We start from the raw sequence: 55635 nt of genomic DNA, 5'->3' as shown, positions 1-55635 counted from the left end.
CGGTGGCAGAGGCGCTTTGATTTCACGGCTGAAAATCCCTAAGTTGCCACCGCCCGGTGCGCCGGGTCCGGCCTTCGGGGCACGGCCGGTCGCTGCGCCTCCGTCCGCTCAAGCGTGAAAACGCCGTCATTTCAGGACGCCGACATGTCTTTCGACGCCGACACCCTTATCGAACGCCGCCGCCTGCGCCGCTCCCTGTCGGCGTGGCGGATCGCTGCCGTCCTCGCCGTTGCTGCCGCGGTCGGTGCGCTGGTGGTCGGCCTGGACGGCGCCAGCTTCGTCGAGAAGCGTCAGGCCCACATCGCCCGCGTGCCGATCTCCGGGCTGATCCGTGGCGACCGCGATCGCCTCAAGATGCTGGACGAAATCGCCACCTCCGGCGCCAAGGCGGTGATCCTCGCGATCGACAGCCCCGGCGGCACGGTGACCGGCTCCGACGGACTGCACACCGCGTTGCGTCGACTGGCGGAGAAGCGGCCGGTGGTGGCGGTGGTCGATGGCATGGCGGCGTCCGGCGCCTATATCGCCGCGCTCGGTGCCGACGAGATCATCGCTGGCCGCAACAGCCTGGTTGGCTCGATCGGCGTCATCGTCCAGTTCCCGAACGTCACCGGGCTGCTCAAGAGCGTCGGCGTCGAGGTCGAGGAGGTGAAGTCCACTCCGCTCAAGGCGGCGCCGTCCGGTCTGGTGCCGACCTCGCCCGAGGCGCGCCAAGCGCTGCAGTCGGTGGTCGACGACAGCTACGGTTGGTTCAAGTCCCTGGTCAAGGCCAGACGCGACCTTGACGACGCCGAGTTGCGGACTGTCGCGGACGGCCGGGTGTGGACCGGCGCCCAGGCGCTGGAGCTGAAGCTCATCGACAGGCTCGGCGACCAGGACACCGCGCTCGCTTGGCTGAACGAGGCGCGCGGCGTCGACAAATCCCTGCCGGTGCGCGATTGGAAGGGGTCGCGCTCGGCAACCGACGAGATCAAGCTTACCACCCGGGTGCTCGCCGCGCTCGCCGAGGCCGCCGGTTGGCCTCAACTGGCGCAAAACCTGCGTACAGACCCCGTTGCGCTCTCGACCGCGCTTGACGGTGTTCTGGCGGTTTGGCACCCTCCGGTGGGTCAGTAAGCGTTGGTCTTTAAGCTCTTTCAGGCGTATCGGAGGACGCGATGATCAAATCCGAACTCGTCCAGAAAATTGCCGAGGCCAACCCGCACCTCTATCAGCGTGACGTCGAGACCATCGTGAACGCGATCCTTGACGAGGTGACCGCAGCCTTGGCGCGCGGCGACCGGGTCGAGTTGCGTGGGTTCGGCGCGTTCTCGGTGAAGTCCCGCCCGGCTCGGGTCGGGCGCAACCCGCGAACGGGCGAGCATGTGCCGGTGAGCGAGAAATTCGTGCCGTTCTTCAAGACCGGCAAGGAAATGCGCGACCGGCTGAACGACGACTAGAGCGTTTTCCGCAGCTGCCGCAGACGTTCTTGCGGAGGAGCGGCGGCGTCATAAGGTCTGAGATAAGACTTGACGATTCAGGGCTTGGCGAATCAAGGCTTGGAGCGTCGATCCGGTCAGATCGCTCGGCCGATGTTCCAACGCGACGTTCGCGGTTGCCGGTATCGGTTGCTGCCGCGAACAGACAGTCGGAGTTCGAGGGCAGAAGGCTTGAGACGACATCCGCCCGATCGGGCCGGGGGTTCGTATGCCGGTCGCCGGAAGCTCCCTTTCCGATCAGGGGGTTCGGCGAGGTTGTTTCCGGGATCACGCGCGATCATCCGGAAACCGTATGATGGGTCAGGCCGAATGAGGCTTTCGCCGCTGCGGGGAGGTTCCGGTGCTTAAAAAGCTAGTGTTTCTTATCGTCGGCTTGCCGATTGGCATCGCGCTCGTGGTTCTGGCAGTTGCGAACCGGGCGCCGGTCACGCTTATCCTCGATCCCTTCGCCGGCAGCCCGGCCGAGGCCGCCTATTCTTGGTCGGTGCCGCTCTACCTCATCGTGTTCGCCACGCTGGTGCTGGGCGTGATCCTGGGCGGGGTCGCGAGCTGGTGGTCCACCGGGCGCCGGCGCGGCGCCGGCAAGCGCGGGCGGGTCCAGGCGCCTGTGACGCAGGCTGAGATCGAGCGCCTGCGCACCGCTGCTTCGCCGTCCGGGGAGGCCGTGCCAGCGGCGCTGCCGCGGCCTCGTCGCAGCGCCGCCTGATCCAACGCCCGGCCGTCTTCACGTTCTCGCGGGCGGTTTTGCGGGCCGCTCCGACCGTGGACAGGGCCGCTGAAATGGCCGTGATCGGTTCGGTGTCCCCCGCCATTGCCCTGCCCTGGCCACGTTCGCCGCGTTGTGTCTGCGCTCGCGGTTGGATGTTCGCGCCGGGCTGGCGCCGCAGGAGCATTTTCCGCAAAACGGGAGCTTTTTTGCGGAAAAATACGTTAAACGAATAGCTTACACGAAATCCTCGGCGAGTCGGCCGGGGTTTCGTAGTTCGGTTGCTGAAATATCCCTTTCCTGATCGGGGGTTTTTCAGCGAGGTGGTTTCCGGGATCACGAAATGATCATCCGGAAACCGTATTAGACGCTCGCCCAAATGCCGTCGGATCGGCGGGCGCGCTCACGGTTCGGTGTTTGCTGCGAAGGTCATGGCTGACCGCATCTGGTGTTTTCGTCGTCGCGTTCGCGCCGCCATCGTCCTGACCGTCGTCGTGGCGGCGGGCTCGTTGGCAACGTCGCCTTCGGCGTGGGCCGACTTTCGCGTCTGCAACAAGACCGGGAGCCGCATCGGCCTTGCCGTCGGCTACAAGGAAGGCGATCGCTGGACCACCGAGGGCTGGTGGAATCTGGCCGCCAACAGCTGCGAAACCTTGATGCGGGGGCCGCTGGTCGCGCGGTTCTATTACATCTACGGCGTAGATTATGACCGCGGCGGTGAATGGGCCGGCAAGGCTTTCATGTGTACGCGTGACAAAGAGTTTACAATTCGCGGTATCGAGGATTGCCTTGCCCGCGGCTACGACCGCACCGGTTTCTTTGAGGTGGACACCAATGAACAAAAAAGCTGGACGGTTCAGCTCACAGATGCGATGCAGAGTAGCCCCCTATTGACCGGTCAGACCCCCACCCGCTGATATGAGACGGCAACGCCGCACAAAGATCGTCGCCACGCTGGGTCCGGCGTCGAGCGAGAAGGACGTCATCGCGCGGCTGTTCGAAGCGGGCGCCGACGTCTTTCGCATCAATATGAGCCACACGCCGGTGGCCGGCATGCGCCGCTTCGTGACGATCATTCGCGAGGTTGAGGCCGAGTTCAACCGGCCGATCGGCATCCTGGTCGACCTTCAAGGCCCCAAGCTCAGGGTCGGCGCCTTCGCCGCCGGCAAGGTCCAGCTTGCGGTCGGTGACCGTTTCATGCTCGACGACGACAAGACGCCGGGCGATGCCATGCGGGTGTGCCTGCCGCACCCCGAGATTCTTCAGGCGCTTGAGCCCGGACACCGGCTGTTGGTCGACGACGGCCGGCTGCGGCTGGTGGTGGAGGCGGTGAGCCCCGGCCGGACGCTGACCCGTGTCGAGATCGGCGGCACCATTTCCAATCGCAAGGGCGTCAGCCTGCCCGACACCACCATCCCGTTCTCTGCGCTGACCGAAAAGGACCGCACCGACCTCGAGGCGGCGCTCGACGCCGGCGTCGACTGGATTGCGCTGTCCTTCGTGCAGAAGCCGGAGGACGTCGCCGAGGTGCTGAAGGTTGCGCGCGGTCGCGCCAAGGTGCTGGCCAAGATCGAGAAGCCGCAGGCGATCGCCCGGCTGCACGAAATCATGGAGGTCGCTGACGCCCTGATGGTGGCGCGCGGCGACCTCGGCGTCGAGCTGCCGCTGGAGCAGGTGCCGGGGCTGCAGAAGCAGATCACCCGCCACGCCCGCCGCATCGGCCGGCCGGTGGTGGTGGCGACCCAGATGCTCGAATCGATGATCGAGTTTCCTTCGCCGACCCGGGCCGAGGTGTCGGACGTCGCCACCGCGGTGTTCGAGGGCGCTGACGCCATCATGCTGTCGGCGGAGAGCGCCGCGGGCAAGTACCCGGTCGAGGCGGTGGCGCAGATGAACCGCATCGCCGAACAGGTCGAGCGCGACCCCAACTACCACACGCTGCTGCGCAACCAGCGCGCCGAGCCGGAGGCAACCGGCGCCGACGCCATCGCTGCCGGCGCCCGCGAGATCGGCGAGACGCTGGCGCTGGATGCCATCGTGTGCTGGACCTCATCCGGCGCCACCGCGCTCCGGGTCGGGCGCGAGCGGCCCAAGCCCCACATCGTGGCAATCTCGCGCGACTGGGAGACGGCACGCCGCCTCGCGCTGGTTTGGGGCGTCCACCCCATCGTCGCCGAAGACGCCCGCGACCTCGACGACATGGTGAGCCGGGCCTGCCGCCTCGCTTTTGCCGACGGTTTCACCCAGCCCGGCCGGCGGGTGATCGTGGTTGCCGGCGTGCCGCTCGGCACTCCGGGCGCCACCAACATGCTGCGCATCGCCTTTGTCGGCTCCGACGCGGCTGGGCTATAGATTGATCATGGGTTCCGGATCGTCCCGCCGCTTATCCGGAACGACGGGTGGCGAGCCGGCTCACCCCTCGACGAACTCCTCCCGCCGGTAGCCCTGGATATAGAGCAGCGCGGTGAGGTCGCCGTGGTCGAGCCGGACGTGGGCGGACGCGGCCACCTGCGGCTTGGCGTGGAAGGCGACGCCGAGCCCGGCTTCCAGCAGCATGTCGAGGTCGTTGGCGCCGTCGCCGACCGCGAGCGTCGCCGCCGGGTCGAGCCCGAACCGCGTCCGGAGTTCGACCAGCGCCGCCAGCTTGGCCTCGCGTCCGACGATCGGCTCAGCGACCGTGCCGGTCAGCTTGCCATCCGCGACGTCGAGGTGATTGGCATGGGCTTCGTCGAAGCCGACCATCGCGGCGATATGGTCGGTGAAGGCGGTGAAGCCGCCGGACACCAGGCAGGTATAGGCGCCGTGGCTGCGCATGGTGCGCACCAGCGCCGGGCCGCCCGGCGTGAGCGTGATGCGCTCCTGGATCACCTGCGTCACCACCTCGGCGGGCAGGCCGCGCAGCAGCGCCACCCGCTCGCGCAGCGCCGGCTCGAACGCCATCTCACCGCGCATGGCGCGCTCGGTGATCGCTGCGACGTGATCCTTGCAGCCGACGAGGTCCGCCAGTTCGTCGATGCACTCCTGGCCGATCATGGTCGAATCCATGTCGGCGACGAACAGGCGCTTCTTGCGCTGGGCCGCCAGCTGCACGCAGACGTCGACCGCCGCCGCGCCCAGCGCCGCGCGCAGCCGCTCGGCGATGACGTCGAGCTTGGCATCTGGCCGCGCGAACGCGAGGTCGGCGGCGATGCCGGGCGCCAGCCACAGCGGCGCGGCCGGGTGGGGCAGGGCGTCGGCGGCCGCAGCCAGCAGAGCGCCGTCGAGTACCGGCGTGGCGGGATTGGCGATCAAGGTGGCGACGTATGCCATGCCGTGTCCGGTGCTCTCAGTTAAGGCCCGTGCTACCACGGGCCGAAGCGGGTTTGCATGGATCGGATGCAGGTCCGAGGAACGAAAACATAAAATATTTCAAACTCTTGCGGGATTTCGAGTCCGCCATCCGCTGGCGGTGTTCGAAAAACCTGCCTCGCCCGGCGGTGTCGGGCCAATAGGAGACGTGGCGTTGACTGCGCAGGGGGTGCTCATTGCAGGTCCGACCGCAAGCGGCAAGTCAGCTTTGGCGCTGTCCTTGGCGTTGCGGCTCCAAGGTACCGTCATCAATGCCGATTCGATGCAGGTATACCGCGACTTGCACATCCTCACTGCCCGCCCGGGCGCGGCGGAGACCGCCGAGGCGCCGCACCTGCTCTACGGCCATGTCGATGCGGCGGTGAACTACTCGGCCGGCCGCTGGGTCGAGGACGCCACCCGCGCGGTGGCCGAGGTTCGCGCCGCCGGACGGCTGCCGATCGTGGTCGGCGGCACCGGACTCTATTTCAAGGCGCTGACGGAGGGGCTGTCCGATATTCCGATGGTGCCGGAGGCGGTGCGGGCGACGGTGCGCGCGGAAGCCGAGGGGCTGAGCAGCCCGGACCTTCACGCTTTGCTGGCGGCGCGCGATCCGGTCACCGCCGGCAAATTGCGTCCGAACGACCGCCAGCGCGTGTTGCGCGCGCTGGAGGTGCTGACGGCGACCGGTCGCCCACTCGCCGTGTGGCAGACGCTGCCGCGGCGGCCGCGGCTCGATCCCGCCGCGACCCTCGGCGTGTTCCTGGCGCCGGAGCGGGCGTTGCTGACGGCGCGGATCGACGCCCGGTTCGACGCCATGCTGGCGGCGGGCGCGCTTGAGGAGGTCGCCCGGCTCAAGGATCGCCGACTCGACCCGCTGCTGCCGGCGATGCGCGCCCACGGCGTGCCGGGGCTGATCGCCTATCTCGACGGCACAATCTCGCTGGATGAGGCCATCTCGCGCGGCAAGGCCGACACCCGCGCCTACGCCAAGCGCCAGGCGACCTGGTTTCGCCACCAGATGCCGGGCTGGCAGGCGCTGCCGCCGGCAGACGCGGAGGCCGTCGTGCTCGCAGCGCTCGGGCGGGGCTGATACGGCTTCGGAACGATCCCGTCGGGAACCGCAACACCCTCGCGAAAAAATCGTTGATCGGAAAGGAAGTTTTCGACGGATCGGCGGGATTTCGCGTAATTGGCGTCGGAACCGAAACGCCAGCTCGGCGGTTACTTTAGGGGCAACGCAACACCCGGCGTGACCGGATGGAGCAACGCGATGCGGTTTCTGATCGGCGTGATTTTCGGCGTGATACTCACGATCGGGGCGGCCTACGTCCACGACAACGTCAATTTCGGCCGCGAGGCCCGGGCGGTGGCGCGGCCGATGATCGTGAACTGGGACGTTCTCACCGGGTTGTGGTCGGCCACGGTCGAGCGGCCGGCGGCGCGGTCGTTCGGCCAGAACAACAGCGGTGGCTGACCTCGCAGCGCCAGACGGCGAATCGTCGGCGCCGCAGCTGACTTGGTCGATGTCGGCGGAGCGGGCGATGCCCGCGACGTGATGGACGAAGGCATTGGGCTCCCGGCCGAAAGCTGGGCATAGGGCGGCAGCTCGCCGCGCTCGCAAAGCCCTGAGCAGCTCGCCGCGCTCGCAAAGCCCTGAGCAGCTCGCCGGCGCCCTGCACATAACTGGCGCGGCCGCCGCATCGTTCATGTCCGAGCACATACGGAGATCGCCGGCCTCATGGTCGCCTGCCGCCTCGAACCCGGCGTTCCGGGACGGTTGCAGCGGGATTCATGCGGTTGCGAGCGGCTTGACGACCGTTGCGAAGGCGATTAGGTTCCGCGCAACTTTTCATCAGGAGCGGCGTATGCTGCGCAATTTCCTTATCGTATGTGGGGCGCCATCGCCGGAGCGGACCTGATCCGCCCTCCGACCGATGGCGCATGGGGCCCCTTCTAGGGGCCTTTTTGTTGCCCGAACGACACCCCTCCGACCCATTCGCAGGATGAAACCAAGGACAAAGCCCATGACTCGCGAGATGACCGGAGCCGAGATGGTGGTCCAGGCTCTGATCGACCAGGGCGTCAGCCACATTTTCGGCTATCCCGGCGGTGCCGTGCTGCCGATCTATGACGCGCTGTTCCACACCGACAAGGTGAAGCACATCCTGGTCCGCCACGAGCAGGCTGCCGTGCACGCCGCCGAGGGCTTCGCCCGCTCCACCGGCAAGGTCGGCGCGGTGCTGGTCACCTCCGGGCCCGGTTCGACCAACGCGGTGACCGGGCTTGCCGACGCCATGATGGACTCAATCCCGGTGGTGTGCATCACCGGGCAGGTGCCCACCCATCTGATCGGCTCGGATGCGTTCCAGGAGTGCGATACCGTTGGCATCACCCGGCACTGCACCAAGCACAACTATCTGGTGAAGTCGATCAACGACCTGCCGCGCATCCTGCACGAGGCGTTCTACGTTGCCGCCGCCGGCCGGCCCGGCCCGGTGGTGGTCGATATTCCCAAGGACCTGCAGTTCGCCACCGGCAGCTATTCGCGGCCGACCAGCAACCAGCACAAGACCTATCGTCCCCAGGTCAAGGGCGAGATGTCCAAGATCAAGGCCGCCATCGAGATGATGAAGACGGCCAAGCGGCCGGTGTTCTACACCGGCGGCGGCGTCATCAATTCGGGAACGGAAGCCTCTGCGCTGCTGCGCGAACTGGTGCGCACCACCGGCTTCCCGATCACCTCGACCCTGATGGGCCTTGGCGCCTACCCGGCGTCCGACCGGCAGTGGCTCGGCATGCTGGGCATGCACGGCACCTACGAGGCCAACCTCGCCATGCACGATAGCGACCTGATCGTCGCGATCGGTGCCCGCTTCGACGACCGCGTGACCGGCCGCCTCGACGCCTTTGCGCCGGGCTCGACGAAGATCCACATCGACATCGATCCGTCCTCGATCAACAAGAACGTCAAGGTCGACCTCGCCATCATCGGCGATTGCGCCCACGTGCTGGAGGACATGGTGCGGCTGTGGCGCGCCTCGAACGCCTCTGCCGACAAGACGGCGCTCAAGGGCTGGTGGGACCAGATCGACACCTGGCGCAAGCGTGATTGTCTTGCCTATCGGCCGACGCAGGACCTCATCAAGCCGCAGTACGCGCTGCAGCGGCTCTATGAGCTGACCAAGGGCAAGGACGTCTACTTCACCACCGAGGTCGGTCAGCACCAGATGTGGGCGGCGCAGTTCCTCAAGTTCGAGGACCCCAACCGCTGGCTGACGTCCGGCGGCCTCGGCACCATGGGCTACGGCCTGCCAGCGGCGGTGGGAGCGCAGGTCGCCCACCCCGGTGCGCTGGTGATCGACGTCGCCGGCGAAGCCTCGATCCAGATGACCATGCAGGAGATGTCGACGATCGCGCAGTACAACCTGCCGGTCAAGGTGTTCATCCTCAACAACCAGTATATGGGCATGGTGCGGCAGTGGCAGGAATTGCTGCACGGCGGCCGCTATTCTGAAACCTATTCGGAAGGCCTGCCGGATTTCGTCAAGCTGGCCGAGGCTTATCATGCTCGCGGTATCCGCTGCGACAAGCCGGACGAACTCGACGCTGCGATCCTGGATATGATCAACTTCAATGGGCCGGTGCTGTTCGACTGCATCGTCGACCCCGCCGAGAACTGCTTCCCGATGATCCCGTCGGGCAAGGCGCACAACGACATGATCCTCGGCGACGCCGTGAAGGACATCGGCTCTATCATCGACGACAAGGGCAAGATGCTGGTCTGATGCCTCTTGCTGCGGCTGCCCGGCCCTGGGCCGGCGGCCGCTTCCGCCGTCATGCCGGCCTCGCGCCGGCCCCGAACGATATTCGACGCCGAGTTTCATCATGAACCAGACCCATTATCCGGTGCAGACCCGCAGCGAGCCGACCAGCCGCCATACCCTGGCGGTGATCGTCGACAACGAGCCGGGCGTGCTCGCCCGCATCTCCGGCCTGTTCTCCGGCCGCGGCTACAACATCGAAAGCCTGACGGTGTCGGAGACCGAGCACGAGAAGCACATCTCGCGCATCACCATCGTCACCGCCGGCACCGCCCAGGTGATCGAGCAGATCAAGAACCAGCTCGAGCGGCTGGTGCCGGTGCACCGCGTCGTCGATCTCACGCTGACCAGCGACGCCATCGAGCGCGAAATGGCACTGGTCAAGGTGGTCGGCCGCGGCGAGCAGCGCGTCGAGGCGCTGCGGCTGGCGGCCGCGTTCGGGGCGCGGACGCTGGATGCGACGCTGACCTCCTTCGTGTTCGAGCTCACCGGCGCCAGCGAGGACATCGAGCGCTTCATCCGGCTGATGACCGCGGTCGGCCTTGCCGAGGTGTCGCGCACCGGCATCGCGGCGATCTCGCGCGGCCCCGACAGCTTTTGATCGGGACGGCGGTCCGGCCAGACCGCCGTTTCTTCGTTTGCGTCAAGGCCAGCGATCACTTAGAGACCGTTTGGAAGCTTGGACGAAGGCCGATCCCGACCGGACTTCCTGGTTGCGTGTTCGAGGCTCCTGCCGGCACGGCTGAAATCAGCTCCGGCGCAGCTCGGTCGGGGTTTCCAAACGGTCTTAGAGGGGTTTACGAGTTCAGCAGCCGGCGCGGCCGCCGCCCGGCGTCGATGAGCATTTGAAGCCAGGGACGGCGATCCGCCGTCCCATCCGTGCCACCCAACCAGCCTTTAAGAGTCGAGCGTCGGCCACGCCGGGCCCGACTGAATTCCGAGGGACGAACCGCCATGCGCGTTTACTACGATCGCGATGCCGACCTGAACCTGATCAAGGGCAAGAAGGTCGCCGTCATCGGCTACGGCAGCCAAGGACGCGCCCACGCGCTGAACCTGCGCGACTCCGGCGTGAAGGACGTCGCGATCGCGCTGCGGCCCGGCTCCACCACCGCCAAGAAGGTCGAGGCCGATGGCCTCAAGGTGATGTCGGTGCCGGAGGCCGCTGGCTGGGCCGACCTTATGATGATGGCCACCCCGGACGAGCTGCAGGCCGACATCTATCGCGACGAGATCGCCCCCCACATCCGCGACGGCGCCGCGCTCGCCTTCGCCCACGGTCTCAACGTCCATTTCGGCCTGATCGAGCCCAAGAAGACCGTCGACGTCATCATGATCGCCCCCAAGGGCCCCGGCCACACCGTGCGCGGCGAGTATGAGAAGGGTGGCGGCGTGCCGTGCCTGATCGCGGTGGCGCAGGACGCCTCGGGCAACGCCCACGACCTCGCGCTGTCCTACGCTTCCGGCGTCGGCGGCGGCCGCTCGGGCGTCATCGAGACCACCTTCAAGGAAGAGTGCGAGACCGACCTGTTCGGTGAGCAGGTGGTGCTGTGCGGCGGCTTGGTCGAGCTGATCCGCAACGGCTTCGAGACCCTGGTCGAGGCCGGCTACGCGCCCGAGATGGCCTATTTCGAGTGCCTGCACGAGGTGAAGCTGATCGTCGACCTCATCTATGAGGGCGGCATCGCCAACATGAACTACTCGATCTCCAACACCGCCGAGTGGGGCGAATACGTCAGCGGCCCGCGCATCATCACGCCCGAGACCAAGGCCGAGATGAAGCGGGTGCTGAACGACATCCAGACCGGCAAGTTCACCTCGGAGTGGATGCAGGAATACAAGGCCGGTGCCGCCCGCTTCAAGGGCATCCGCCGCAACAACGACGCTCATCAGATCGAGGCGGTCGGCGAGAAGCTTCGCGCCATGATGCCGTGGATCAAGCAGAAGGCGCTGGTCGACAAGTCGAAGAACTGAGCGAGCATCGCCACTTCAGCCCTGACCATCGTCATCGCCGGGCACCAGCCGCGCCGCGACCCTCGCAGGTCGCGTCCCAGCCGGTCCCGGCGATTTCGTTTGGATGGCGGGGCGGATCGGGATTTATGTCGGCGGTCTTTGAGCTTGACCTTTCGCCGACTCCAGCTCGCCTCATCCTGAGGAGCGGTCGCAAGACCGCGTCTCGAAGGATGAGTCGACGTTGACGGCGGCCCTCGGCCCCATGGTTCGAGACGGCTGCGGAGCCTGGCATCGGGCGCGCCTACGGCGCGACCCGGTGGCAGCCTCGTCACCATGAGGCCGGAAAGGGCAGCCGTCAGGGCCTCGGGTATTGCCTGGACACGGGTCCCGGCGGATCAGCCGGACTTCGTTTCACAGCGCGATGTCGAGGCCGATGTCGAGCGTGGTCACCGAGTGGGTGAGGGCGCCGGATGAGATGAAGTCGACCCCGGTTTCGGCCACCAAAGCCACCGTCTCGAGGTTGATGCCGCCCGAGGCTTCCGTCACCAGCCGCCCGCCGACCAGTTCGACCGCCTGCCGCAGCACCGCTGGCGGCATGTTGTCGAGCAGCACCACGTCGGCGCCCCCGGCCTTGAGCACCTCTTTGAGCTGATCCATCGTGTCGACCTCGATCTCGATGCGCACGAGATGGCCGACCGCGGCGCGCGCCCGCGCCAGCACCGCGGTCACGCCACCCGCCACCGCGATGTGGTTGTCCTTGATCAGCACAGCATCATCGAGGCCGAAGCGGTGGTTGGAGCCGCCGCCGCATTTGACGGCGTACTTCTCCAAGGCCCGCAGCCCCGGCGTGGTTTTCCGCGTGCAGGTGATCTTGGCGCGGGTGTGCTTGATGCGGTCGGCATAGGCGGCGGTGGCGGAGGCAACGCCGGACAGGTGGCCGAGGAAATTGAGCGCGACGCGCTCGCCCGCCAGCACCGCCCGCGCCTCGCCCTCGACGGTGGCCAGCACGTTGCCCGGCGCGATGCGGTCGCCGTCGGCGACCTTGGCGTCAAACCGCACCGCCGGGTCGATCAGCCGGAACGCCATGTCCGCGAGCGCCAGGCCGCAGACGATGCCGGCCTTGCGCGCCACGAACGCGGCGCGCGCCAGGGTGCCGGCCGGAATGGTGGCGGTCGAGGTGATGTCGCCGGCGCGGCCGAGATCCTCATCCAAGGCGCGGCGCACCGCGTCCTCAATGGCGAGCGGCGACAGGAAGGCGTTCGGCGCGAGCGGGGTCATGGATGAATCCAAATCAAAGGCTGCGCGGTCGTCCCCTCGCACCGCTTCGCGGTGCTCGCCGGGGACGACAGGGCGTGGTTTGGTGCCATGACGCGACGTGCGATCACGCCGCGACGCCGGCCTTGGCCGCGATGGAATCGGCCAGCGCCTTGGCCTCGGCGAGGGTGATGAAGGTGCGCTGGGCCTGGGCGGGGTCCGCCGCCGGGAAGTCGGAGCGGAAATGGGCGCCGCGGCTCTCGGTGCGCGTCAGCGCGCCGGCGGCGATCAGCAGCGCGGTCGTCGCCATGGCATTGAGCCGCGCAGTGCGGGCCTGGCCGAGCAGTTCGCGCGCCACCACCAGCGCGTGCTCGAGCCCGGCCTGGTCGCGCACCACGCCGACGTCGGCCGCCATCACCTTGCGCAGCCGTGTCACCGGCTCCGATTCCTGGCCCGAGGGCGCTGCCAGCATGAGCTGGCCGCTCGCGGCGCGCAGCGGCAGCCGGTTCGACACCGGCAAGAGGCCCTGGATGTCCTCGGCGATGCGGGCGGAGAACACCACCGCTTCGAGCAGCGAGTTGGAGGCGAGGCGGTTGGCGCCGTGGGCGCCGGTCGAGGCGACCTCGCCTGCCGCCCACAGCCCGTCGAGCGAGGTGCGGCCGTTGGCGTCGGTGAGGATGCCGCCCATGTGGTAGTGCGCGGCCGGCGCGATCGGGATCGGCTGGCTGACCGGGTCGAGCCCGGCGTCGCGGCAGGCCTCATAAACGGTCGGGAACTTGTCGGGGAACGCCGCGCCGACGGCCTTGCGGGCGTCGAGGAAGGCGCCCTTGCCGCTCGCGATCGAGGCGAACACCCCGCGGGCCACCACATCGCGCGGCGCCAGTTCTGCCGCGGGGTGGATGCCCTCCATGAAGCGGTGGCCGTCCTTGTCGATCAGCACCGCGCCCTCGCCGCGCAGCGCTTCGGTGGCGAGCGGCGCCGGGTCGAACCCGATGGCGATGGCGGTGGGGTGGAACTGCACGAATTCGGGGTCGGCGATCACCACGCCGGCGTGTGCGGCCATGGCCAGGCCGCCGCCGCAGGCCTGCACCGGATTGGTGGTGACGGCGTAGAGGTGGCCGATGCCGCCGGAGGCCAGCACCACCGCCCGCGCCGGCAGGATCACCGGCACCGCGGCGCGGCCCTTGGCCGGGCGCGCCACCAGGCCGGCGACGAAACGGCCCTCGTGCACCAGGTCTTCGGCGACGTAGTTCTCCAGCACCCGGATCGAGGGGGTGTTGCGCACGGTCGCGACCAGCGCCGCCATGATGGCGGCGCCGGCGCGGTCGCCGCGCACCCGCACGATACGCCGCGCCGAGTGCGCGGCCTCGCGCGACAGTGCCAGCCGGCCTTCGAGGTCGCGGTCGAACGGCACGCCGTAGCGGAGGAGGTCGCGGATGCGGCCATCGGCCTCGCGCGCCATCAGCTCGGCCATGCGCACGTCGACGATGCCAGCGCCAGCGGCGATGGTGTCGGCGAGGTGGGCCTCCGGGGTGTCACCCTCGCCGAGCGCGGCGGCAATGCCGCCTTGCGCCCAGGCCGAGGACGCGCCTTCGCCCAGCGGCGCGGCGGTGACGATGGTAACCGGGCGCGGCGCCAGCTTCAGCGCGCAGAACAGACCCGCCAGCCCGCCGCCGACAATGACGACGTCGTCGATACCGCCCCACGAGGCGGGGGCGAGCTTGGGGGCGGTGTTGGCTTGTTCGGGCATTTCAACTCTTCCTCTCCCGGCGCCGGGAGAAGAGCCCGGCCGAAAGGTGGCCGGGGTTACTTCCTCAGGGCGATCATCCGTTCGACGGAGCGCCGGGCGCGTGCCGCGACGTCGGGGTCGACCACGACCTCCTCGGTCATGTGGACGAGGCTGTCGAGAATCTTCGGCAGCGTGATGCGCTTCATGTGCGGGCAGAGATTGCACGGCCGCACGAACTCGACGTCCGGGTTCTCCGTCATCACGTTGTCAGCCATCGAGCACTCGGTGACCAGCACCACCCGGCCGGGCTTGTTGGTCTTGACCCAGTCGATCATCGCCGCGGTGGAGCCGGCGAAATCGCTTTCGGCGATCACCTCCGGCGGACACTCGGGATGGGCGATGATGCGCACCGAGGGGTCATCGAGCCGGAAGCGCCGCATCTCCTCGCCGGTGAAGCGCTCATGGACCTCGCAGGCGCCGTGCCACGAAATGATCTCGACCGAGGTGCGGGCGGCGACGAAGCTGGCCAGGAACTGGTCCGGAACCATGATCACCTTCGGCACGCCGAGGCTTTCCACCACCTGGATGGCATTGGAGGAGGTGCAGCAGATATCGACCTCCGCCTTCACGTCGGCCGAGGTGTTGACGTAGGCGACGATCGGCACGCCGGGATAGGCGCCGCGCAGCGCCCGGACGTCGGCGCCGGTGATGGAGGACGCCAGCGAGCAGCCGGCACGGCTGTCCGGGATCAGCACCGTCTTGTCCGGGCTCAGGATCTTCGACGTCTCGGCCATGAAGTGCACGCCGCACTGCACGATGACCTCGGCGTCGGCGCGCGCGGCCTCGCGGGCGAGCTGGAGGGAGTCGCCCACCACGTCGGCAACGCAGTTGTAGATTTCAGGAGTCTGATAATTGTGCGCCAAAATCACCGCGTTGCGCTGGCGCTTCAGCTCGTTGATGGCGCGGACATAGGGTGCGAAGAACGGCCACTCCACCGGCGGAATGACCCGCGCCACCTTGTCATAAAGGTGGCGGGTCTCGCGCTCGACCTCAGGCGTCCAGGTCAGGTCCGGCACCACCACCGGGGGAAATTTCAGCGTGCGAACGGAACCCGGAAACTCGGCCGGCACCGGATGCAACGCAGCGGCGGAATGAAGAGCGGCCATCGCAGTTCCTCTGTCCCTTATGCTCCGACTGAGCATATATAGGTTGCGACATTCCCCGTTAAAGCCGGTTTCCCCATTTGCTGACGGGTTAACAAACAGGCCGGCCACACAGGAAGCCGACGGCGTGTCAAAGGACCAAAGAAAGGCCCCTCAGCGAAAGCTGATCCGCCGGCACGTCGAACCGAGCACCCTTATTCTCAATCCGAGCACATCTTTTATAACCGATCGTCACAAAAATGAGAAGCCGGATATTTCATCGTTCCGTAACAGGCGGCCATGCCGCTGGCGGGGAACTGTCGGCGGCTGTCGAAAAAACCACTCGAAACCAATGCGCTGCGAGCGCTGCGGGCGGCGGCGCTTCGCCGCGCTGACGCCCGCGGGCGCGCTTCGTCGCACGTGGGGCCATCCACATCGCACCGGCATCCCCCGCGGTGGCGCGACGCCCTCATGCCGGCGGGCGCATTGCGCCGGGCGGCGCGGCATGGTTGGTTTTGCGCTCGATTTCCGGAGTGTCTGAATGTCCGCGCCCCCCGCCGCGCGTTCCGCACCGCCTGCTGCCGTCCCGACGCGCTGGCGAACGCCGGCGATGATCGTGCTCGCCGGCTGCCTGATCGCCATGGTGTCGTTCGGCCCGCGCTCGGCGATGGGCTTCTTCACCAACGAGATGTCGGTCGACCGCAGCTGGGCGCTGGCGATCTTCTCGTTCTCCGCCGCCCTTCAGAACATCCTGTGGGGCATCGGCCAGCCGGTCGCCGGTGCCATTGCCGACCGCTACGGCCTCGCCAAGGTGCTGGTGGTCGGCGCGGTGCTTTACGCCGCCGGGCTGGTCTGGATGGCGAACGCTGCCGACCCGACCTCGCTCCACCTCTCGGCCGGCGTCCTGATCGGGTTCGGCCTCGCGGGCTGCTCGTTCAATCTGGTGCTGGCGGCATTCGGCAAGCTGCTGCCGCTGTCGTGGCGGCCGATGGCGCTGGGGGCCGGCTCGGCGGCGGGCTCGTTCGGCCAGTTCCTCTACGCGCCGCTGGCGGTGTACCTGAAGGCAGCCATCGGCTGGGACGCCACCTTGATGGTGTTCGGCGCGGCGATGCTGATCGTGCTGCCGCTATCGGTCGTGCTGATGACGCCGCCGGCTGATCCGCCCCGGCCGGACGCCGAGACCGCGTCGCAGAGCCTGACGCACGCATTGACCGAGGCGCTCGCCCACCGCTCCTACATGCTGCTGATGGCCGGCTTCTTCGTGTGCGGCTTCCACCTCGCCTTCATCACCATCCACCTGCCGAAATACCTGGTCGACCACGGCATCTCGAACGCGGTTGGGGGCTGGGTGATGGCGCTGATCGGCCTGTTCAACCTCGCCGGCTCACTGCTCGCCGGCTATTGGAGCGGCAAGGTCTCCAAGCCCTACCTGCTGTCGGCGATCTACCTGGCCCGCGCCGCGCTGATCGTCGGCTTCGTGCTGCTGCCGCTGACGCCCTGGACCGCGCTCGCCTTCGGCGCCGGCATCGGCCTGCTGTGGCTGTCCACCGTGCCGCCGACCTCCGGCCTCGTCTTGGTGATGTTCGGCCCGCGCTGGATGGCGATGCTGTTCGGGCTCGTGTTCCTGTCGCACCAGATCGGCTCGTTCCTCGGGGTGTGGCTGGCTGGGGTGCTCTACGACTCCACCGGCAGCTACGACGTGGTGTGGTGGCTCGGCGTCGCGCTCGGCCTGTTCGCCGCGCTGGTGCATCTGCCGATCCAGGAAAAGCCGGTGGAGCGGCCGGCGGCGCGCCTTGCGTCGTCGCCGGCTTGAGTTTCCGCAGACAACAACAGCCAGGGGGAAGACATGACGTTCAAGGCGATGCGGGTGGATCAGGCCGAGGGCGGGCAGACCGTGGCGCTGGTTGATTTCGACGAGGCCGAACTGATGGAGGGCGACGTCACCGTCCGCGTCAGCCACTCCACCGTGAACTACAAGGACGGCCTCGCTTTGACCGGCAAGGCGCCGGTGGTGCGGCGCTGGCCGATGATCCCCGGCATCGACTTCGCCGGCGTGGTCGAACGCTCCTCCCACCCCGGCTGGACGGCGGGCGACAAGGTGGTGCTGAACGGCTGGGGGCTGGGGGAGACCCACCTTGGCGGCTATGCCGAGAAGGCCCGCGTCAAGGGCGATTGGCTGGTGCGGCTGCCCGAGGGCATGGGCCCGGCCGAGGCGATGGCGATCGGCACCGCCGGCTTCACCGCGATGCTGAGCGTGATGGCGCTGGAGCGCCATGGCCTGACCCCGGACCGCGGCCAGGCGATCGTGACCGGCGCCGCCGGCGGCGTCGGCTCGGTGGCGGTGGCGCTGCTCGCCAAGCTCGGCTGGCAGGTGGTGGCCGCCACCGGCCGGCCGGCGGAGGCCGACTATCTCAAGGAGCTTGGCGCGTCCGAAGTGATCGACCGCGCCGAGCTGGCGGTAAGACCGCGGCCTCTGGCCAAGGAACGATGGGCCGCTGGCGTCGACAGCGTCGGTTCGGCCCCGCTTGCCAATCTGCTGTCGATGATCCGCTATGGCGGCGCGGTGGCGGCGTGCGGACTCGCCGCCGGCATGGACCTGCCGGCCTCGGTCGCGCCGTTCATCCTGCGGTCGGTGTCGCTGCTCGGCATCGATTCGGTGATGTGCCCGCCGCCGCGGCGGCGGGAGGCGTGGGCGCGCCTTGCCGCCGACCTCGACCGTGCAAAGCTCAAGGCGATGACCCGCACCGTCGCGCTCGCCGAGGTCGAGGCGGTCGGCCGCGCCATCCTGCAAGGTCAGGTGCGCGGCCGGGTGGTGGTCGAGATCGGCTGACCGCCCGGCCTGGCCGGTCTGGCGCCGACGGCTCAGGCTGCGGCGCTGTCGTCGAGGGCGTCGATGAAGCGGTCGACCTCGCCGACGGACAGGCACAGCGGCGGCCGGATCTTGAGCGTCGCGCCGAACGGGCCGGCGGCGCCGATCAGGATGTGGCGCTCGCGCAGCCGGTTGATCAGCCGCGTCGTCTCGGCCGGGTCGGGCCGGCCGGTGCCGCGATTGACGATGTCGACGCCGACATAGAGCCCGGCGCCGCGGACCTCGCCGATCGCCGGGTGGCGCGCCGACAGATCGCGCAGCGAGGCCATCATGTGATTGCCGACGCGGTTGGCGTTGCCGATCAGGTCTTCGTCCTTGATCACGTTGAGCACCGCCAGCGCCGCCGCCGAGGCCACTGGGTTGCCGCCGAAGGTGTTGAAGTAGCCGAAGCTCTCGGCGAAGTCGGCGAGAAGATCCGGCCGCGTCACCACGCCGCCGATCGGCATGCCGTTGCCCATCGGCTTGCCCATGGTGACGATGTCCGGCACCACGCCGTGGCGGGCGAAACCCCAGTGGCCGGCACCGGTGCGGCCGAAGCCGGGCTGCACCTCGTCGGCGATCAAAAGGCCGCCCTTCGCCCGCACCAGCGCCGCCGCCTCGGCCAGGAAGCCGGGCGGGTCAGCGAACACCCCGTCGCTGGAGAAGATCGAGTCCACCAGCAGCGCCGCGAAGCGGATGCCGTCATTGGCCATGGCGGTGATGGCGGCGCCGACAGCGCGGGCGAAGCCGCCGGCGATGTCGTCGCCGTAATAGGCGCGGTGCGGCGGCGGCACGGTGCGGACGTGGGCCGGCGGCGCCCCCTTCTTGTAGGACGACGGCGACACCTCGGTCACCGCGGTGGTGTTGCCGTGATAGGCGGTCTTGGTCACCACCACGCCGAGCCCGCCGGTGACCAGCCGGGCCAGCCGCAGCGCGAGGTCGTTGCTCTCGCTGCCGGTGCAGGTGAACAGCACGTTGGTCAGCGGCGCCGGGAAGGTCGCCAGCAGCTGCTCGGCGTAGTCGTGCACCACGTCGAACAGATAGCGGGAGTGGATATTGAGCCGCCCGACCTGCGCCCGCACCGCCGACACCACGCGCGGGTGGCAATGCCCGACCGAGGGAACGTTGTTGTAGAGGTCGAGATAGGGCGTGCCGTCGATGGTGATCAGTTCGGTGCCGATGCCGGCCACCACGTGCAGCGGCTCCTCATAGAACAGCACCGAGGCCTGCCCGAAGCTCCGTTGGCGGCGCGTCACCAGCTCGGCGACATCGCGGGAGAGCTGCGCGGACGCCATGGGATTGAAGGCGTTGAGGGCGAGAATCTGCAGTGCGGTGTCGGCCATGTTCTTGTGTTCCATGCATAGGTCGGCGGCGGCGTGCGGTCGCCGCTGCGAAGGTCCGCCACCGCTCGCGGCGGGGACGAAGGCGCCGGGATCAGCCGCAGCGGGACAGGAAGGTCTCGGCGAGGTCGAGCGTGCCGTGCGTGTAGGGCACGCCCATCGCCTCCGCGGTCGGCGTCTCCGAATGCGAGGCGATCCAGGCGGTGAGAAGAATCCGCCGCAGCATGATGAACGCCGGCATCTCGGCGACGTCGGCGTCGGTAAGCGGCCGCACGGTGCGATAGCCTTCGAACCACGCGTTCAACAGCTCCGGAATCTGCGGGTCGGTTTCGATGAAGCTGACGGCGGCGGCGAAATCGTAGAGGAACCACGAGAAGCCGCAGTCGTCGAAGTCGATCAGCACCAGGCGGTCGTCGTCGACCAGAAGGTTGGCAAGTCGCAGATCGGCATGGATCAGGCCGAACCGCGCCGGGCTCTGGCCCCAGCGGGCGAGGCGCCGGCCGAGCGCGTCGACGGTGCGTTCGATCAGCGCCCGTCCGGTCGGTTCGAGCCCCAGGGCGGCGCGCCAGTCGCCCCACAGCGGGAACGGTCCGACAGTGCTCTCCCAGGTCCAGGTCTTGCGCACGAAACGCGAGGGCGGCTGCCAGCTCTGGGCGTGGTCGTGCAGGGTGGCGTGGATGCGGCCAAGCTCGCGGAACCAGCGCGGGAGATCGTCCTCCGGCGCGGGCTCCCTGCCGGGGACGAACTCGAATGCGACGACGTGGCGGGTGCGGCCGCCGTCGTCGATGTCGGCGATCAGACTGCCGTCGGTGAGCGGGATCAACCCCGGCGTCGCCACCACGCCCTCGCGCGTCAGGGCGTCGAGCCAGGTCAGCTCCGACACGATTTCGTCGCGGGTATGGTAGTCGGGCCGGTGAACGCGAAACACCATGTCGCGCGCGCCTTCGCGCGTCACCCGAAACGTGGCGTTCTCCGAGATGGTGAGCAGCTTGAGGTCGGCGTCCTCCGCGACACCCCACCGGGGCAGGGCGACACGCAGGTGATCTTCAAGTCGCTTGAGAAAATCCTGATTGTACACGCCGGCCTCCGATCAGCGCGTTCGCGCCATCTGTGGAAGTGTCCACAATTTGAGTGGCGGGTGCAACATAAATCTCACGGCAACGGCGCGGCGCTGGCGGGCGTAGGGCTCGCCGCGGCCAGCCGGCGGGCGAGAATGTCGGCGAATTCGGCCAGCGTCATCACATCGCAGTAGATCATGTTGATGATCGCGAGTTCCTGGGCGTGCAGCTCGGCGGTGGCGGCGGCGCAGCAATCCTCCAGCACGATCACCTCGAAGCTCTCGTCGGCGAGGCTGCGCACGGTGGACGCCACGCACTGATCGGTGAAGATGCCGGCGCACACCACGGTGCGGATGCCGAGATTGTGAAGGGTCAGGCGAAGGTTGGTTCCGGTCAGCGCGCTGTCGGTGGTTTTGATCACCGTGATCTCGTCGCCGACCGGCGCCAGCGCCGGCACGATCTGCGCGGAACGCTCGTTCTTCGGCAGCAGCAAATTGTTGAAACCGGGCTTTTTCTGGCTGAGAGAGCGGTCGCGGCCGTCCTGCGTGCGGCAGGCGATGCGGGCGTGGACGCATTCGATCCGGTTGGCGCGAAACAGCGAAAGCGCCGACGCGATGTTGGGGATCACCACATCGCTCATCTGGGTGTGGAACGGCGTCCACGCGTCCCACTGCTGGCGCCCGGCCTCGCTCGTCAGCGCCTCGCGCGGCGGCCGCTCGACATAGGTGTTCTGGACGTCGATGACGAGCAGCGCCGTTGCCGCCGGATCGAGCGTCGGCTCGAGCGGCTCGGGCGCGTCGAGATAATAGAATGAGCGGTTGCGGGTCTTCCACGACATGGTCGTCTCCAAGGCGGAGGTCAAGCGTCGCCGCGCGCAAAATCCTCGCGTGGCCGGGGCGGTGGCAGCGCCGACAGCAGTGTGGACTTCCACATTTGCCGGGGTGTCCCGGCGGCGGGCGGCGGGGCGCAACCTGGGCGAACGGCGCGACCTAATCGAGGCACGCGCCGTCGAGCCGTCCGCTCGACGGCGTCGGCTCGAACACGCAGTCTGTCGTTCGGGACCGCTTCGGCCCCAGCTCCGGTCGTCGCGCCTGCGGAACCTGCCGGGCGGCGCGCGCGGTGTCTCAAGCGATGGTCGGCCCTTCGCCCTCCTCCGCTGTCAGCGTCTGGTGGCGATGGTGATCTCGGTGCGCGCCCGCTCGGCCGCGCGCACCAGCGCCGGCGGCGGCTTGCGGTCGGTGACGAGATGGGCGACGTCGTGCCAGCGGCCCCACAGGCCGAGCGCCGACTGGTCGAACTTGGTGTGGTCGACCACCGCAATGGTCGCCGCGGCGCGGTGCATCATCGCCCGGTAGACCGCGCAGGCGTCGGCATCGACGTCGCAAAACCCTTCGGGCGTGACGCCGGTGGCACCGAGGATCGCCCAGTTGGCGTTGTAGGATTGCAGGAACTCCAGCGTCTCCGGCCCGATCATCATGCCTTCGCGGCCGTGGTAGCGGCCGGGGCAGATCAGCACCTGGATGGTGGGGTTGGCCGCCAGCACCGTGGCCACCGAAAAGGCATGGGTGATCACGGTGACGTCGCGGCATTCCGCCGCCATCCGCCGGGCGACGTGGGTGGTGGTGGCGCCGGAGCCGATCGCCACCACCTCCTTGGGCTTGATCAGCTGGACGGTGGCGGCGGCGATCGCCTCGCGTTCCTCCACCATCAGCCGATGGCGTTCGCTGGCCGACGGCTCGGCGCCGAGCGGACGCACCGCGCCGCCATAGGTGCGGTTGATGAGGCCGCGTTCCTCCAGCTCGTAGAGGTCGCGCCGGATGGTCTCGGTGGAGACCTCCAGTTCGGCGGCGAGCTCGGACACTCGGAGGGTGGAGCTTGCCACCAGCTCGTGCAGGATGCGCTCGTGCCGTTCCTTCTTGCTCAGTTTGGTCATATCTGCCTTGTCTGCCCGGTCGGTCGTGCTCAGGCTGCGCGAAGCTTGCGCCACATCAACGCGGCAAGACCGGCGAGAGCGAGGGCCGTTGCGGCGCCCAGCGTGCTCATGGTTCCGAGCGCCGGCACCATCGGCGAATAGCCGGCCACCATCTTGGCGTAAAGCCATTTGGGAATGGTGGAATCGGCGCCGGCGGTGAACAGCGACAGCGGGAAATTGCCCCACGACAACAGGAAGGCGAACAGCGCGCCGGACCAGATGCCGGGCCACAGCAGCGGCAGCGTCACCTCGCGCAGCACCTGAAGGCGCGAGCAGCCGAGGTCGAACGCCGCCTCCTCCAGCGTCGGGTCGAAGCCATAGACCTGGATCGCGATCACCAGCGTGACCACCGGCACGATCCACACCAGGTGCGCGAACACCGCGGTGACCCAGCTGGTCGGGATGCCGAGCGCGGAGAACCACAGCAGCAAAGCCAGGCCGAGCACCGGCTGGGGAAAGAAGATCGGCAGCATGATCAGCTTCTGAAACCACCTCCGGCCGCTCCACTCGTAGCGGGCGAAGGCGAGCGCGCCGAAGAAGGCGAGCACCACGGCGATGACGGTGACGAAGCCGGCGACCAGGAACGAGTTCTGCACGATCATGCCGATCTCGATGGAGTCGGTCGTTCTCTCCCACCACGAGGTTGACCACGCCGAGACCGGGAAGGCGAAGTAGCGGCTCTTGGTGAAGCTCGCCACCGCCCCGCAGATGATCGGCAGGTAGACCAGGACCAGCACCAGCGCGGTCCACAGGCCGATGAAAAAGTGGCTTCTGGTCTGTGTCTGGTCCATGTCACCGCCTCCCCAGCAGCCGGTCGAGGTCGAGGCGGGCCAGGCCCCACAAGGTCAGCGCGGCGACGAACACCGACACGACGACGGCGAGCGCCGAGCCGAGCGGCCAGTTCTGCGAATAGGTGAAGGCGATCTCGATGTCGTGGCTGACCACGATCACCGACTGGCCGCCGAGGATCTTGGCTTCGGCGACGGCGCCGATCGCCAGCACGAACGTGAGCAGCACACCGATCAGAATGCCCGGCATCGCCAGCGGCAGCTCGATCTCGCGCCAGATCATCAGGCGGCCGGCGCCGAGGTCGCGCGCGGCGTCGATGATGTCGCGCGGCACCATGGCAAGGCCGAGCGTGATCGGGAACAGCATGAACGGCAGATAAGTGTAGACCATGCCGGCGAGAATGATCGCGGGCGAGTACAGCACTTCAGGTCCGCCGCCCGCGCCCATCGCCTTCAGCGTGCCGTCCAGCACGCCGTTCTTGATGAAGAACAGCACCCAGCCATAGAGCCGCACGTTCTCCGACACGAACAGCGGAAACACGAACAACAGCGAGATGATCGAGGACCAGCGGCCGAACAGCCGATCGAGCCCAAAGGCGATCGGGTAGGCCACCAGCGCGAGAATGGCGACGGTGGCCAGCGCGAAGCCGAACGACCACAGGAACGACAGCCACACCGTGTTGGTGGCGTCGAACAGCGTGGCGTAATTGTCCAGCGTGAACGAGCGGAACACCTCGAAGGTGCGGGGCCTCGCGAACGAATAGGCGAAGATCGCCACCAGCGGCGCAACGAAGCCGAGGCCGAGCAGGATCAGCACCGGCGCCGAGCAACGGGCGCCGAGCGACAGCCGCGGGCCGCGCCAGCCGGCCGCGGCCGGGGCGGCCGGCTGGCCGGTCGCTTCGAGGGCGGAAGGAGGAGTGAGGGTGCTCATGTCATGCCCTCACCACGATGGCATCGGCGGCGTCCCAGCCGACGGTGACGGTGCGGTCGACCGAGGCCGGCGGCGCCTTGGAGCGCGGCAGCTCGACCAGGATCACCCGCTTGCCGCAGCGCACCTGATACTGCACGCGCGAGCCGAGCGAATACTCGTTGTAGACGGTGCCCTGCAGCCGGTTGTCGACGCGCTCGCCCTCGGTGACGAAGCGCATGTATTCCGGACGCACCACCAGCTGCACGGCATTCTGGACGATCATGCGCTTGGGCTTCGGCGGCGGGGGCGCCTCCTCGCCTTCGCCTGTGGTCGCCGCGGCGACCGGCGGCGCAGGATCCTCGACCTCCAGCAGCGGCGGCTCGGTCACCTTGAACGTGCCCGGCGTGTCGACGCCGTGCCAGGCGGTGCCGGGCGCATCGCGCTCGACGTTGAACACGTTGACCTCGCCGACGAACTCGGAAACGAAGCGGTCGACCGGGTGGGCGTAGATCTGCTCTGGGGTGCCGACCTGCACCAGCCGGCCTGCGCGCATCACGCCGATGCGGTCGCTCATCACCATCGCCTCTTCCAGCGAATGGGTGATGTAGATGAAAGTCTTGCCGGTCTCCTTGTGGAGATCCTTCAACTCCTTCTCCAGCACCTTCTTGAGCTTGTAGTCGATCGCCGACAGCGGCTCGTCGAAGAACAGCACGGCGGGGTCGTAGGCCAGCGCGCGGGCGATGGCGACGCGCTGCTTTTCGCCGCCGGAGCACTTCATCACGTTCTTGCCGTAGTAGGCTTCCGGCAGCCGCACCACGCCCATCAGCTCGAGCGCGCGGCGCTTGCGCTCGGCGCGCGAAACACCTTTCACCTTGAGCGGAAACTCGATGTTCTCGCCCACGCTCTTGTGCGGGAACAGCGCCAGCGACTGGAACACCAGGCAGGTCGGGCGCCGGTTGGGCGGCACGTCGTTGAGGTTCTCGCCATTGAGCGTGATCCAGCCCTCGGTCGGGCGGTCGAGGCCGGCCAGCATACGCAGCAGTGTGGTCTTGCCCGAGCCGGACGGGCCGACGATGGTGAGGAACTCGCCCTCCCGCACGTCGAGATCGATGCGGTCGACCGCGGTGAAATCGCCGAAGGTTTTGCGGACGCCGACCAGCTGCAGGATGGGCTTGGTGGGGGAATCAACCGCGGACATGGGTCCTCTCGAAAGACAATAAAACACCTGCCAGGCCGCTGACGCGGTCTGATCGACGGACGATCGGTGGGGCGGGGGAGGAGTGCCGCGACGGCACTCCTCGGTTCAAATCAGCCGCGCAGGCGTTTGGCCGCGTTCATGATGTCGAGCGCGCGGTCGTAGTCCGGCACGATGTCGTATTCGACCGAGCCGGCCATTTCCTCTTCGAGGCTGTCCCACTGGATGGCGTCGAGTTCGTCCTTCTTGAACAGCTCGAAGCACTTCGGGTTGCCCATCTGCGCGACCGGATTGAAGGTGCCCTCGGCGAAGGCGACCTTGTGCGCCACCTCCGGCTTCTGCACGTATTCCAGGAAGTCGACGGCGATCGGCGACAGGCTCGGATTGTTGACCAGCGAGGTCACCTCGATCCAGGCGATGCCGCCCTTGCCGCCAGCCATCGGGCCCGACTTCGGGGTGATGCCGCGCAGATGCGGGTTGCCGTCGGCGCGGGCCGGGGACACCGAATAGGTGCCACCGGTGAAGTGCAGGTCGATCTCGCCAGACACCAGCGCCTGGTTCATCGCCGCGATGTCGCCGATCAGCTTGGCGCCCTTGAAGATCCGCTTGGCGGTCTCCTCGAACTTGGTCATCTCCTCTTCGGTGTGGATCTTGAAGGGATCGATGCCCGCCACCACGAAGATGCCGAACACGTTCCAATCGTCCGATTCGAGGATGCCGTATTTTCCGGCCAGGGCCGGATCGTTGAACAGGTCCCAGCCGGTGGTCTCGGCGGTGGAGCGCGAGATCTTCTTGGTGTTGACCACGAAGCAGTAGGGTCCGAACCGCTGGCAGGAGCCGAGCAACTCGGTGCCGTCGTCGCTCATCGCCCACTTGTAGGGCGGCTTGAACATCGGCAGCATGTTGTCGAAGTAGGGCTCGAACTTGTCGCGCGGCAGCGCCCGGATCAGCTTCTCCGGGAACATGATTTTTCGCGCCCACGGATTGTTGACGTTGATCAGGTCCCACACCCCGATCTCGCCGGCGCGCAGGCGGTTGATCATGGTGGGATCGTTGGTGAGGCTTTCCGCCTTCACCGTCGCCGACTTCGCCTTGCGGTAGGGGTCGAGCACCTGGGCCGAGTTGTAGCCCTCCCAGCACAGGATGTTGAGCTCCTTCTCGCGTGCGGCGAAAGCGGAGCCGATGCCGGAGACGGTGCCGGCCGCGGCCATGAGGCCGGCCGAGATGCCCTTCAGGGCCGAACGTCGTGTCAACTTCATGGTGTATCTTCTCCTCGACGCCTTCGATCCGGATGGTACGATCGGGGCGGATCGGGGTTCCGCACGGCGCCGTCCAGGTGGCCCGGGCGGCGATCGATCGACCAGGAATGTTGGACTTCATGTTGAAGTAGGTTGGAGCTTACGCGGACGACTGTGGGCTTTACAACATCTTTTTGGTGCCCCATTGTTTGTTTCATAGGCGTGCCTGAAAATTAGGCACAAATCGCGCGCCCAGCGCGGGTGTTTGACCACGCCGGCTGCGTCCGCGGCCGCCACCGACCCAGGAGAACCGTATGCTTCAGTCGCTCGCCGGCCGCGTCGCCATCGTCACCGGAGGTAGTAAAGGCATCGGCCGCGGCCTGTCCGCGCGCTTCGTCGCCGCCGGCCTCAACGTGCTGGTGGTCGGCAGATCCGCCGCCGCCGCCGAGGCCGCCGCGACGGCGCTCGGCCCCACCGCGGTGCCGTTCGCCGCCGACGTTGCCAGCGAGACGGCGTGCGAGGCGATGGTCAAGGCGGCGCTGGCGCGCTGGGGCCGCATCGACGTGTTGGCGGCCAATGCTGGCATCTTCCCCGCCGCCAAGCTCGACCGCATGACGGCGGCGGAGTTCGATCAGGTCATCGACACCAACCTCAAGGGCACCTTCCTGTCGATCAAGGCGGTGCTGCCGGCGATGAAGGCGGCGAAGACCGGCCGCATCGTCGTCACCTCCTCGATCACCGGCCCGATCACCGGCTATCCCGGCTGGGCGCACTACGGCGCCTCCAAGGCCGGCCAGCTCGGCTTCGTGCGCACCGCCGCCATCGAGCTGGCGCCCTACGGCATCACCATCAACGCGGTGATGCCGGGCAATATCCGCACCGAGGGGCTCGACGGCCTCGGCGCCGACTACATCGCCAAGATGGAGGGCTCGATCCCGATGAAGAAGCTGGGCTCGGTCGCCGACATTGCCAACGCCGCGCTGTTCTTCGCCAGCGACGAGGCCGCCTACATCACCGGCCAGGGCCTGGTGATCGACGGTGGCCAGGTGCTGCCGGAGTCGCTGATGGCGCTGGAGGAAATGGACGTCGTCGATTGAGGCCGAGCCCGGCCGACCGCGCCGGGCGTCGCACGACGTGCGCGGGAACGGGCGGTTTCAGGCGGTTTGCGGGTGATCCCTTCGGAGTCTGAGCAACACATCCGCGCTTTGGCCCGACCGAGACGACCCCACCCGGCCGCTTTGCGGCCACCCTCCCCGAAATTCGGGGCGGGAAAGATAAGCGCGACGTTTCCGGCTGTTGTCCCTCCTCCGCTTCAGCGGGGGAGGGTGGGCGGGGGTGCGTCCAATCGGCGAAGGTCCGACCGCTCGCAAAGCCCCGAGCCTATCAACCGGAAACCTCGCCGAAACCCGGTGCTCGAATGCGGGGGGCGAGCGGAACGTGCCGAAACTTAAAAAACCGCCCATCGGTGATCCGGCGCCGCCGGGGCGGATGGGCGCGCCGGGTGCACAATCAGGCCCGGGTCACCACCGACAGGCAGCGGATCATCGCCCCGGAATCGTTCCTGAACAGGTAGCGCGCGCCGGGCGCCAAGTGGATGCAGTCGCCGGCGGTCATCTGGTAGGCGGTGGCCTGCCCCGCCTCGATGATGGTGAGGTCGAGCGTGCCGTCGATCACGAACACTTGGCGGTCGATCCCCACCAGCGGCGGCGGGTCCTGATAGTCGTAGGCGACGCCCGGCGGAAACTCGAATTCGAGCAGGTCCGACAGCGCGCCGGTGCCGTCCGGCGTCAGCTTTCGGCAGGTCGCCATGCTGTCCGGCCGGCTCCAATGGAGCTGGTCGGCGCGGCGGTTGAGCCGCGAGGTGCAGCGGTGGGGCGAGCGCAGCAATTCGGGGAGGGTGACGCCCAGCGTCGAGCACAGCCGCAGCACGATGCTGCCGACCGGGAACCTCTCGCCGCTCTCGATCTTGGCGATCTCGTCGGCGCCGAGGCCGGAGCGCGCGGCGAGGTCGTCGAGGCTGACGCCGAGCTCGGTGCGCAGCACCTTGAGGCGCTCGCCGAGTCCTGGGTCGGTGCCGGACGATCGGGTCATGGCGAATCGATAGGATCGGCTGCGGCGGGACGCAAGCAAAGAGCGGGCGTCGGCGGCGAGCATCGCGCGGTCGCTGCCGCAGGATACCGCCAGGCTGCGGCATCCGCCGGAATGGACAACAAGCCATGCGGCTGCCGCGGCTCGGCCGCAAGCTCGACGTCGTGCCGGAGCGGTGGAACGTCGGGCGTCCAAACGTCAGGGGAATAGTGGCGGGCTGGTGGAGCCGAGGGGATTCGAACCCCTGACCTCTGCAGTGCGATTGCAGCGCTCTCCCAACTGAGCTACGGCCCCGCCACGCGGCGGGTTTTAGGTGGCTCGCCCCCCCGAAGTCAATGGCATTTGCGCAGGCGGGGGTCACAAGGTTGGGGGCAGTGTCTCAGTTTGAATTTTCGTCGTCGCGCTCGCAATCCGCATGACGTGGACCGCGTTGCCGATGACGTCGGCGGGGCGCTTCTCGCCTTTGGGACCGCGTGGCATCAGCCGCCCTCATTTAAGCGACGTTGCAGTTCTGCCCCATGATGCAAATTGTGAGCTTCGGCCTCTGCTGCGGTATCGTATGGGACGGCGACAATGTTGCCATCCAAGCCCACCATGACGGCGAGGAACGGCAGGTTCGCGTCTGGCGGGTTATAGACAGCGAACCAAATTTTGGTGTTGTCAGGCATATTTTTCTCCATGCTTCCCGCTAAGCATATAGGGCTGCGGTCGCGGTGGCGACAGGTGCGTCAACGGCGCGGGATTTCAAACTGAGACACTACCAGGTTGGGCACAGGCTTGCGAGCGAGGCGGCCCCCCTATAAGTCTTCCCCGAGGAACGAGGTACCGGGGGCGCTGCCATGCATTCGATACTCTGGCTGTTCGACACCATCATCACGCTTTATGTCTGGATTCTGATCGCCTCGGCCGTGCTGTCGTGGCTGGTCGCCTTCAACGTGGTCAATCCGCGCAATCAGGTGGTTGCCCAGGTCGGCGAGGCGCTGTGGCGGCTCACCGAGCCGGTGCTGGCGCCGATTCGGCGCTTCCTGCCCAATCTCGGCGGGCTCGACATCTCGCCGGTGGTGCTGATCATCGGGCTGTTCTTCGTCCGCAATATCGTGTTCGAGATCTTCTCCTGACCGTGGCCGGCGACCCCGCTTGGCGCCCCATCGGCGGCGGGCTCGCCATCGCGGTTCGGCTGACACCGCGCGGCGGGCGCGATGCGCTCGACGGCGTGGCGGAGCTGTCCGATGGGCGCCGCGTCGTTGCCGCCCGGGTGCGGGCCGTTCCGGAATCCGGCGCGGCCAACGCCGCGTTGGTGGCGTTGGTGGCGGCGGCCTTGAAGGTGCCAAAGCGCGACGTCGAGCTGGTCGCCGGCGCGACCAGCCGGGTCAAGACATTGCATGTGGCGGGCGATCCGGCGGCCCTCGCCGAAATGCTCAGGAAAGCGACGGAGACGGCATGAGTGCCACCCTGATCGACGGAAAGCCCATCTCGGCGGCGGTCAAAGCCAAGGTCGCGGCCGAGGCGGCGCGGCTTGCCCGCGACCACGGCCTCGTGCCCGGCCTCGCCGTGGTGCTGGTCGGCGAGGACCCGGCCAGCACGGTCTATGTCCGCAACAAGGGCAAGGCGACCATCGAGGCCGGCCTGCGCTCGTTTGAGCACAAGCTGCCCGAGCACACCTCCGAGGCCGAACTGCTGGCGCTGATCGCCCGCCTCAATGCCGATCCCACCGTCCACGGCATCCTGGTGCAGCTGCCGGTGCCGGCGCACATCGATTCGCAGGCGGTGATCCAGGCCATCTCGCCCGACAAGGACGTCGACGGCCTGCACCCGATGAACTCGGGCCGGCTTGCCTCCGGGCTTGCCGCCCTGGTGCCGTGCACCCCGCTCGGCTGCCTGCATATGCTGAAGACGGTGCGGCCTCAGCTCGCCGGGCTCGAGGCGGTGGTGGTCGGCCGCTCCAACCTGGTCGGCAAGCCGGTGGCGCAGCTGCTGCTGGCGGAGAATTGCACCGTCACCATCGCCCATTCCAGGACGCGCGACCTGCCGGCGGTGTGCCGGCGCGCCGACATCCTGGTGGCGGCGGTCGGCCGCCCGGAGATGCTTCGCGGCGATTGGGTGAAGCCGGGCGCCATCGTCATCGACGTCGGTATCAACCGCGTGCCGGCGGGCGAGGGCAAGACCAGGCTGATCGGCGACGTCGCCTTTGCCGAGGCGGCCGAAATCGCCTCCGCCATCACCCCGGTGCCGGGCGGGGTCGGGCTGATGACGGTGGCGTGCCTGCTCGCCAATACGCTGAAGGCCGCCTCGATGCAGGCCGGCCTGCCGGCGCCGCAGATCTAGAGCATTCTCCGCAAAAGTGGATACCGATTTTGCGAAAGAGAATGCGATAGCGCAAAGGCCTCGAGCACCGGATCGGACGCCAGCAGGAACTCGTCGCTCCTCCGCGGATCGGATGAGCATGACGGCGCGAATGCTCGGGCGGGTGGGGCGGCGTCGGTCGTGGCGATGTTGCGATCACGTTCCCGCTCGGTTCCGAGCCGGTCTCCGCAAACCGAATCAATGCGCGAGAATGAAGCCCGATTTCTCGAACGCCGCCTGGGCGGCGGGGGCCTGGAGGAAATCGAGCAGAGCCAGCGCGGCGGCGCCGGCGGAGGGGGTGGCGCCGGCCTCGTAGACGATCGGTGGGTGGCTGAGGTCCGGAAAGACGCCGACCACCTTGAGCGTCGGCTCAAGCCGCGCGTCGCTGGCGAACACCACCGCGAGCGTGGCCTCGCCGCGGCCGACCATCGCTGCGGCAAGGCGCGAGCCGGCGACGGTGACGATGCGGGGCTCGGCGTCCGCCCACAGCGAGAGGCTTTCGAGTGCGGCGCGCGCCGCACCGCCCGGCTGCATCTCCGCCTCGCCGATGGCGATGCGGCCGTCCTGCACCAGTGCCGACAGCCGCGTGCCGGGACCGAGCAGCACCTCGATCAGGCTGGAGGTCTTCTGCGCCACCAGCACCAGACGGTTGCCGACGATGCGGCGGCGGGTGTCGGCGCGAATCAGTTGGTTGCGGATGGCGCGGTCCATTGCCGCGTGAGCGTCGGAAATCAGCAGGTCGGCAGGCGCGCCATCCGCGAGCTGCTGCACCAAGGCGTCCGATGCCCCGTAGCTCACCGTCGCGGCGGTGCCGGTAGCGTCGGCGTGCAGGCCGGCGATCTCGTCCAGGGTCGGCTTGAGGCTGGTGGCGGCCAGCACCGCCAGCGGCCGCGCCTCGGCGCGTCCGGTGCGCACCATCGAAAGCGACAGCGCCGCGGTGGCGCCGATCAGCGCCTCGCGACGGGACGGACGACGAAGGCCTCGGGACACGATCATCACGGCGTTGCCGCATCACGCGGGGGCGAGTCGGGTGGCGCCCGGATGAGCCCACCGAGAAGGGCTTAACCAAGGCGAGCGCCGCTGCCAAGGGCGGTAATTCCGATCGATCGAATGCCGCTAGGTCAGGGTCAGGTCCCGGTCTTCTGGTCCTGCGTCGCGATCGGGCAGTCGACCAATGCCTCCGCCGCCGCGCTGGCGAGGTGGCCGCGGCCGCGGATGGCGAGCTTGGCCATGATCCGCATGGTATCGGGCCGGCCGGCGATGCGCTGGCCCCATTTGAGAGCTTCGTTCACCGTCTGGCCGGGCGCGACGATGGTGTCGACCAGACCCGCCATCAACGCCTCCGGGGCGCGGATCGGGTGATGCGGCGACAGCTCGAAGCTGCGGATCTGGCTGCAGGTCTCGGCCAGCCGCGGATGCAGGCAGCGCGGGGTCGCGCCGCAGCAATAGGCGGTCAGCACCGTGTTGCGGGCGGCGATGCGAAAATCCAGCACCGCGGCGAGCGCGACGTCGGTGGCGGCCAGCGTGCCGCCAAGCGCGGCGATGGTGGTGATCCGCAGCGCGGACCAGGTCGCCAGCACGTTGTGCCAGTTCGCGGGCACCGAACGGCAGAGCGCGTCGCCGCCGGGCAGCGACAGCACGACGACACTGACATCGGTGGAGGCTTTCAACAGGTCGGCGATCTGCAGCAATGGCGCCGACGGGTCCGCGCACGCTCCACCATTTCGCTGGGTAATGGGCGCTTCCGCATCCGGCGCCACCAGAGCAACCGATCCGAAGCGAATGACATGGGGCTTTGCAAACATCGCGTCCCCGTCCTTTCGCCTGCCAATTTGACGTCCTTTAAAAGCTACAACGGACAAAGCAGACGTCAAAAAATTAAAAGCAGGGAGTTGCGGCGACAATTCGGTCCACCGCCGTTGGATGAATCACGGCTGTCGGGCGTCCTCCTCTGCAGGGCATCGATCACGAAAAGATCAGTGGATGGCGAAGCGTGTCATTTTGCCGCGAGCATGTCTCGGCAGGCCGGCGGCAAATCCTGCAACGTCAAGGGCGGCGACGGCGGCGCCGGCGGCTTGGGCTTGCGCGCCGCCGCGCTGAACCACCAGGCGAGGTCGGCACCGCAGCCGTCGCCGGCGGGCACATGACCTTGATCCTTGCAGTCGGCGGCGCCGGGCGGGCAGCTGAGCCGGATGTGGACATGATAGTTGTGGCCCCGCCACGGCCGCACCTTCGCCAGCCAGGCGCGGTCGGCGCCGGCCTCCCGGCACAGCGCCTTCTTGATCGCCGGATTGGCGAAGACGCGCGAGACCTCCGGCTGGAGGGCGGCAAGGCGGATGAAGGCGCGGTGGCGCGCCGTCCACACCGCGGGGTCGACGTCGTTCCAATCGGCCGCCACCACATTGGTGGCGCTCATCGTCTCGCGATCCTCGCGCGACAGCGTGTGCGCCGGCATCGGCGTCAGCCAGATGTCGGCGTCGAGCCCGATCTGGTGGCTGCCGTGCCCGGTCAGCATCGGCCCGCCGCGCGGTTGCGACAGATCGCCGATCAGCAGCCCCGGCCAGCCGACCGCCGCCGGCACGGTCTGCGCCAGCCGCTCGATGAACGCGATCAGCCGCGGATGGCCAAAGCTGCGATTGCGCGACGGCCGCATCACCTGCCACGTCGTGCCGTCGGCTGGCAGGGCAGCGGCGCCGGCGAGACAGCCGCGGGCGAAGCCGCCGATTGCACGCGGCGGCGCCGGCGAGGGAACGAGCGCGCGGCCGAACAGTTCCTTCGCTGCGAGCTTGGGATCGTCGGGATCGGCGAGCGGCGGCAGTGGCGCCGGCGCCAGCGTTCCCGGCGTCTGGGCGCCGGCCGAACCGCCGAGCACCGCCGCAAGCGCGAGAACGAAAACCAGACGAGCCGGCATGGTTGGCCCTGCTGTCGGAGGTGGCGAAGTGCACGTCGAACTGTACAGCCGGCGGCGGGCGAAGAAAATCAAACAGCGATGAGCGGGAGAGTGCGGTGGTCAATGCGTTCCGCGTGGCGGCGATGGTCGCCATCATCCTCATAGCCGGTGCGGCTGGCCCGCTGAAGGCGGCGGCAGAGCCGGTGGTGGTGCGCATCGAGCTCGGCCAGCAGCGCATGACGGTTCGGGGCGGCGGCGTGCGCTACATCTGGCCGGTCTCGACCGCCCGCCGCGGCATGGTGACGCCGCTCGGCAGCTACCGTCCGAATGCGATGGTGCGCTGGCATCGCTCGACGCTCTATCGCGGCGCCCCGATGCCCCACTCGATCTTCTTCACAGGGAATTACGCCATCCACGGCACCACCGAGATCGGACGGCTCGGCAGCCGCGCCTCGCACGGCTGCGTGCGGCTGCACCCCGCCAATGCCCGGAGGCTGTTCGAGTTGGTCGGCGATGCCGGCCGGTCCAATACCCGAATCGAGGTCGTGCGCTGATAAGGCTTCGGGAAGATCGCGGCGCGTGATGGCATGCGCCGTGCGCCGGGCATCGTCCGCAAGTATCCGGACGGTGACGAGGCGTTGCGCACTCGTCACCGTCCGTCCGGTCTCGATCCGTTCGATCCGGCGCGGCGTATGGCTTCCGGCCCGATCGCCGGACGCCGTATCAGTTCGCGGCTTCGCTCGAAACCGACGTCGGCTCCGGCGCCGGCGCGGCCTCCGGAATGGCCACGAGCCTCGGCTTGCGTGGCGCCTTCACGCGCGGCTTGGTCGGCTTCGCCTCCTTGGCCGGCGCGGCCTTGGCGGCCTTGGTGGTGCGAGGTGCCTTCGGCGCCTTGGCCACTTTCGCGGCCTTGGTGGTTTTGGTCACCTTGGCCGGCTTTTCCTTGGTCGTCTTTGCCGCGCGGGTGTCCTTGGCGACCTTCGTTGGCTTGGCGACCTTGGTGGTTTTGGCCGCCTTGGTCGTCTTCGCCGCCTTGGTCGTCTTCGGGGCTTTGGTGGTCTTGGCGGCTTTGGTCGTCTTCGCCGGCCTTTCGGCCTTGGCGGCCCTGCTGGCTTTGGCCTTGGCGGCCTTGGCGAGCGCTTCCTTGGTCACCTTGGTCGAATCCACGATCGCCGCGCCAGGGCCGTTCTTGAGAAACGACTTGATGGCGTTCATGGCCGACGCTTTCGCGGTATAGCCTTCGCTCTGGAATAGAGTCTCGCCGTTGCGCGCCTTAAAGCGGACGCGGAACTCGCCCTTGCGGTCTTTGATGATTTCGAAGCTGTAGCCCGGCACGATCACATCCTCCCTGCTAGGCTTAGCGCGCGATTCGACGCAGTGTCGAAGCCTTTCGACAAGTCAAGCCACCCGTCAAGGGCAACAGCTCAAATTCGATCGTCAACGGCTAAAATTCTTTGCCGAGCCGCGGATTTCAGGCGCGTGCGCGGTGTCGGCGTTCAGCACTCAGATCGACGGCACGGTCGGGAATGGTGATGCGGAACGTTGCGCCGAGCGTGCCGTCGACGAGGTGAATGTCGCCGCCGTGCGCGCGCACCAGTTCGGCGGCGATCGCAAGACCAAGGCCGGCACCGCCGCGCCGGGTCGAGCCCTGGAACGCCTCAAACAGGTGCGCGCGCGCCATGGGCGGTACGCCGGGCCCGGTGTCGGAAACCTCGATCGACACCACCGCGCCCTCGCGCCGCGCCGCCAGCCGCACCTGATCGCGGGCGGGATCGTTGGGCGCACGCTGCTCCAGCGCCTGCACGGCGTTGCGCGCGAGATTGACCAGGATGCGCAGCAGGTGATCGGGATCGGCGTCGACTTCGAGGTCGCGCTCGATTGCCGTCACCCAGCCGATCGCGCTGCCTGGCAGCAGCCCCACCGTCTCGCGCACCTCCTCCGCCATCGGCGCCATCGCCACCTTCTGGCGGTTCGGCGGCTTCTCCTGCGCGGCGCCGTAGGTGAGGGTCGACTCCGCAAAGCCGATAGCGCGGTCGAGCGCGCGGATCAGCATCGGCGTGAAACGCTGCACCTCCGGGCTGTCGATCGCCGACAGCCGGTCGGACAACAGGTGCGCCGAGGTCATCATGTTGCGCAGGTCGTGGTTGATCTTCGACACCGCGAGCCCGAGCGCCGCCAGCCGGCTCTTGGACTGCAGCGTGCTCTGCAGCTCACGCTGCATGGCGCCGAGCTCGTGCTCGGCAAGGCCGATCTCGTCGGTGCGGGCCGATGGCACGATGACGCGGCTGACGTCCTCGGGGTGGGCGCGGAACGCCGTCATGTTGGCGGCGAGGCGATGGATCGGCCGCACGATCAGGCTGAGCAGGGCGGCGTAGACCAGCGCCGCCGTCATTCCGGAGATCGCCAGCGACAGCAGAAGAATGTTGCGGGCGTAGATCAGCATCGCCAGCCGCAGCGGACGCTCGTCGATCACGATCTCGATGAAGCTGTCGGGGATCGGCGTCGGGCCGACCACGCGCAGGATGCGGTTGTTCTCGGTGGTGAGCGTGTCGAAGGCGTCGGCGATGGCGATCCACGGCGGCACGTCGCGGGTGTCGACGTTGACGTCGACCTTGGGCACCTCGTCCGCGATCGCGAGCAGCCGTCGGGTGTCGGGGGTCTTCAGCGCCACCGCGTGGGCGTTGACGCTGATCAGCAGATCGCGGGTCAGGCTGGCCGGGATCGCGCCGTCCGGCACCGCGGCCCATACCAGCGCGGCGGTGTGCGCGGCGGCGAGGCGGTCGGCCAGCCACACCAGGCGGTAATGGGCGACGGAGGGAACGAAGATCGCCACTTCCGCCACCATCACGAACAGGATGGTGAGGAGAAGCAGGCGGCCCGACAGGCCAAGGCCGGTCCGGCGAAATCCGGTCGAGGCGGTGCCCGCCGTGTCCGGCGTGGCCTGGGTGCCGAGTTTGGCTGCGGGGTCGGTCCCGGCGTCTGCTCTGGGTTCGAACTTGGCTTGGGTCATGGTGGCCGGCGCGTGAAAGGGCCCTTGTCACCCGAGCCAACGCAGAAGCCCGATGAGACGTTTCACCAGTGGGCTGGTCAAACGCGGCGCGAAGAAGGCGAGTGCTACCCGCCTTCCAATTTCAGAAACGGTTGGATAGGGCAAGACGAAGCTGGTGAAAGCCCGAATGTTGCTTCGCCTCGCCAACGCAAACGACCAGGTGGCGATTATCTCGCCGGCGCCGGCGCCGACGATGCTGACACCGAGGATGCGGCCGCGCGGCGTCGTCACCACCTTGATGAACCCTGCGGTGTCGTGCTCGGTCTGGGCGCGGTCGTTGTCGCGCACCGGCCAGCGCACCACCCGGACGTCGCGGCAACGGGCGCGCGCGGCGGCCTCGCCGAGCCCGATATGGGCAAGCTCGGGGTCGGTGAAGGTGACGCGCGGGATCAGGTCGGGATCGAACGACACCGGCAGCCGGAACAGCGCATTCCTTATCACCAGCGTGCCTTGATGGCCGGCGAGGTGGGTGAACATGGCACCGCCGCCGACGTCGCCGATGGCATAGACCCGGCGGTTGGTGGTGCGCAGGCCGCGGTCGACCGCGATGCCGCGCGATGACGACGCAATGCCTGCCTGCGCCAGTCCGAGGCTGTCCACCGCCGGCCGCCGGCCGGCGGCGATCAACAGGTGCGAGGCGATAACGCCATGGCGTTGCGCGCCGTCGTCGAGGTCGATGGCGACGCCGTCGCCGTCGCGGCGGACGCCGGCGATGCGGATGCCGGTGCGCAGCTCCACCCCCTCGTGCGCCAGTGCCGCGGCCACCGCCGCGCTGCACTCGGGGTCCTCGCCGGCGAGCGGGCGGCCGCCGTCGAGCACCGTGACGCGCGCGCCCAGCCGGCGGAACGCCTGCGCCAGCTCGCAGCCGACCGGGCCGGCGCCGACGATGGCGAGGTGACGCGGCAGCGCCGCGACATCCCACACGGTGTCGGTGGTGAGAAACGGCGTCTCGGCCAGCCCCGCGATGTCCGGGATCGCCGGCACCGAGCCGGTGGCGATCACGAACCGCCGCGCCGCGATCTCGGCATCGCCGGCGACCACGCGGTCGGGCGCGACGAAGCGGCCCTCCGCCCGGATCACGGTGACGCCGAGCGCAGTGAAGCGCTCGGCGGAATCGTTCGGCGCGATCGCCGCCTGCACGCCGCGGACCTGCGCCATCACCGCGGCGAAGTCGACCGCGGGTTCGGCGGCGGCGATGCCGAACGCGCTGGCGGTGCGGATGGCGTGGGCGCGCTTGGCGGCGGCCAGCAGCGCCTTGGACGGCACGCAGCCGGTGTTGAGACAGTCGCCGCCCATCCGATGGCGCTCGATCACCACCACCGGCACGCCCAACGCCGCCGCCGCGGCCGCCACCGTGAGGCCGCCGGCGCCAGCGCCGATCACGCACAGATCGGGGGTCAGAGGCTGCGCCATGGTGCCCCGTCAGGTCGGGCGCTGCGCCGGCGCCGCCGGCCGGCGCAGGCGTTTGACCAGCAGCGGCAGCAGCGCCAGCACGCTGAGCGCGGTGAGGCCGGCGATAAAACCGGGCGTCAGAAAATCGCCGACCGACAGCGTCACCTCGCACGGCGCGCCGCCGCGGGCCACGCAGGCGGCGACCGCGGCGCGCTCGGCCTTGAGCGTGCCGCCGAGGCCGGAGCCGATCAGCGCGAACACCAGCGTCGCCGGCAGGATGCCGATCGCCGTCGCCACCACGTAGGTCGACAGCCGGACCCCGAGCAGCGCCGGCACCAGGTTGACCAGCCAGAACGGGAACGCCGGCACCAGCCGGAGGAAGAGAAGGTAGCTCAGCGCGTTGCGCTGGAAGCCGCCGGCGAGTTGGGCCAGGGTGCCGCCGGCCCGCCGCGCCAGATCGTCGCCGAACGAGGTGCGGGCGATCAGAAACACCGCAGTGGCGCCGGCGGTGGCGGCGACCAGCGAGGCCAGCGTGCCGCCGAGCCAGCCAAACAGCAGCCCGCCCAGCAGCGTCATCACCGCTGCCCCCGGCAGCGACAGCGCGGTGACCGCGGCATAGCCGGCGACGAACACCGCGGCGGCGGTGAGCGGGTGCGAGGCCACCAGGGCCTCCAGCGCGGCGTGGTGGTCGACCAGCGCGGCGAGCGACAGGTAGCGGTGACCGCCGAGCGCCAGCGCCGCGACCATCGCCGCCGCCACGGCCGCGGCCGGCAGCAGCCGCCGCCAGCGGCGGAGCGCCGGGCCGGGGCGGCGGGGAGCGGGTCCCTCGATCATCGGCGGCTCCAGGCGTGTCGGCCGGCAGAACACCGGCACGTCGGCGAAACGGCGGTGCGCCACCCTCGACGCGGCCGGCTGCGGGCCGGCGTCGACGATTCGGTGGTCATGCCGACGTCGTGGAGTGGATTTATAGCAGCAAGCGGTCGATTGCCGCGGTCCTCACCGCCATGTGACCCGGCCGCCGGGTGCGAAACGCTGGTACCGGCGTCCTCTTGCCGCGTCCGGCTGGCTCTGGTGGGGAAAATTGGTGCGGTGCCGCTTGTGCTCGCCGCCGGTTTGTGGTTTTAGGTCACCCGCGCCGGCCGGGACATCCCGAACGACGCGCCCGTATCGGCGACTGCTTCCCATGGGTCCGACTGGACCCGCGCCGATGCCCGGTGGGGCCATAGCTCAGTTGGGAGAGCGCTTGAATGGCATTCAAGAGGTCAGGGGTTCGACTCCCCTTGGCTCCACCAAATTTCTTTTGCCGGTAAATACCCTAGAAAACTCAAAGACTTAAGCGGGCAGCCCTGCGGGCTGCGCACCTGGTGCGCCACCGGAAGTGCAGCGCCCGCTTTGGCGGCGAGCATGGCAGGTCGTGCCCAAGAGGTGGCGCGCTCGTGAGATGACACGTCAGGCGCGGCGAGGCCGGCGGACCGCTGGCAGGCTGCGATTCCTCACGTGGCATGGCTCTGACGCAAGGGAGGCTGGACCTTTAGGTCCGGCCTCTTCGTGTGGTTCGGCCTGCGATGGGTGCGGATGCGCGGCTGCCGGGTTGTGCCTCACGCCGCCTGGCGATCCGGACAGGGGCATGGCCCTCGGCGATGCGTCAGTTCAGCCCTCGGAACATCGGGTGGCGCCCCGGACCGGCGGCTCGGCCGGCCCGCGACCCAGCCAAGCCAAGGCAGAACAAGTCACGCGTCTGTTATCCGTTGGCATGATCCGGGTGAGAGCGAACACGTATCACCTCGCAGAGCGTGCGCGGAAAGACGCTCTGGTGAAGAGGCGCAGGGGGAATCACTCTAATTAAATGGAGTCTGCAAAATGAAGAAAGCATCTGCAATCGGAGCAGCCTCTCTGGTCCTCACCTCGACGATTGCTTTGGCGTACGTCAACCAGGATGGGTCGATCACGCCGAGCATCACCGACCCTTATCTTTGGATCAACTTCACAATTCTTGGCCTTCCGGCCATCTGGATTGCCTTCGTTTACAACTAGTGACACGGTTTCCGGCCGATCAGGTCGGAGAACCGTATTCCGATCGCCGGAAAACCCTTATTCGCAAAGGGGTTTTCGGCGAGCTTGTTTCCGGGAGCCCGAAGGGATCATCCGGAAACCGTATGATCGGGGTGCCGACTGAAGGCTGTGTCGATCGGCGCCCTTTTCGCCTGCTGCCGAAAGGTCCGCTCGGGAGCGCGAAGGCAATCCATGCCGCTGGCCGCCCGCCGAAAACCCGATGTCGAACACGGGGTTTCGGCGAGGGTGTTTTCGGGATCGGAACGATCGTCCGAACGCCGGATCAGTCCTTGGCGCGCTCGCAATAGGCGCCGTCGGCGGTCATCACCACGATGCGGGTGCCGACATCGATGTGCGGCGGCACCAGGGTCTTGACGCCGTTGGACAGCAGCGCGGGCTTGTACGACGAGGAGGCGGTCTGCCCCTTCACCACCGCCTGGGTCTCGACCACCTCCAGCGTCACGCGCTGGGGCAGGTCGATCGCCACCGCGTTGCCCTCGAACACCGACAGCATGCACTCCATCTCCGGCTGGAGATAGACCGCCTGGTCGCCGAGCACGTCCTTGGAGACCGCGATCTGGTCGTAGTTCTCCTTGTTCATGAAGTGGAAGCCGTCGCCGTCCTCGTAAAGGAAGGTATAGGGGCGGTCCTCGACGTGCGCGCGCTCGACCTGTTCGGTGGTCTTGTAGCGCTGGGTGGTCTTCACCCCGTCGCTGATCCGGCGCATGTCGATCTGGGTGGTCGGCGTGCCCTTGCCGGGAAAGAAGCTCTCGGCCGAAATCACGGCGTAGAGCCTGCCGTCGACTTCGAGAATGTTGCCCTTGCGGACGGAACTGGCGATGACTCTCACAGGAATTCCCTCGGGCTGAGCGCCGGCGCGCCCGAAAAGCGGCGCAGCGCGGCTGGATATGGTAGGGGCCGAGCTTCATCTGCCCGAGGTCGCGTGCAATGTCCACTCCTTCCCGATGGTGGGATCCCCGGCGCTATGCCGACCGCCGGCCGATCCTGCTCGCCCGCAGCCGCATCGTCTCGGCGCTGCGGGCGTGGTTCAAAGATGAGGATTTCGTCGAGGTCGAGACCCCGGCGTTGCAGGTTTCCCCGGGCAATGAGCTGCACTTGCATGCCTTTTCGACCGAGATCATAGCAACGGACGGCCGGCGGGCTGATCTTCACCTTCACACCTCGCCGGAGTTCGCCTGCAAGAAGCTGTTGGCGGCCGGCGAGCCGCGGCTGTTCACCCTCGCGCGGGTGTTCCGCAACCGTGAGCGCACCGCGCTGCACCATCCCGAATTCACCATGCTGGAATGGTACCGCGCCAACGTCCCCTACACCGTGCTGATGGACGACTGCGCCGCGCTGTTGGCGGCGGCGGCGCGGGCGGCCGGGGTGGTGCGTTTCAGCTGGCGCGGCGCCACCGCCGATCCGTTTGCGCCGCCGGAGCGGCTGACCGTCGCCGCCGCGTTCGCTCGCCACGCCGGTATCGACCTCATCGCCACCCTCGACGGGACGAGCGGCAACCGCGACGCGCTGGCCGCGGCGGCCGCGGCGCGCGGCGTGGCGGTGGCGGCGGACGACAGCTGGTCGGACGTGTTCACGCGGGTGATGGCGGAGAGGATCGAGCGCCGGCTCGGCTTCGAGCGCGCCACCATCCTCACCGACTATCCTATTCCCGAAGCGGCGCTGGCCAGGCCGAAGCCCGAGGATGGCCGGCTCGCCGAGCGCTTCGAACTCTATGTCTGCGGCGTCGAGCTCGCCAATGCCTTCGGCGAATTGACCGACCCCGCCGAGCAGCGCCGCCGCTTCACCGCAGACATGGCCGCAAAGCAGCGCCTCTACGGCACGGCGGTGCCGATCGACGAGGATTTCCTCGCCGCGCTAGCGCTGATGCCGGAGGCGGCCGGCATCGCGCTCGGCCTCGACCGGCTGGTGATGCTGGCGACCGGTGCCCCGCATATCGAGCATGTGCTGTGGGCACCGGTCGCAGATGTGTTCGGCGGGGAAAGCGGGTAAACGAGCACGCTGTGAACTCGTTCGTCCCGTCGTCCCGGACGAAGCGGGATGCGCAGCATCGCGCTTTGAGCCGGGACCGTGACCAGAATGGGCGCCTTTCCTGCCGATGGTCCCGGGTCGCGCGGCGTTGCCGCTTGCCCGGGGCGACGACAGCCGGAGCGTTCAGCCAGGATCTCAAAGCAGCGCCGATGACGGCCCGAAGCACCGCCCCCAAAGCCCTCACCTCGGTCGGCGACCTCATCGGCGCCGGGCTGGTGCCGGCCGAGCGGCGGGCGGCGCTGGAGCCGGTCGCCGCGCGCTATGCGGTCTCGATCACCTCGGCGGTGGCGGCGCTGATCGATCCCGCCGACCCGGCCGACCCGATCGCCCGCCAGTTCGTGCCCGACCTTCGCGAGCTCGACGACGACCCGATCGCGCGCGCCGACCCGATCGGCGACGACGCCCACAGCCCGGTGCCCGGCATCGTCCACCGCCACCGCGACCGGGTTCTGGTCAAGCTGATCAATGCCTGCCCGGTCTATTGCCGGTTCTGCTTTCGCCGCGAGACGGTCGGCCCCGGCGCCGGTGCGCTGACGCCTGATGAGCTGGAGGCGGCGCTGGGCTATATCGCCGGCCACCCGGAGATCTGGGAGGTGGTGTTCACCGGCGGCGATCCGTTCATGGTGTCGGCCCGCCGCGCCGCAGAGCTGGTGCAGCGGCTGTCGGCCATCGCCCACCTCAAGGTGCTGCGCTGGCACACCAGGGTGCCGGTGGTGGCGCCGGAGCGGCTGACGCCGGAGTTGGTGCGGGCATTGGCGAGCGCCACTCCGGCAAGCTGGGTGGTGCTGCACGCCAACCATCCGCGCGAACTCGGGCCGGCGACGCGAGCGGCCTGTGCCCGGCTGATCGATGCCGGCATCCCGATGCTGTCGCAGAGCGTGCTGCTCAAGGGCGTCAACGACGATCCGTCGGTGCTGGCGGCGCTGATGCGCGGCTTCGTCGAAACGCGCATCAAGCCCTATTACCTCCACCACCCCGACCTCGCCCCCGGCACCGCCCACCTCCGCCTGCCCCTGGCGGCCGGGCGCGAGCTGGTCCATAAGCTGCGCGCGGACGCCTCCGGCCTGTGCCAGCCGACCTACGTGCTCGATCTGCCGGGCGGCTTTGGCAAGGTGCCAGTCGGGCCGGCCTATCTCGCCGCGCTCGCCGAGGACGGCAGCGGCGAGGTGCGCGACCTCGCCGGCCGCAGCCACGCCTATCCGCCGAACGGCGAGCCGTGATCCTTTCAAGGAGAAACAGATGAGCATCACCCGCATCGAAATGGGGCCGCGCATGAGCCAGGCCGTGGCCCACGGCTCGACGGTCTATCTCGCCGGCCAGGTCGCCGACGACCCCAAGGGCAAGACGGTCACCGAGCAGACCGCCCAGATTCTCGGCCAGATCGACCGCCTGCTCGCCGCCGCCGGCACCGACAAGACCAAGATCCTGATGGCGACCATCTATCTCGCCGACATCGCCACCTTCGCCGAGATGAACGCGGCGTGGGAGCCGTGGGTGGCCGCCGGCAACACCCCGGCGCGCGCCACTGTCGAGGCCAAGCTGGTCACGCCGGACTACCGGGTCGAGATCGCGGTGATCGCGGCGCGCTGACAAAGCGTCGGCGACGCTGGCGCCAGCTCGAGCGTCCGCCGATGCAATTGAACCATGCGGCCGCTTTAAGCCTTTGAATTATCGCATTCTTTTTCGCAAAGCCGGCAGTCGCTTTTGCGGAGGATGCTCTAACCGTTGCCATCCTGGCCGCACGGCTTGTCGTCGAGCGCGGCGAGGGTGGCGGCGAGCTGGCGGTTGAGGCGGCCGAGCAGGGTGGCGAGCTGGGCGCGATCGGCGTCCGGCCATGCCGCGAACAGCGCCTCGATCCGCTCCAGCCGCGCCGCCTGCATCGCCTCGGCACCGGCGGCGCCCCGCGGGGTGGGCTCGATCAGCGCGCTGCGGCCGTCGGTCGGGTTCACCAGCTTGCGCACCAGCCCGAGGCGCTGCATCGCCGCGATCTGGCGCGTCACGGTGGAATCGTCGAGCGCCAGGCTGGCGGCAAGGCTCGACACGCTGGCCGGCCCTTCGCGCAGCTGCAGCAGTAGCAGATAGTGCGCCCGCTCCAACGGATAGACGCGCTTGCGGTTGATCGCCTCCAGCGCCCGGACCAGGAACGCGAACGCGTGTTCCAGCCGCTCGGTCACCTCGCGCTTGGCCTGCTCCATCGAGTTGTCCTCCGGGTGATGCGGTTTCCGGAAGATCACGGCGTGATCTGCAACACCATACTCCTCGAAAACCCTTGTGCGAGAACAGAAATTTCAGCAATCGGGCGATGAGGCGGCAGCTTGCGCGGCCAGCCGGGGTGGCCCGATTCGCTGCTCACGGCGGGATGCCGGTGGGCGCCTTGCCCGGGCGCTGCCCCCCGCTATTGGCTGCGCAGGGTTCAATCGCGGCGTCGCCCGAATAGTTTCCTGTGTCGTACATCTTGTTTCTGCCATAGAGTCCGCGCTAGCATCTGTATCATACAATCATATTTCTGCGGGAGCACGGCATGTCGGCCGGATCGATGTCCATTTTTCGCGATCAGCCCAAAGCGGTGTGGGCCACCGCGTTCGCCTGTGTGGTCGGCTTCATGTCGATCGGCCTGGTCGACCCCATCCTGACCTCGATCGCCGAGGGGCTGCGCGCGTCGCCGGCTGAGGTGTCGCTGCTGTTCACCAGCTATTTCTTCGTCACCTCGCTGATGATGCTGGTGACCGGCTGGGTGTCGAGCCGGCTCGGCGGCCGCAAGACCGTTCTGCTCGGCGCAGCCCTGATCGTGATGTTCGCCGGTCTGGCCGGCACCTCGACCTCGATTGCCCAGCTGGTCGGCTATCGCGCCGGGTGGGGCCTCGGCAACGCCTTCTTCGTCGTCACCGCGCTGTCGGTCATCGTCGCCACCTCGCGCGGCGGCACCATGGCCGCGATCCTGCTCTATGAGGCGGCGATGGGGCTCGGCCTCTCCGCCGGCCCGCTGGTCGGCGCCGCGCTCGGCGCAATGTCCTGGCGCTACCCGTTCTTCGGCACCGCCGCGCTGATGGGCGTCGCCTTCGTCGCCATCGCGCTGTTTCTGCCCGAGCAGCCCAAGCCGAAGCAGAAAATCTCACTCGGCGCGCCGGTTGCGGCGCTGCGCGACCCCGGCCTGTTCACCACCGCGGTCGGGGCGATGTTCTATTATTACGCCTTCTTCACCGTGCTGGCGTTCGCGCCGTTCGTGCTGCAGATGTCGGCGCATGCGGTGGGGCTGATCTATTTCGGCTGGGGCCTGCTGCTCGCCGTGTTCTCGGTGGTGGTGGCGCCGCGGCTGCAGTCCCGCTTCAGCGCCATCGGCCTCCTCAGCGTCTGCCTGGTGCTGTTCGCGGTGGTGCTGGCGGCGATGGGCTTTGCCTCCCCGCTCGGCATCGCCGCCGGCGTGGTGGTGAGCGGGGCGCTGATGGGGCTTGCCAACACCGTGTTCACCGAGATGGCGCTGGAGGTGTCGGCCGTGCAGCGGCCGGTGGCCTCGGCGGCCTACAATTGCGTGCGCTGGTCGGCCGGCGTGGTGGCGCCGATCACGGCGCCGCTGCTGGCGGCGACATTCGGCACCGAGGCTGCGTTCCTCGCCGCGGCCGCGGCGACCCTGATCGCCCCGGCCTTCCTCGTCGCCCGGCGTCGCACGCTCGGCCGGTTCGGCGTCGCACCGGAGGCGGCCGAGGCCGCGCCCGAATCGGCGCCCGCCTCGGCGCCTGTCGTGCTGGCCGCCGTCGACGGCACCGCCGCCGACGCGCGCGTGCTGGAGCAGGCGATCGAGCTTGCCCGAACGGGCGGCAGCACGGTCGCGGTGGTGCACGTGTGCGAGGAGGAGATCCTCGACGGCGATGCCGCCGACGCCACGAGCATTGAAGAGGCCGACGCCATCGTCGCCCGCGCACTGGAGCGGCTGGCGGCGGCTGGTGTCGAGGCGCAGGGCGAGGTGGTGCGTGCCAGCGCCGCCAAGACCGCCGCCGCCATCCTCGCCATAGCGCGGGCGCTGCCGGCGCGGACGCTGGTGCTCGGCACCCGCCACCGCCGCGATCCCTCCAATCTGGTGCACGGCTCGGTCGCCGACACCATCAAACGCAGTGCCGGGCCGGCGCTGACGGTGGTGATGGTCGCCGAGCGGGAGACGGTGTGAAACCCGCGGCGCAACGGCGGACGAAGCGGGCGCCGAAATTGAGCGGGCGGACGCCTGTCCGCCCCACGCCCGTGCGTTGACGCAATCGGGCCAAAAACCTTTGCGCGGCGGGGGAGAATCGCCAGACTGCGGCGCCCTCCACCCGCCAGCCGGCGGAGAACCTGCGAATTCACATGCTCACCACCCCGCCCCGCGCCTCCTGGTCGGACACGCTCGCCGTTTACCTGCGCCGGCGCGTGCTCATCGTGCTGTTGCTTGGCTTCGCCTCCGGGCTGCCGCTGGCGCTGTCGGGCTCGACGCTGCTGGTGTGGATGCGCGAGGCCGGTGTCGACCTCGGCACCATCGGCCTGTTCGCGCTGGTCGGCACGCCCTACACCGTGAAGTTCCTGTGGGCGCCGGTGGTCGATGCGCTGCACGTGCCACTGCTGTCGCGCCTGCTCGGCCGCCGCCGCGGCTGGCTGGTGTTCTCCCAGCTTCTGTTGTTCCTGGCGATCGTGGTGCTCGCCACCCGCGACCCGGCCTCATCGCCGTGGGCGGTCGCGTTCGCGGCGCTGCTGGTCGCCACCGCCTCCGCCACCCAGGACATTGTGATCGATGCATTCCGCGTCGAGAGCCTGGACGAGCGCGAGCAGGCCGCCGGCATGGCGAGCTATGTCGCCGCCTACCGGATCGGCATGCTGGTGTCGACCGCCGGCGCGCTGTTCCTGGTCACCGGGTTCGAACGCACCGGCTTCGACAAGCTGGCGGCGTGGCAGGCCGGCTATCTGGCGATGGCGGTGTTGGTCGCGGTCGGTGTCGTCACCACCTTGTTGGCCACCGAGCCGGACCGCTCCGCCGGCGTGGCGAGCCGCGAGGCGGACGGCAGCGCCCTGGTGCGGGTGGCGCGGGCCGCCGCCGGCGCGTTCTCCGAATTCCTGTCACGCGATCTTGCGATTGCGGTGCTGGTGTTCGTGGTGCTGTTCAAGCTGTGCGACGCCTTCGCCGGCACCATGACGGCGCCGTTCGTCATCGACCTCGGCTTCACCCGCGACGAATACGCCGCCATCGTCAAAGGGGTCGGGCTCGCCGCCACCTTGCTCGGCGGCTTTGCCGGCGGCTTCATCGCCCGCGCCGTGCCGCTGTCGGCGGCGTTGTGGACCGGCGCGCTGCTGCAGATGGTGTCGAACCTCGTGTTCGTCTGGCTGGCCTACGCCGGCAATAGCGTCCTGGCGCTGAGCGCCGCCATCATTGCCGAGAACTTCGCCGGCGCCATCGGCACGGTGATCTTCGTCGCCTACCTCTCGGTGCTGTGCGTGAACCCGCTGCACACCGCCACCCAGTACGCGCTATTGACCGCGCTGGCCGCGGTGGGGCGGACCTACCTGTCGGCCGGCGCCGGCTATGTGGCGGAGACCGCCGGCTGGCCGCTGTTTTTCGCGATTTCCTCGCTCACCGCGCTGCCGGGGCTGGTGCTGCTCGTGGTGTTGCAGGCGCGCGGCCACTTTGCCGGGCTCGGCGAGATCGAACGGGCCAAGGCGCGACGCTAGAGCATCTGACCTGACTGCATCAGGTCAGATGCTCTAGGTCTTTGTTATTTCGCATTTTCTTTCGCACAACCGGATCCCACTTGTGCGGAAAATGCTCTAATTCGCGTGTCATCCCTCTTCCCATCGAACAGACGCTTGCTCCTCATCCTGATGAGCGGTCGAAGACCGCGGCTCGAAGGATGAGACTGGCCGCCCATGCCCCTCGAGACGATCGCTTCGCGATCTCCTCAGGGTGAGGGCGGCGGATGCATCTGCTCAAAGGTGCGAAGGATCAGAACGGCGTGCGGGCGCGCAGCGCCTGGGCCAACGTGCCCTCGTCGAGGTAATCGAGTTCGCCGCCGACCGGGACGCCGTGGGCGAGGCGCGAGATCTTGGCTCCGGTCGGCCGCAGCAGATCGGTGACGTAGTGGGCGGTGGTCTGGCCGTCGACGGTGGCGTCGAGCGCCAGGATCACCTCGCGCACCCCATCCGTGGTGACGCGGCCGACCAGGCCGGCGAGGTTGAGGTCGTCGGGGCCGACGCCGTCGAGCGGTGACAGCGTGCCGCCTAGCACGTGGTAGCGCGCCTGGATCACCGCCGCCCGCTCCAGCGCCCACAGGTCGGCGACGTCGTCGACCACCACCAGCGTGGTCGGGTCGCGCCGCGGATCGGAACAGACGCAGCAGGGATCGACGGTGTCGATGTTGCCGCACACCCGGCACACCGTGACCTTGGCGAGCGTGTCGGCGAGCGCCGCGGCCAGCGGCGCCATCAGCTGCTCGCGTTTCTTGATCAGGTGCAGCACCGCGCGCCGGGCCGAGCGCGGCCCGAGGCCGGGCAGGCGCGCCAGCAACTGGACCAGGCGTTCGATCTCGGGACCGGCGACAGCGGGCATCGGGGGATAACGTTATAGAGTGCTTCGCCGAAGCCTCGTCGTTCCGGGCGAGGCGGGATGCGCAGCATCCGGCCAAGACCCGGAACCGTCAGCAAGGCACGGCTTCTGATCTGCAAACGGTCCCGGGTCGCGCGGCTGACGCCGCTTGCCCGGGACGACGATTGGCAGCGAAATCGCTCAGAACAGCTTGAGCCCGGGCGGCAGCGGCAGGCCGCCGGCCAGCGCCGACATCTTCTCGGCCATCGCCGCCTCTCCCTTCTTGCGGGCATCGGCGAGCGCGGCCATCACCAGATCCTCGACGATTTCCTTTTCCTCGGGCTTGAGCAGGCTGGGGTCGATCGACAGCGCCCGCATCTCGCCCTTGGCGGTGGCGCGGCAGGTCACCAGGCCGCCGCCGGCCGCGCCGTCGACCTCGATGGTGTCCATCTCGGCCTGCAGCGCCTCGAGCTTGGCCTGGAGCTGCTTGGCCTTGCCCATCATTCCCATGATATCCATGTCGTCCCCTCGTTGGTGCGATCCAACGGCCCGGTACTTTCGGTGTTCCAGGCCGGCGTTATTGGATGTCGTCGTCGTCGGGCCCGGCGAACAGGCCGTCGAGCCCTTCATCGTCGAGCGGCGGCAGATCGGCAAGGGGGGGCGTGTCCGTCGCCGGCGCGGCAGCGAGATGGCGGACGCGGGCGATCTTGGCGCCGGGGAAGCGCTCCAGCACCGCGCGCACCACCGGATTGGCGTCGATGCCCTCGCGCACCTGGTCGGCTTCTTCCTGGCGCTGCTCGGCGATGGTCTTGCCGCCGCCCTCGCGTGACAGCGTCACCACCCAGCGCCGCCCGGTCCAGCTTTTCAGCTTTTCGCCGAGTTCGGTGATGATCGTGGGCGAGGCCCCGGCCAGCGCGATCTCCAGCCGGCCGTCCTGGAACGCCACCAGCCGCACCCCGGTCTCGAGCTGGGTCTTGAGCAGGATGTCGCGGTGGCTCGCGGCAAGAGCGACCACCTCTTCGAACGCGTTGAGACGTGGCGCGCCCACAGCCTCGGTTTGGGGCGCCGCCACGGTGGCCACGGCGTGCGTTGCCGCCTGGGCGCCACCAAAGCGCTGGGCGCGGGCGCCGTTGCCGCCATTGCCGGAGGGAGCCGCCGGGGCAGCGCCCGCGGAGACGAGATCGGACAATTTGCGCAGCGCCTCGTCTGGCGTCGGCATGTCGGCGGCATAGGCGAGGCGCACCAGCACCATTTCGGCGGCCTGCGCCGGGCGGGCGTGGGCGTTCACCTCGGCGACGCCCTTCGACAGCATCTGCCACGCCCGCGCCAGCACCCGCATCGCCAGCGCGCCGGCCAGCTCGCGGGCGCCGCGGCGCTCGGCCTCGACCAGAGCGGGGTCGTCGGCTACCGTTGGCACGATCTTCACGCGGGTGACGAGGTGGGTGAAGTCGGCGAGGTCGACCAGGATCGAGGCGGGGTCGGCGCCGCCATCATATTGTTCGCGGAACTCGGCCAGCGCGCCGGCGATGTCGCCGCGCATCAGCGCCTGGAACAGGTCGATGATGCGGGCGCGGTCGGCAAGGCCGAGCATGGTGCGCACCGCCTCCGCCTCGATCCGGCCGGCGCCGTGGGCGATGGCCTGATCGAGCAGCGACAGCGAATCGCGCACCGAGCCCTCGGCGGCGCGCGCGATAACGGCGAGCGCCTCCGGATCAGCAGTGACGGCTTCCTTGTCGCAGATGCCGGCGAGATGGCCGACCAGGGTCGCGCCCTCGACCCGGCGCAAATCGAAGCGCTGGCAGCGCGACAGCACCGTGACCGGAACTTTGCGGATCTCGGTGGTGGCGAAGATGAATTTGACGTGCTCGGGCGGCTCTTCCAGCGTCTTGAGCAGGGCGTTGAACGCCGCCGTCGACAGCATGTGCACTTCGTCGACGATATAGACCTTCATGCGCGCCGCGACCGGACGGTAGCGCGAATTGTCGGTGAGCTCGCGAATGTCGGCGACGCCGTTGTGGGAGGCGGCGTCGATCTCGATCACGTCGACGTGGCGGCTTTCCATGATGGCGCGGCAATGCACGCCTTCGGCCTTGAGGTCGATGGTCGGGCCGGCGACACCCGGCGCCTCATAATTGAGGGCGCGGGCCAGGATGCGCGCGGTGGTGGTCTTGCCGACGCCACGCACGCCGGTCAGCACCCAGGCCTGGGGAATGCGTCCGGTTGCGAACGCGTTGCCGATGGTGCGGACCATCGCCTGCTGGCCGATCAGGTCCTCGAACCGCTGCGGGCGATATTTGCGCGCCAGCACCCGGTAGCCCGCCGCCGGCTTGGCCACCATCTCCAGCCCCGGCAGGGCCGGGCCGTCCGCGGGGAGGGAAGGCGGGGGCACATCGGTCATCGCAGGGACGGCCTTGTCGTCGGGTGATTCGACCGGCATCGCCACCTGGACCGACACCGGGATCGTCAACCAGTGAAGGAGTGGGCCGGCAAACGGGCGACCCGGCCTCGCCGGCGGTTGTGCGCGGCCCAAGGCGCGCGTCGCATGTCGCGGACGAAAGTGGGAGGCTGGACGAGCGACCCGGCTCAATCTCGTTAGGGCTGCTTCCTTCCGGACCTGACCCGGTTGGCGAGTGGTCCGTCCACCGCCAACCTCCCGAGCCCTATATCGTCTGCCCGCGCGCCGAAGGCAAGCCGGCTTTGCGCCTCATCGGCGCATATCCCCGGCGGCACGCGCGGACGACGTCCGGCGGTTTGGCCGGCATCGTTGGCGTGTTCGGGCCGGCGCGGCCGGCCGGAGGTGGCAGACGACAGCTCTGCCGCCATCATCCTGCCGCCTTGGCAAATCGTTCGGCGCTTTGGCGGAAGTCGTCGCCCTCGTCATAGATGATGTTGACAATGGTCCATCGTCCCGCGTCGGGCGCCAGATGGACGAACACCTGCCGCGCTTCCGTCCCGGACGTGAACTCCACCGCAACGATGCGTTCCTTCGGCAGGCCGGGAATGTTGGTGACGCGCTGCACCGCAACGCTGCGGCCGGCACCGGCGCCGGGGCCGAACACCGCGGTTCTCACCCCTGCGCCGTTGCCGGCGGGCTTGCCTCGCAGCTGCCACGCCTTGCGCAGCTCGGCGCTCAGCAATGCGAGGAAGTCGCGCTCCGGCAGCGCGTTGGCGCCGAGCGTCGCCGCCCGGCTGTAGACGTCTCGAACCAGGGCCACCGGATCGTCGGAGGCCGGCACGGTGGACGGAATGCCGAATGCCAGCAGCACGGCGCCGACCAGGATCCAGCGACGTTTGATGCCATACTTCATCGGGTGTTCACTCTGGCGACGCAAGAACAGCCCCAATTGCATCAACCGACACAGACATGGCCGGTTTCATGCGGTTTAGTCGCACTCTATGACGATGAGGTTCAGGAGACGACGATATGTCCGTTGCGTTCGCGATAGACCCCCGCCTTGAACAGGGCAGCGTCGCGGTGGCCGAGTTGCCGCTCTCGGTCGTCCGGCTGGTCGACGACCGTCGCTTTCCCTGGCTGCTGCTGATTCCGCAGGTCGCCGGTGCCATTGATCTGATTGACCTTTCGGAGGAAGACCGCGGCGCCGTGATCGAGGAGATCGCCGCGGCCTCGCGTGCGCTGAAGGAGGCGACCGGCTGCGACAAGCTCAACGTTGCCGCGCTCGGCAACCAGGTGTCGCAGCTTCACATCCACGTTATCGCCCGCTTCAGCACCGATTCGGCGTGGCCCGATCCGGTGTGGGGCAAGGGGGCGCCGGTGCCGTTTGAGCCCGCCGCCCGCGATGCCTTCGTCAAGTCGCTCCGCGCCAGTCTTGCGGTCTGATCGCCCCTTGGAGCCTCCGCCGACCACCCACCAAGCGGATCCTCCAGGCTTCTGAATTTTCGCATTTTCTGCCGCAAGGTCGGTTCCCGCGCTTGCGGAAAATGCTCAAGCTCCTGCGGCACCTCATGCTTCGGCCTTCATTCCGGCGCGCCCCGCCGCCGCCTCTTGGCTATGTCGGCGGCACGATCGACCGAGCCAGCGAGCATCGCACCGACGACGCCTTCCTGGCCGGTGCCGCGCTCGATCCCGCCGCCCGCAGCTACGTCGTCGCCGGCGAGATGATCGTGCTGCACCGGGTCGACGCGGGCTACGACGCCCTGTTCGATCTCGACCGCGCCGCCGGCATCGGGGTGGCGCGGGAGCGGGCCTTTCTCGGCCTGGAGGGCCGGGCGCCGCGCTTTGCCACCCTGATCGACGCCGTGACCACGGAGACCCAGGCCACCTATCCCGACGTGTTCGTGTCGGATCTCCGCTCGATTGCGATGCAGGGGCTGGTGCCGCCCGGCCAGCTCGCCGGGCTCGCCACCGCCAAGGCGCTGATGCACTGGCACGCCACCCATCGGTTTTGCTCCGCCTGCGGAACGCCGACCCGGCTCGGCCTCGCCGGCTGGAAACGCGACTGCCCGTCGTGCCAGGCCGAGCACTTCCCGCGCACCGACCCGGTGGTGATCATGCTCGTCACCCGCGGCGAGCGCTGCCTGCTGTGCCGGCAGGCGCGCTTTCCGCCCGGGATGTGGTCGTGCCTCGCCGGCTTCGTCGAGCCCGGCGAGACTTTCGAGGACGCCGTGCGCCGCGAGACCCGCGAGGAGGCCGGCGTCGCGGTCGGGCGGGTGCGCTACCTCGCCTCCCAGCCCTGGCCGTTCCCGATGTCGGTGATGGTCGGCTGCATCGCCGAAGGCCTCAGCGAGCTGCTGACCGTCGACACCTCCGAGTTGCTCGGCGCCCGCTGGGTGGCGCGGCGCGACGCCGCGCTGATGCTCAGCCGCAGCCACCCCGACCAGAGCTTCTGCCCGCCGCCGACCGCGCTGGCCCACCACCTGATCCGCGCCTTCGTCGAGGGCAGGCGGCTTTGACCGGCCGCCGCCTGGTCAATCCGGCCACAGCCGGTCCGATGCCACCGGGTAGACCTTCGCGCCCAGCATCAAGGCGGCGAAGCCGGCCGGAAACAGCGGCGCGAAGGCAGCGTCGCGGACGTTGAGCCCGCCGGCATAGGCGCCGAGCGCCGGCATCACCACCCGCGCGCCGCAGGTGGCGAAGCAGCGTCGCCGCACCGAGCCGCCCGCCCCGCGCAGCTTGGCGGCGGGGTGGAGATGGCCGGCGATCTCGCCCGGCGCCGGCCCCGGCGTCGGCTGGTGGCGAAAGCTGAGCGGGCCGAGCCGAAGCTCGTCCGCCACCTCGCCGCCAATTCCCGCACACCCAAGCCGGGCCGGCGGCATCGGGTCGTGGTTGCCGGCGATCCACACCCAGCGCCGGCCCGCCTGCAACGCGGCGATTGCTGCACGATGCTGCGCGGTAAGTCGTTGATATGCGTAGGGATCGTGGAAGCTGTCGCCGAGCGCCACCACCTGTGCCGGACGATAGTGCGCGATCAACCGCGCCAGCGCTGCCAAGGTGTCGATGGTGTCGTAGGGTGGCAGTGGCCGGCCGCGCGCGGCAAAGCTCGAGCCCTTCTCAAAATGGAGATCGGCCACCGCCAGCAGCCGTTCGGCCGGCCACCACAGCCCGCCCAGCGGGTCGGCCACCAGTTCGGCGCCGGCCACCGTGAAGCTGGCACTTCCCGCCGCGCTCACCGCATCGCCTCCTCGACCAGCTCGGCCGCGTTCTCCGCCATCAACTCCTCCGCGCCGGCGCCGAACACCGGCTCGCGGCCGATCTCGAGCAGCACCGGCACCGCCAGCGGCGACACCTTCTCTAGCGCCACGTGGCGAATGGAGCCGTGCACGCGCGCAAGCAGCATCGCCAGCCGGCGGAGGTCGATGAGGCCGGTGGCGGCATCGGCCCGGGCGACGCGCAGCAGCAGGTGGTCCGGCTCATGGCGGCGCAGCACGTCAAAAACGAGGTCGGTCGACATCGTCATCTGCCGGCCTGATTTTTCCTTGCCGGGGTGGCGGCGCTCGATCAGCCCGGCAATGATGGCGCAACTGCGGAAGGTTCGCTTCATCAGCGCCGATTCGTCGAGCCAGGCTTCCAGATCGTCGCCCAGCATGTCCTGGTCGAACAGCGCGCCGAGCGCGAGCCGCCGCGCTGCGATTGCCGACGACAGGTCCGCCCGCGTCCACACCGCCAGGGCGTAATCGTTGGCGACGAAGCCGAGCGGGGCGAGGTGCGCCCGCTCCAGCCGCCGCGTCAGCAGCATGCCGAGGGTCTGGTGCGCCAGCCGGCCCTCGAACGGGTAGGCGACCAGATAGTGCCGGCCCTCGCGCGGAAAGGTCTCCACCATCAGCTCGCCCGGGCGCGGCAGGCGGGCGTTGCGACGCTGGATCGACAGCCACTCCGCCACCTGCGCCGGCAGCGCCGCCCATTGCGCCGGATCGGCGATCATCGCTCGCACCTTTTCGGCCAAAAAGGTCGACAGCGGAAACTTGCCGCCGAAATAGGACGGGATGCGCGGTTCGGGATCGCTCGACCACGACA

At 68.6% G+C, this 55635-nt stretch carries 54 protein-coding genes, 2 tRNA genes and 1 other RNA gene (1 of these 57 running past the window's edge); 26 read left to right on the top strand and 31 right to left on the bottom strand.

Annotation, left to right across the window (positions count from 1 at the left end; translation table 11 throughout):
- Positions 1 to 144: 144 nt before the first annotated feature.
- The 5 genes from sppA to pyk all read left to right on the top strand — a co-directional run bounded on the left by sppA (position 145) and on the right by pyk (position 4536).
- A complete protein-coding gene (sppA, locus tag BVIR_RS14690) occupies positions 145 to 1116 on the top strand; it encodes a signal peptide peptidase SppA (RefSeq protein WP_055038316.1) in 972 nt (323 codons plus the stop codon).
- 41 nt (positions 1117 to 1157) lie between these two features.
- Positions 1158 to 1439 carry an integration host factor subunit beta gene (locus BVIR_RS14685; RefSeq protein ID WP_055038315.1) on the top strand — a complete coding sequence of 94 codons (282 nt, stop codon included), beginning with the start codon at positions 1158 to 1160 and terminating at the stop codon, positions 1437 to 1439.
- Between the two features lie 394 nt (positions 1440 to 1833).
- Positions 1834 to 2184 carry a lipopolysaccharide assembly protein LapA domain-containing protein gene (locus BVIR_RS14680; RefSeq protein WP_055038314.1) on the top strand — a complete coding sequence of 117 codons (351 nt, stop codon included), beginning with the start codon at positions 1834 to 1836 and terminating at the stop codon, positions 2182 to 2184.
- A gap of 431 nt (positions 2185 to 2615) precedes the next feature.
- On the top strand, positions 2616 to 3101 hold the full coding sequence (locus BVIR_RS14675; RefSeq protein WP_082417412.1) for a DUF1036 domain-containing protein: 486 nt from the start codon (positions 2616 to 2618) through the stop codon (positions 3099 to 3101).
- A gap of 1 nt (position 3102) precedes the next feature.
- Positions 3103 to 4536, top strand: coding sequence for a pyruvate kinase (gene pyk / locus BVIR_RS14670; protein WP_055038313.1), 1434 nt, complete (start codon positions 3103 to 3105; stop codon positions 4534 to 4536).
- Between the two features lie 60 nt (positions 4537 to 4596).
- On the opposite strand, the gene serB is transcribed toward pyk, so the two are convergent.
- Complete coding sequence (gene serB / locus BVIR_RS14665) at positions 4597 to 5493, bottom strand: phosphoserine phosphatase SerB (RefSeq protein WP_055038312.1); 897 nt, start codon at positions 5491 to 5493, stop codon at positions 4597 to 4599.
- Between the two features lie 178 nt (positions 5494 to 5671).
- Here serB and miaA point away from each other — a divergent pair, with 178 nt between their 5' ends.
- From miaA to ilvC, 5 genes are all read left to right on the top strand, one after another.
- Entirely contained in the window at positions 5672 to 6604 is a 933-nt protein-coding gene (gene miaA / locus BVIR_RS14660) for a tRNA (adenosine(37)-N6)-dimethylallyltransferase MiaA (protein WP_055038934.1), read from the top strand.
- Positions 6605 to 6784: 180 nt separating this feature from the next.
- Positions 6785 to 6988, top strand: coding sequence for a hypothetical protein (locus BVIR_RS14655; RefSeq protein WP_055038311.1), 204 nt, complete (start codon positions 6785 to 6787; stop codon positions 6986 to 6988).
- 550 nt (positions 6989 to 7538) lie between these two features.
- On the top strand, positions 7539 to 9299 hold the full coding sequence (locus BVIR_RS14650; protein ID WP_055038310.1) for an acetolactate synthase 3 large subunit: 1761 nt from the start codon (positions 7539 to 7541) through the stop codon (positions 9297 to 9299).
- A gap of 100 nt (positions 9300 to 9399) precedes the next feature.
- The gene (ilvN, locus tag BVIR_RS14645) at positions 9400 to 9936 is read left to right on the top strand and encodes an acetolactate synthase small subunit (protein ID WP_055038309.1); all 537 of its coding nucleotides are present in this window, start codon (positions 9400 to 9402) and stop codon (positions 9934 to 9936) included.
- Between the two features lie 353 nt (positions 9937 to 10289).
- Complete coding sequence (ilvC, locus tag BVIR_RS14640) at positions 10290 to 11309, top strand: ketol-acid reductoisomerase (protein ID WP_055038308.1); 1020 nt, start codon at positions 10290 to 10292, stop codon at positions 11307 to 11309.
- Between the two features lie 390 nt (positions 11310 to 11699).
- On the opposite strand, the gene nadC is transcribed toward ilvC, so the two are convergent.
- The 3 genes from nadC to nadA form a co-directional block, all read right to left on the bottom strand.
- A complete protein-coding gene (gene nadC, locus BVIR_RS14635) occupies positions 11700 to 12566 on the bottom strand; it encodes a carboxylating nicotinate-nucleotide diphosphorylase (protein WP_055038307.1) in 867 nt (288 codons plus the stop codon).
- A 103-nt stretch (positions 12567 to 12669) separates the two neighbouring features.
- Positions 12670 to 14292 carry an L-aspartate oxidase gene (locus BVIR_RS14630; RefSeq protein WP_055038306.1) on the bottom strand — a complete coding sequence of 541 codons (1623 nt, stop codon included), beginning with the start codon at positions 14290 to 14292 and terminating at the stop codon, positions 12670 to 12672.
- 56 nt (positions 14293 to 14348) lie between these two features.
- The gene (nadA, locus tag BVIR_RS14625; RefSeq protein WP_082417193.1) at positions 14349 to 15437 is read right to left on the bottom strand and encodes a quinolinate synthase NadA; all 1089 of its coding nucleotides are present in this window, start codon (positions 15435 to 15437) and stop codon (positions 14349 to 14351) included.
- Positions 15438 to 15954: 517 nt separating this feature from the next.
- On the opposite strand from nadA, the gene BVIR_RS14620 reads away from it, so the two are divergent.
- On the top strand, positions 15955 to 17226 hold the full coding sequence (locus BVIR_RS14620) for an MFS transporter (protein ID WP_055038305.1): 1272 nt from the start codon (positions 15955 to 15957) through the stop codon (positions 17224 to 17226).
- A gap of 33 nt (positions 17227 to 17259) precedes the next feature.
- Positions 17260 to 18243 (top strand): acrylyl-CoA reductase (NADPH), encoded by a 984-nt coding sequence (gene acuI / locus BVIR_RS14615; protein WP_055038304.1) that lies wholly within the window; start codon positions 17260 to 17262, stop codon positions 18241 to 18243.
- 32 nt (positions 18244 to 18275) lie between these two features.
- On the opposite strand, the gene BVIR_RS14610 is transcribed toward acuI, so the two are convergent.
- The 8 genes from BVIR_RS14610 to BVIR_RS14575 all read right to left on the bottom strand — a co-directional run bounded on the left by BVIR_RS14610 (position 18276) and on the right by BVIR_RS14575 (position 26783).
- On the bottom strand, positions 18276 to 19619 hold the full coding sequence (locus BVIR_RS14610) for an aspartate aminotransferase family protein (protein WP_236823620.1): 1344 nt from the start codon (positions 19617 to 19619) through the stop codon (positions 18276 to 18278).
- 76 nt (positions 19620 to 19695) lie between these two features.
- Positions 19696 to 20679, bottom strand: a complete 984-nt coding sequence (locus tag BVIR_RS14605; RefSeq protein ID WP_055038303.1) for a phosphotransferase enzyme family protein — start codon at positions 20677 to 20679, stop codon at positions 19696 to 19698.
- 74 nt (positions 20680 to 20753) lie between these two features.
- A complete protein-coding gene (locus BVIR_RS14600) occupies positions 20754 to 21497 on the bottom strand; it encodes a cysteine hydrolase family protein (protein ID WP_055038931.1) in 744 nt (247 codons plus the stop codon).
- Positions 21498 to 21818: 321 nt separating this feature from the next.
- Positions 21819 to 22592 carry a DeoR/GlpR family DNA-binding transcription regulator gene (locus BVIR_RS14595; protein WP_055038302.1) on the bottom strand — a complete coding sequence of 258 codons (774 nt, stop codon included), beginning with the start codon at positions 22590 to 22592 and terminating at the stop codon, positions 21819 to 21821.
- A 29-nt stretch (positions 22593 to 22621) separates the two neighbouring features.
- Positions 22622 to 23422, bottom strand: coding sequence for an ABC transporter permease (locus BVIR_RS14590; RefSeq protein WP_055038301.1), 801 nt, complete (start codon positions 23420 to 23422; stop codon positions 22622 to 22624).
- 1 nt (position 23423) lies between these two features.
- A complete protein-coding gene (locus BVIR_RS14585; protein ID WP_055038300.1) occupies positions 23424 to 24350 on the bottom strand; it encodes an ABC transporter permease in 927 nt (308 codons plus the stop codon).
- A gap of 1 nt (position 24351) precedes the next feature.
- Positions 24352 to 25527, bottom strand: a complete 1176-nt coding sequence (locus BVIR_RS14580) for an ABC transporter ATP-binding protein (RefSeq protein ID WP_055038299.1) — start codon at positions 25525 to 25527, stop codon at positions 24352 to 24354.
- Between the two features lie 110 nt (positions 25528 to 25637).
- Positions 25638 to 26783, bottom strand: a complete 1146-nt coding sequence (locus BVIR_RS14575) for an ABC transporter substrate-binding protein (RefSeq protein WP_055038298.1) — start codon at positions 26781 to 26783, stop codon at positions 25638 to 25640.
- A gap of 293 nt (positions 26784 to 27076) precedes the next feature.
- On the opposite strand from BVIR_RS14575, the gene fabG reads away from it, so the two are divergent.
- Positions 27077 to 27859 (top strand): 3-oxoacyl-ACP reductase FabG, encoded by a 783-nt coding sequence (gene fabG / locus BVIR_RS14570; protein WP_055038297.1) that lies wholly within the window; start codon positions 27077 to 27079, stop codon positions 27857 to 27859.
- A gap of 412 nt (positions 27860 to 28271) precedes the next feature.
- On the opposite strand, the gene BVIR_RS14565 is transcribed toward fabG, so the two are convergent.
- The 3 genes from BVIR_RS14565 to BVIR_RS16980 all read right to left on the bottom strand — a co-directional run bounded on the left by BVIR_RS14565 (position 28272) and on the right by BVIR_RS16980 (position 29518).
- Entirely contained in the window at positions 28272 to 28853 is a 582-nt protein-coding gene (locus BVIR_RS14565; protein ID WP_060832957.1) for an XRE family transcriptional regulator, read from the bottom strand.
- 215 nt (positions 28854 to 29068) lie between these two features.
- Positions 29069 to 29144: transfer RNA gene (locus BVIR_RS14560), tRNA-Ala, on the bottom strand.
- A gap of 185 nt (positions 29145 to 29329) precedes the next feature.
- On the bottom strand, positions 29330 to 29518 hold the full coding sequence (locus BVIR_RS16980; protein ID WP_145911944.1) for a hypothetical protein: 189 nt from the start codon (positions 29516 to 29518) through the stop codon (positions 29330 to 29332).
- 171 nt (positions 29519 to 29689) lie between these two features.
- On the opposite strand from BVIR_RS16980, the gene BVIR_RS14555 reads away from it, so the two are divergent.
- Genes BVIR_RS14555 through folD form a run of 3 tightly spaced genes read left to right on the top strand, consistent with a single transcriptional unit; the run spans position 29690 to position 31175 of the window.
- Complete coding sequence (locus BVIR_RS14555) at positions 29690 to 29968, top strand: YggT family protein (protein ID WP_055038295.1); 279 nt, start codon at positions 29690 to 29692, stop codon at positions 29966 to 29968.
- Positions 29969 to 29970: 2 nt separating this feature from the next.
- Positions 29971 to 30294 carry a DUF167 family protein gene (locus BVIR_RS14550; RefSeq protein WP_082417191.1) on the top strand — a complete coding sequence of 108 codons (324 nt, stop codon included), beginning with the start codon at positions 29971 to 29973 and terminating at the stop codon, positions 30292 to 30294.
- Positions 30291 to 31175 (top strand): bifunctional methylenetetrahydrofolate dehydrogenase/methenyltetrahydrofolate cyclohydrolase FolD, encoded by an 885-nt coding sequence (gene folD / locus BVIR_RS14545; RefSeq protein ID WP_055038294.1) that lies wholly within the window; start codon positions 30291 to 30293, stop codon positions 31173 to 31175. The genes BVIR_RS14550 and folD overlap by 4 nt, the downstream gene beginning before the upstream one ends.
- A 216-nt stretch (positions 31176 to 31391) precedes the next feature.
- Here the strand turns inward: folD and modA are convergent, their stop codons facing one another.
- From modA to mepA, 3 genes are all read right to left on the bottom strand, one after another.
- Positions 31392 to 32189 carry a molybdate ABC transporter substrate-binding protein gene (gene modA, locus BVIR_RS14540; RefSeq protein WP_055038293.1) on the bottom strand — a complete coding sequence of 266 codons (798 nt, stop codon included), beginning with the start codon at positions 32187 to 32189 and terminating at the stop codon, positions 31392 to 31394.
- Positions 32190 to 32320: 131 nt separating this feature from the next.
- Positions 32321 to 32884, bottom strand: coding sequence for an enoyl-CoA hydratase-related protein (locus BVIR_RS14535; RefSeq protein WP_055038292.1), 564 nt, complete (start codon positions 32882 to 32884; stop codon positions 32321 to 32323).
- 305 nt (positions 32885 to 33189) lie between these two features.
- Positions 33190 to 34104: a penicillin-insensitive murein endopeptidase gene (gene mepA / locus BVIR_RS14530; RefSeq protein ID WP_055038291.1), complete on the bottom strand. Its 915-nt coding sequence runs from the start codon at positions 34102 to 34104 to the stop codon at positions 33190 to 33192.
- Positions 34105 to 34199: 95 nt separating this feature from the next.
- Between mepA and BVIR_RS14525 the strand changes: the two genes are divergently transcribed.
- Positions 34200 to 34637, top strand: coding sequence for a L,D-transpeptidase (locus tag BVIR_RS14525; protein WP_236823619.1), 438 nt, complete (start codon positions 34200 to 34202; stop codon positions 34635 to 34637).
- Between the two features lie 169 nt (positions 34638 to 34806).
- Here BVIR_RS14525 and BVIR_RS17430 read toward each other — a convergent pair whose 3' ends face one another.
- The 4 genes from BVIR_RS17430 to BVIR_RS14505 form a co-directional block, all read right to left on the bottom strand.
- Positions 34807 to 35418 (bottom strand): YegP family protein, encoded by a 612-nt coding sequence (locus BVIR_RS17430; RefSeq protein WP_179944854.1) that lies wholly within the window; start codon positions 35416 to 35418, stop codon positions 34807 to 34809.
- 136 nt (positions 35419 to 35554) lie between these two features.
- Complete coding sequence (locus BVIR_RS14515; protein WP_055038928.1) at positions 35555 to 36928, bottom strand: sensor histidine kinase; 1374 nt, start codon at positions 36926 to 36928, stop codon at positions 35555 to 35557.
- A 192-nt stretch (positions 36929 to 37120) separates the two neighbouring features.
- Complete coding sequence (locus BVIR_RS14510) at positions 37121 to 38545, bottom strand: dihydrolipoyl dehydrogenase family protein (protein ID WP_055038290.1); 1425 nt, start codon at positions 38543 to 38545, stop codon at positions 37121 to 37123.
- 9 nt (positions 38546 to 38554) lie between these two features.
- Complete coding sequence (locus tag BVIR_RS14505; protein ID WP_055038927.1) at positions 38555 to 39358, bottom strand: TVP38/TMEM64 family protein; 804 nt, start codon at positions 39356 to 39358, stop codon at positions 38555 to 38557.
- A 382-nt stretch (positions 39359 to 39740) separates the two neighbouring features.
- Here BVIR_RS14505 and BVIR_RS14500 point away from each other — a divergent pair.
- Positions 39741 to 39816, top strand: a tRNA-Ala gene (locus tag BVIR_RS14500).
- A 568-nt stretch (positions 39817 to 40384) separates the two neighbouring features.
- Positions 40385 to 40558 (top strand): hypothetical protein, encoded by a 174-nt coding sequence (locus BVIR_RS16975; RefSeq protein WP_156331045.1) that lies wholly within the window; start codon positions 40385 to 40387, stop codon positions 40556 to 40558.
- A 301-nt stretch (positions 40559 to 40859) separates the two neighbouring features.
- On the opposite strand, the gene efp is transcribed toward BVIR_RS16975, so the two are convergent.
- Positions 40860 to 41426 (bottom strand): elongation factor P, encoded by a 567-nt coding sequence (gene efp, locus BVIR_RS14495; protein WP_055038289.1) that lies wholly within the window; start codon positions 41424 to 41426, stop codon positions 40860 to 40862.
- Positions 41427 to 41524: 98 nt separating this feature from the next.
- On the opposite strand from efp, the gene epmA reads away from it, so the two are divergent.
- The 3 genes from epmA (at position 41525) to BVIR_RS14480 (ending at position 44215) form a co-directional block, all read left to right on the top strand.
- Positions 41525 to 42586, top strand: coding sequence for an EF-P lysine aminoacylase EpmA (epmA, locus tag BVIR_RS14490; RefSeq protein WP_055038288.1), 1062 nt, complete (start codon positions 41525 to 41527; stop codon positions 42584 to 42586).
- A gap of 188 nt (positions 42587 to 42774) precedes the next feature.
- Positions 42775 to 43845 carry a lysine-2,3-aminomutase-like protein gene (locus tag BVIR_RS14485; RefSeq protein WP_055038287.1) on the top strand — a complete coding sequence of 357 codons (1071 nt, stop codon included), beginning with the start codon at positions 42775 to 42777 and terminating at the stop codon, positions 43843 to 43845.
- A 19-nt stretch (positions 43846 to 43864) separates the two neighbouring features.
- A complete protein-coding gene (locus BVIR_RS14480) occupies positions 43865 to 44215 on the top strand; it encodes a RidA family protein (RefSeq protein WP_055038286.1) in 351 nt (116 codons plus the stop codon).
- A 128-nt stretch (positions 44216 to 44343) separates the two neighbouring features.
- Here BVIR_RS14480 and BVIR_RS14475 read toward each other — a convergent pair whose 3' ends face one another.
- Complete coding sequence (locus tag BVIR_RS14475) at positions 44344 to 44859, bottom strand: MarR family winged helix-turn-helix transcriptional regulator (RefSeq protein ID WP_145911946.1); 516 nt, start codon at positions 44857 to 44859, stop codon at positions 44344 to 44346.
- A gap of 302 nt (positions 44860 to 45161) precedes the next feature.
- On the opposite strand from BVIR_RS14475, the gene BVIR_RS14470 reads away from it, so the two are divergent.
- Positions 45162 to 46787 (top strand): MFS transporter, encoded by a 1626-nt coding sequence (locus BVIR_RS14470; protein WP_236823618.1) that lies wholly within the window; start codon positions 45162 to 45164, stop codon positions 46785 to 46787.
- Positions 46788 to 46960: 173 nt separating this feature from the next.
- Positions 46961 to 48313: an AmpG family muropeptide MFS transporter gene (locus BVIR_RS14465; RefSeq protein ID WP_055038284.1), complete on the top strand. Its 1353-nt coding sequence runs from the start codon at positions 46961 to 46963 to the stop codon at positions 48311 to 48313.
- A gap of 271 nt (positions 48314 to 48584) precedes the next feature.
- On the opposite strand, the gene recR is transcribed toward BVIR_RS14465, so the two are convergent.
- The 5 genes from recR to BVIR_RS14445 form a co-directional block, all read right to left on the bottom strand.
- Entirely contained in the window at positions 48585 to 49187 is a 603-nt protein-coding gene (gene recR, locus BVIR_RS14460; protein WP_055038283.1) for a recombination mediator RecR, read from the bottom strand.
- A 177-nt stretch (positions 49188 to 49364) separates the two neighbouring features.
- Positions 49365 to 49682 carry a YbaB/EbfC family nucleoid-associated protein gene (locus BVIR_RS14455; RefSeq protein WP_055038282.1) on the bottom strand — a complete coding sequence of 106 codons (318 nt, stop codon included), beginning with the start codon at positions 49680 to 49682 and terminating at the stop codon, positions 49365 to 49367.
- Positions 49683 to 49740: 58 nt separating this feature from the next.
- Complete coding sequence (locus tag BVIR_RS14450; RefSeq protein ID WP_055038926.1) at positions 49741 to 51561, bottom strand: DNA polymerase III subunit gamma/tau; 1821 nt, start codon at positions 51559 to 51561, stop codon at positions 49741 to 49743.
- A 159-nt stretch (positions 51562 to 51720) separates the two neighbouring features.
- An RNA gene (ffs, locus tag BVIR_RS16535) (signal recognition particle sRNA small type) lies at positions 51721 to 51817 on the bottom strand.
- Positions 51818 to 51985: 168 nt separating this feature from the next.
- The gene (locus tag BVIR_RS14445) at positions 51986 to 52471 is read right to left on the bottom strand and encodes a hypothetical protein (protein ID WP_055038281.1); all 486 of its coding nucleotides are present in this window, start codon (positions 52469 to 52471) and stop codon (positions 51986 to 51988) included.
- 116 nt (positions 52472 to 52587) lie between these two features.
- On the opposite strand from BVIR_RS14445, the gene BVIR_RS14440 reads away from it, so the two are divergent.
- Entirely contained in the window at positions 52588 to 53001 is a 414-nt protein-coding gene (locus tag BVIR_RS14440; RefSeq protein ID WP_055038280.1) for an HIT family protein, read from the top strand.
- 125 nt (positions 53002 to 53126) lie between these two features.
- Positions 53127 to 54074: an NAD(+) diphosphatase gene (gene nudC / locus BVIR_RS14435; protein ID WP_082417410.1), complete on the top strand. Its 948-nt coding sequence runs from the start codon at positions 53127 to 53129 to the stop codon at positions 54072 to 54074.
- Between the two features lie 15 nt (positions 54075 to 54089).
- Here nudC and pdeM read toward each other — a convergent pair whose 3' ends face one another.
- Together pdeM and BVIR_RS14425 are read right to left on the bottom strand one after the other, a co-directional pair.
- The gene (gene pdeM, locus BVIR_RS14430) at positions 54090 to 54791 is read right to left on the bottom strand and encodes a ligase-associated DNA damage response endonuclease PdeM (RefSeq protein WP_055038278.1); all 702 of its coding nucleotides are present in this window, start codon (positions 54789 to 54791) and stop codon (positions 54090 to 54092) included.
- Positions 54788 to 55635, bottom strand: partial view of a ligase-associated DNA damage response DEXH box helicase gene (locus tag BVIR_RS14425; RefSeq protein ID WP_055038277.1) — the 3' portion only. Its footprint extends 1660 nt past the window's final position; 848 of the gene's 2508 nt are visible here — the last part of the coding sequence; its start codon lies beyond the right edge, outside the window — the gene reads right to left on this strand; it ends in the stop codon at positions 54788 to 54790. The genes pdeM and BVIR_RS14425 overlap by 4 nt, the downstream gene beginning before the upstream one ends.

Source organism: Blastochloris viridis (assembly GCF_001402875.1).
Classification (GTDB): domain Bacteria; phylum Pseudomonadota; class Alphaproteobacteria; order Rhizobiales; family Xanthobacteraceae; genus Blastochloris; species Blastochloris viridis.
This window is presented reverse-complemented; position numbering and strand designations above follow the sequence as displayed.

Excerpts from the sequence above, each read along its gene's own strand:
- sppA (WP_055038316.1), top strand. The coding sequence starts at position 145 with ATGTCTTTCGACGCCGACACCCTTATCGAACGCCGCCGCCTGCGCCGC.
- BVIR_RS14685 (WP_055038315.1), top strand. The coding sequence starts at position 1,158 with ATGATCAAATCCGAACTCGTCCAGAAAATTGCCGAGGCCAACCCGCAC.
- BVIR_RS14675 (WP_082417412.1), top strand. The coding sequence starts at position 2,616 with ATGGCTGACCGCATCTGGTGTTTTCGTCGTCGCGTTCGCGCCGCCATC.
- pyk (WP_055038313.1), top strand. The coding sequence starts at position 3,103 with ATGAGACGGCAACGCCGCACAAAGATCGTCGCCACGCTGGGTCCGGCG.
- serB (WP_055038312.1), bottom strand. The coding sequence starts at position 5,493 with ATGGCATACGTCGCCACCTTGATCGCCAATCCCGCCACGCCGGTACTC.
- BVIR_RS14655 (WP_055038311.1), top strand. The coding sequence starts at position 6,785 with ATGCGGTTTCTGATCGGCGTGATTTTCGGCGTGATACTCACGATCGGG.
- BVIR_RS14650 (WP_055038310.1), top strand. The coding sequence starts at position 7,539 with ATGACTCGCGAGATGACCGGAGCCGAGATGGTGGTCCAGGCTCTGATC.
- ilvN (WP_055038309.1), top strand. The coding sequence starts at position 9,400 with ATGAACCAGACCCATTATCCGGTGCAGACCCGCAGCGAGCCGACCAGC.
- ilvC (WP_055038308.1), top strand. The coding sequence starts at position 10,290 with ATGCGCGTTTACTACGATCGCGATGCCGACCTGAACCTGATCAAGGGC.
- nadC (WP_055038307.1), bottom strand. The coding sequence starts at position 12,566 with ATGACCCCGCTCGCGCCGAACGCCTTCCTGTCGCCGCTCGCCATTGAG.
- BVIR_RS14630 (WP_055038306.1), bottom strand. The coding sequence starts at position 14,292 with ATGCCCGAACAAGCCAACACCGCCCCCAAGCTCGCCCCCGCCTCGTGG.
- nadA (WP_082417193.1), bottom strand. The coding sequence starts at position 15,437 with ATGGCCGCTCTTCATTCCGCCGCTGCGTTGCATCCGGTGCCGGCCGAG.
- BVIR_RS14620 (WP_055038305.1), top strand. The coding sequence starts at position 15,955 with ATGTCCGCGCCCCCCGCCGCGCGTTCCGCACCGCCTGCTGCCGTCCCG.
- acuI (WP_055038304.1), top strand. The coding sequence starts at position 17,260 with ATGACGTTCAAGGCGATGCGGGTGGATCAGGCCGAGGGCGGGCAGACC.
- BVIR_RS14610 (WP_236823620.1), bottom strand. The coding sequence starts at position 19,619 with ATGGAACACAAGAACATGGCCGACACCGCACTGCAGATTCTCGCCCTC.
- BVIR_RS14600 (WP_055038931.1), bottom strand. The coding sequence starts at position 21,497 with ATGTCGTGGAAGACCCGCAACCGCTCATTCTATTATCTCGACGCGCCC.
- BVIR_RS14595 (WP_055038302.1), bottom strand. The coding sequence starts at position 22,592 with ATGACCAAACTGAGCAAGAAGGAACGGCACGAGCGCATCCTGCACGAG.
- BVIR_RS14590 (WP_055038301.1), bottom strand. The coding sequence starts at position 23,422 with ATGGACCAGACACAGACCAGAAGCCACTTTTTCATCGGCCTGTGGACC.
- BVIR_RS14585 (WP_055038300.1), bottom strand. The coding sequence starts at position 24,350 with ATGAGCACCCTCACTCCTCCTTCCGCCCTCGAAGCGACCGGCCAGCCG.
- BVIR_RS14580 (WP_055038299.1), bottom strand. The coding sequence starts at position 25,527 with ATGTCCGCGGTTGATTCCCCCACCAAGCCCATCCTGCAGCTGGTCGGC.
- BVIR_RS14575 (WP_055038298.1), bottom strand. The coding sequence starts at position 26,783 with ATGAAGTTGACACGACGTTCGGCCCTGAAGGGCATCTCGGCCGGCCTC.
- fabG (WP_055038297.1), top strand. The coding sequence starts at position 27,077 with ATGCTTCAGTCGCTCGCCGGCCGCGTCGCCATCGTCACCGGAGGTAGT.
- BVIR_RS14565 (WP_060832957.1), bottom strand. The coding sequence starts at position 28,853 with ATGACCCGATCGTCCGGCACCGACCCAGGACTCGGCGAGCGCCTCAAG.
- BVIR_RS16980 (WP_145911944.1), bottom strand. The coding sequence starts at position 29,518 with ATGCCTGACAACACCAAAATTTGGTTCGCTGTCTATAACCCGCCAGAC.
- BVIR_RS14555 (WP_055038295.1), top strand. The coding sequence starts at position 29,690 with ATGCATTCGATACTCTGGCTGTTCGACACCATCATCACGCTTTATGTC.
- folD (WP_055038294.1), top strand. The coding sequence starts at position 30,291 with ATGAGTGCCACCCTGATCGACGGAAAGCCCATCTCGGCGGCGGTCAAA.
- modA (WP_055038293.1), bottom strand. The coding sequence starts at position 32,189 with ATGATCGTGTCCCGAGGCCTTCGTCGTCCGTCCCGTCGCGAGGCGCTG.
- mepA (WP_055038291.1), bottom strand. The coding sequence starts at position 34,104 with ATGCCGGCTCGTCTGGTTTTCGTTCTCGCGCTTGCGGCGGTGCTCGGC.
- BVIR_RS14515 (WP_055038928.1), bottom strand. The coding sequence starts at position 36,928 with ATGGTGGCGGAAGTGGCGATCTTCGTTCCCTCCGTCGCCCATTACCGC.
- BVIR_RS14510 (WP_055038290.1), bottom strand. The coding sequence starts at position 38,545 with ATGGCGCAGCCTCTGACCCCCGATCTGTGCGTGATCGGCGCTGGCGCC.
- BVIR_RS14505 (WP_055038927.1), bottom strand. The coding sequence starts at position 39,358 with ATGATCGAGGGACCCGCTCCCCGCCGCCCCGGCCCGGCGCTCCGCCGC.
- BVIR_RS16975 (WP_156331045.1), top strand. The coding sequence starts at position 40,385 with ATGAAGAAAGCATCTGCAATCGGAGCAGCCTCTCTGGTCCTCACCTCG.
- epmA (WP_055038288.1), top strand. The coding sequence starts at position 41,525 with ATGTCCACTCCTTCCCGATGGTGGGATCCCCGGCGCTATGCCGACCGC.
- BVIR_RS14485 (WP_055038287.1), top strand. The coding sequence starts at position 42,775 with ATGACGGCCCGAAGCACCGCCCCCAAAGCCCTCACCTCGGTCGGCGAC.
- BVIR_RS14480 (WP_055038286.1), top strand. The coding sequence starts at position 43,865 with ATGAGCATCACCCGCATCGAAATGGGGCCGCGCATGAGCCAGGCCGTG.
- BVIR_RS14470 (WP_236823618.1), top strand. The coding sequence starts at position 45,162 with ATGTCCATTTTTCGCGATCAGCCCAAAGCGGTGTGGGCCACCGCGTTC.
- BVIR_RS14465 (WP_055038284.1), top strand. The coding sequence starts at position 46,961 with ATGCTCACCACCCCGCCCCGCGCCTCCTGGTCGGACACGCTCGCCGTT.
- recR (WP_055038283.1), bottom strand. The coding sequence starts at position 49,187 with ATGCCCGCTGTCGCCGGTCCCGAGATCGAACGCCTGGTCCAGTTGCTG.
- BVIR_RS14455 (WP_055038282.1), bottom strand. The coding sequence starts at position 49,682 with ATGGATATCATGGGAATGATGGGCAAGGCCAAGCAGCTCCAGGCCAAG.
- BVIR_RS14450 (WP_055038926.1), bottom strand. The coding sequence starts at position 51,561 with ATGACCGATGTGCCCCCGCCTTCCCTCCCCGCGGACGGCCCGGCCCTG.
- BVIR_RS14445 (WP_055038281.1), bottom strand. The coding sequence starts at position 52,471 with ATGAAGTATGGCATCAAACGTCGCTGGATCCTGGTCGGCGCCGTGCTG.
- BVIR_RS14440 (WP_055038280.1), top strand. The coding sequence starts at position 52,588 with ATGTCCGTTGCGTTCGCGATAGACCCCCGCCTTGAACAGGGCAGCGTC.
- nudC (WP_082417410.1), top strand. The coding sequence starts at position 53,127 with ATGCTTCGGCCTTCATTCCGGCGCGCCCCGCCGCCGCCTCTTGGCTAT.